The 56,742-nt window shown below is 65.3% G+C and carries 51 protein-coding genes, 1 tRNA gene and 2 pseudogenes (1 of these 54 only partly in view); 26 read left to right on the forward strand and 28 right to left on the reverse strand.

Annotated elements, in window-relative coordinates:
• The 6 genes and pseudogenes from AC1DGP_RS13015 to AC1DGP_RS13040 all read left to right on the forward strand — a co-directional run.
• Window positions 1-149, forward strand: a pseudogene (locus AC1DGP_RS13015) (IS481 family transposase); the annotation flags it as partial.
• 50 nt (window positions 150-199) lie between these two features.
• Window positions 200-538, forward strand: a pseudogene (locus AC1DGP_RS13020) (S8 family serine peptidase); the annotation flags it as partial.
• A gap of 47 nt (window positions 539-585) precedes the next feature.
• Window positions 586-1,155 (forward strand): RNA polymerase sigma factor, encoded by a 570-nt coding sequence (locus tag AC1DGP_RS13025; protein WP_476775373.1) that lies wholly within the window; start codon window positions 586-588, stop codon window positions 1,153-1,155.
• A complete protein-coding gene (locus AC1DGP_RS13030) occupies window positions 1,152-1,961 on the forward strand; it encodes an anti-sigma factor family protein (RefSeq protein ID WP_476775372.1) in 810 nt (269 codons plus the stop codon). Before AC1DGP_RS13025 ends, AC1DGP_RS13030 begins: the two co-directional genes overlap by 4 nt.
• Before the next feature lie 152 nt (window positions 1,962-2,113).
• Entirely contained in the window at window positions 2,114-2,554 is a 441-nt protein-coding gene (locus tag AC1DGP_RS13035) for an NlpC/P60 family protein (RefSeq protein ID WP_476832203.1), read from the forward strand.
• 365 nt (window positions 2,555-2,919) lie between these two features.
• On the forward strand, window positions 2,920-3,639 hold the full coding sequence (locus AC1DGP_RS13040) for a response regulator (protein WP_476775369.1): 720 nt from the start codon (window positions 2,920-2,922) through the stop codon (window positions 3,637-3,639).
• Here AC1DGP_RS13040 and AC1DGP_RS13045 read toward each other — a convergent pair.
• Together AC1DGP_RS13045 and AC1DGP_RS13050 are read right to left on the reverse strand one after the other, a co-directional pair.
• Window positions 3,603-6,293, reverse strand: coding sequence for an ATP-binding protein (locus AC1DGP_RS13045; RefSeq protein ID WP_476775368.1), 2,691 nt, complete (start codon window positions 6,291-6,293; stop codon window positions 3,603-3,605). The two genes, AC1DGP_RS13040 and AC1DGP_RS13045, sit on opposite strands and share 37 nt — an antisense overlap.
• Window positions 6,290-7,186: an ABC transporter substrate-binding protein gene (locus AC1DGP_RS13050; RefSeq protein WP_476775367.1), complete on the reverse strand. Its 897-nt coding sequence runs from the start codon at window positions 7,184-7,186 to the stop codon at window positions 6,290-6,292. The genes AC1DGP_RS13045 and AC1DGP_RS13050 overlap by 4 nt, the downstream gene beginning before the upstream one ends.
• Before the next feature lie 592 nt (window positions 7,187-7,778).
• Between AC1DGP_RS13050 and AC1DGP_RS13055 the strand changes: the two genes are divergently transcribed.
• Entirely contained in the window at window positions 7,779-10,316 is a 2,538-nt protein-coding gene (locus AC1DGP_RS13055) for a methyl-accepting chemotaxis protein (protein WP_476775366.1), read from the forward strand.
• Between the two features lie 199 nt (window positions 10,317-10,515).
• On the opposite strand, the gene AC1DGP_RS13060 is transcribed toward AC1DGP_RS13055, so the two are convergent.
• Together AC1DGP_RS13060 and AC1DGP_RS13065 are read right to left on the reverse strand one after the other, a co-directional pair.
• Window positions 10,516-10,758: a DUF2312 domain-containing protein gene (locus AC1DGP_RS13060; protein WP_043233170.1), complete on the reverse strand. Its 243-nt coding sequence runs from the start codon at window positions 10,756-10,758 to the stop codon at window positions 10,516-10,518.
• A gap of 110 nt (window positions 10,759-10,868) precedes the next feature.
• Window positions 10,869-11,663 (reverse strand): N-formylglutamate amidohydrolase, encoded by a 795-nt coding sequence (locus AC1DGP_RS13065; RefSeq protein ID WP_476832204.1) that lies wholly within the window; start codon window positions 11,661-11,663, stop codon window positions 10,869-10,871.
• A 173-nt stretch (window positions 11,664-11,836) separates the two neighbouring features.
• On the opposite strand from AC1DGP_RS13065, the gene AC1DGP_RS13070 reads away from it, so the two are divergent.
• The 3 genes from AC1DGP_RS13070 to pyk are packed head-to-tail and all read left to right on the forward strand — an operon-like array spanning window position 11,837 to window position 14,999.
• Entirely contained in the window at window positions 11,837-13,093 is a 1,257-nt protein-coding gene (locus tag AC1DGP_RS13070; RefSeq protein ID WP_441504349.1) for a glycerate kinase type-2 family protein, read from the forward strand.
• A gap of 6 nt (window positions 13,094-13,099) precedes the next feature.
• The gene (locus AC1DGP_RS13075; protein WP_441487925.1) at window positions 13,100-13,549 is read left to right on the forward strand and encodes a DUF1036 domain-containing protein; all 450 of its coding nucleotides are present in this window, start codon (window positions 13,100-13,102) and stop codon (window positions 13,547-13,549) included.
• 10 nt (window positions 13,550-13,559) lie between these two features.
• Window positions 13,560-14,999 carry a pyruvate kinase gene (gene pyk / locus AC1DGP_RS13080; RefSeq protein ID WP_441487924.1) on the forward strand — a complete coding sequence of 480 codons (1,440 nt, stop codon included), beginning with the start codon at window positions 13,560-13,562 and terminating at the stop codon, window positions 14,997-14,999.
• 100 nt (window positions 15,000-15,099) lie between these two features.
• Here the strand turns inward: pyk and AC1DGP_RS13085 are convergent, their stop codons facing one another.
• From AC1DGP_RS13085 to AC1DGP_RS13100, 4 genes are all read right to left on the reverse strand, one after another.
• Window positions 15,100-16,068: an alpha/beta fold hydrolase gene (locus tag AC1DGP_RS13085; protein ID WP_441504348.1), complete on the reverse strand. Its 969-nt coding sequence runs from the start codon at window positions 16,066-16,068 to the stop codon at window positions 15,100-15,102.
• 53 nt (window positions 16,069-16,121) lie between these two features.
• Window positions 16,122-16,778, reverse strand: a complete 657-nt coding sequence (locus AC1DGP_RS13090) for a tetratricopeptide repeat protein (RefSeq protein WP_476768274.1) — start codon at window positions 16,776-16,778, stop codon at window positions 16,122-16,124.
• A 147-nt stretch (window positions 16,779-16,925) separates the two neighbouring features.
• Entirely contained in the window at window positions 16,926-17,051 is a 126-nt protein-coding gene (ykgO, locus tag AC1DGP_RS13095; protein ID WP_038363015.1) for a type B 50S ribosomal protein L36, read from the reverse strand.
• A gap of 177 nt (window positions 17,052-17,228) precedes the next feature.
• The gene (locus AC1DGP_RS13100) at window positions 17,229-18,020 is read right to left on the reverse strand and encodes an MBL fold metallo-hydrolase (RefSeq protein ID WP_441504346.1); all 792 of its coding nucleotides are present in this window, start codon (window positions 18,018-18,020) and stop codon (window positions 17,229-17,231) included.
• Between the two features lie 134 nt (window positions 18,021-18,154).
• On the opposite strand from AC1DGP_RS13100, the gene AC1DGP_RS13105 reads away from it, so the two are divergent.
• Together AC1DGP_RS13105 and AC1DGP_RS13110 are read left to right on the forward strand one after the other, a co-directional pair.
• The gene (locus AC1DGP_RS13105; RefSeq protein ID WP_476832205.1) at window positions 18,155-18,688 is read left to right on the forward strand and encodes a MarR family winged helix-turn-helix transcriptional regulator; all 534 of its coding nucleotides are present in this window, start codon (window positions 18,155-18,157) and stop codon (window positions 18,686-18,688) included.
• Window positions 18,689-18,804: 116 nt separating this feature from the next.
• The gene (locus AC1DGP_RS13110; protein ID WP_476775363.1) at window positions 18,805-19,473 is read left to right on the forward strand and encodes a hypothetical protein; all 669 of its coding nucleotides are present in this window, start codon (window positions 18,805-18,807) and stop codon (window positions 19,471-19,473) included.
• Window positions 19,474-19,563: 90 nt separating this feature from the next.
• Here AC1DGP_RS13110 and sugE read toward each other — a convergent pair whose 3' ends face one another.
• Window positions 19,564-19,881 carry a quaternary ammonium compound efflux SMR transporter SugE gene (gene sugE / locus AC1DGP_RS13115; protein ID WP_113511072.1) on the reverse strand — a complete coding sequence of 106 codons (318 nt, stop codon included), beginning with the start codon at window positions 19,879-19,881 and terminating at the stop codon, window positions 19,564-19,566.
• Between the two features lie 25 nt (window positions 19,882-19,906).
• Window positions 19,907-20,656, reverse strand: coding sequence for a F0F1 ATP synthase subunit A (locus AC1DGP_RS13120; RefSeq protein ID WP_476775362.1), 750 nt, complete (start codon window positions 20,654-20,656; stop codon window positions 19,907-19,909).
• 560 nt (window positions 20,657-21,216) lie between these two features.
• On the opposite strand from AC1DGP_RS13120, the gene tenA reads away from it, so the two are divergent.
• Together tenA and AC1DGP_RS13130 are read left to right on the forward strand one after the other, a co-directional pair.
• Window positions 21,217-21,885, forward strand: coding sequence for a thiaminase II (gene tenA, locus AC1DGP_RS13125; protein WP_476775361.1), 669 nt, complete (start codon window positions 21,217-21,219; stop codon window positions 21,883-21,885).
• Window positions 21,886-22,053: 168 nt separating this feature from the next.
• Window positions 22,054-23,187, forward strand: a complete 1,134-nt coding sequence (locus AC1DGP_RS13130) for a serine hydrolase domain-containing protein (RefSeq protein WP_476775360.1) — start codon at window positions 22,054-22,056, stop codon at window positions 23,185-23,187.
• A gap of 253 nt (window positions 23,188-23,440) precedes the next feature.
• Here AC1DGP_RS13130 and AC1DGP_RS13135 read toward each other — a convergent pair.
• Both AC1DGP_RS13135 and cpdR read right to left on the reverse strand, forming a co-directional pair.
• Window positions 23,441-23,515 (reverse strand) — tRNA-Val (locus AC1DGP_RS13135).
• A gap of 131 nt (window positions 23,516-23,646) precedes the next feature.
• On the reverse strand, window positions 23,647-24,006 hold the full coding sequence (gene cpdR, locus AC1DGP_RS13140; protein ID WP_038363805.1) for a cell cycle two-component system response regulator CpdR: 360 nt from the start codon (window positions 24,004-24,006) through the stop codon (window positions 23,647-23,649).
• 255 nt (window positions 24,007-24,261) lie between these two features.
• Here cpdR and AC1DGP_RS13145 point away from each other — a divergent pair, with 255 nt between their 5' ends.
• Together AC1DGP_RS13145 and hisN are read left to right on the forward strand one after the other, a co-directional pair.
• Entirely contained in the window at window positions 24,262-25,182 is a 921-nt protein-coding gene (locus AC1DGP_RS13145) for an N-formylglutamate amidohydrolase (RefSeq protein WP_441487915.1), read from the forward strand.
• A 340-nt stretch (window positions 25,183-25,522) separates the two neighbouring features.
• Entirely contained in the window at window positions 25,523-26,305 is a 783-nt protein-coding gene (hisN, locus tag AC1DGP_RS13150; RefSeq protein WP_069879102.1) for a histidinol-phosphatase, read from the forward strand.
• On the opposite strand, the gene AC1DGP_RS13155 is transcribed toward hisN, so the two are convergent.
• Window positions 26,210-27,265, reverse strand: a complete 1,056-nt coding sequence (locus tag AC1DGP_RS13155) for an alpha/beta fold hydrolase (RefSeq protein ID WP_476832206.1) — start codon at window positions 27,263-27,265, stop codon at window positions 26,210-26,212. The two genes, hisN and AC1DGP_RS13155, sit on opposite strands and share 96 nt — an antisense overlap.
• A gap of 193 nt (window positions 27,266-27,458) precedes the next feature.
• Between AC1DGP_RS13155 and AC1DGP_RS13160 the strand changes: the two genes are divergently transcribed.
• Complete coding sequence (locus AC1DGP_RS13160) at window positions 27,459-27,926, forward strand: Hsp20 family protein (protein WP_441487913.1); 468 nt, start codon at window positions 27,459-27,461, stop codon at window positions 27,924-27,926.
• A gap of 84 nt (window positions 27,927-28,010) precedes the next feature.
• Here the strand turns inward: AC1DGP_RS13160 and AC1DGP_RS13165 are convergent, their stop codons facing one another.
• Both AC1DGP_RS13165 and AC1DGP_RS13170 read right to left on the reverse strand, forming a co-directional pair.
• Window positions 28,011-28,964 carry a hypothetical protein gene (locus AC1DGP_RS13165; RefSeq protein WP_476775358.1) on the reverse strand — a complete coding sequence of 318 codons (954 nt, stop codon included), beginning with the start codon at window positions 28,962-28,964 and terminating at the stop codon, window positions 28,011-28,013.
• Window positions 28,965-29,050: 86 nt separating this feature from the next.
• Complete coding sequence (locus AC1DGP_RS13170; RefSeq protein ID WP_476775357.1) at window positions 29,051-30,115, reverse strand: threonine aldolase family protein; 1,065 nt, start codon at window positions 30,113-30,115, stop codon at window positions 29,051-29,053.
• Window positions 30,116-30,776: 661 nt separating this feature from the next.
• On the opposite strand from AC1DGP_RS13170, the gene gltB reads away from it, so the two are divergent.
• A complete protein-coding gene (gene gltB / locus AC1DGP_RS13175; RefSeq protein ID WP_476832229.1) occupies window positions 30,777-35,450 on the forward strand; it encodes a glutamate synthase large subunit in 4,674 nt (1,557 codons plus the stop codon).
• 23 nt (window positions 35,451-35,473) lie between these two features.
• A complete protein-coding gene (locus AC1DGP_RS13180; RefSeq protein WP_069879097.1) occupies window positions 35,474-36,895 on the forward strand; it encodes a glutamate synthase subunit beta in 1,422 nt (473 codons plus the stop codon).
• 146 nt (window positions 36,896-37,041) lie between these two features.
• Here the strand turns inward: AC1DGP_RS13180 and AC1DGP_RS13185 are convergent, their stop codons facing one another.
• The 3 genes from AC1DGP_RS13185 to galE form a co-directional block, all read right to left on the reverse strand.
• Window positions 37,042-38,274: an SGNH/GDSL hydrolase family protein gene (locus AC1DGP_RS13185; protein WP_441504336.1), complete on the reverse strand. Its 1,233-nt coding sequence runs from the start codon at window positions 38,272-38,274 to the stop codon at window positions 37,042-37,044.
• 65 nt (window positions 38,275-38,339) lie between these two features.
• A complete protein-coding gene (locus AC1DGP_RS13190; RefSeq protein ID WP_441504335.1) occupies window positions 38,340-39,581 on the reverse strand; it encodes a lytic murein transglycosylase in 1,242 nt (413 codons plus the stop codon).
• A gap of 88 nt (window positions 39,582-39,669) precedes the next feature.
• Window positions 39,670-40,659: a UDP-glucose 4-epimerase GalE gene (gene galE / locus AC1DGP_RS13195; protein ID WP_441487908.1), complete on the reverse strand. Its 990-nt coding sequence runs from the start codon at window positions 40,657-40,659 to the stop codon at window positions 39,670-39,672.
• 219 nt (window positions 40,660-40,878) lie between these two features.
• On the opposite strand from galE, the gene galU reads away from it, so the two are divergent.
• The gene (gene galU, locus AC1DGP_RS13200; protein WP_441504334.1) at window positions 40,879-41,757 is read left to right on the forward strand and encodes a UTP--glucose-1-phosphate uridylyltransferase GalU; all 879 of its coding nucleotides are present in this window, start codon (window positions 40,879-40,881) and stop codon (window positions 41,755-41,757) included.
• Between the two features lie 98 nt (window positions 41,758-41,855).
• On the opposite strand, the gene AC1DGP_RS13205 is transcribed toward galU, so the two are convergent.
• Window positions 41,856-43,400 (reverse strand): outer membrane beta-barrel protein, encoded by a 1,545-nt coding sequence (locus AC1DGP_RS13205; RefSeq protein WP_441504333.1) that lies wholly within the window; start codon window positions 43,398-43,400, stop codon window positions 41,856-41,858.
• A gap of 196 nt (window positions 43,401-43,596) precedes the next feature.
• On the opposite strand from AC1DGP_RS13205, the gene AC1DGP_RS13210 reads away from it, so the two are divergent.
• Window positions 43,597-44,571, forward strand: a complete 975-nt coding sequence (locus AC1DGP_RS13210) for a KpsF/GutQ family sugar-phosphate isomerase (protein ID WP_113511054.1) — start codon at window positions 43,597-43,599, stop codon at window positions 44,569-44,571.
• A 4-nt stretch (window positions 44,572-44,575) separates the two neighbouring features.
• Here AC1DGP_RS13210 and AC1DGP_RS13215 read toward each other — a convergent pair whose 3' ends face one another.
• On the reverse strand, window positions 44,576-45,442 hold the full coding sequence (locus AC1DGP_RS13215) for a LysR family transcriptional regulator (protein ID WP_476775355.1): 867 nt from the start codon (window positions 45,440-45,442) through the stop codon (window positions 44,576-44,578).
• Window positions 45,443-45,563: 121 nt separating this feature from the next.
• Here AC1DGP_RS13215 and AC1DGP_RS13220 point away from each other — a divergent pair, with 121 nt between their 5' ends.
• On the forward strand, window positions 45,564-46,238 hold the full coding sequence (locus tag AC1DGP_RS13220) for an FMN-dependent NADH-azoreductase (RefSeq protein WP_441504331.1): 675 nt from the start codon (window positions 45,564-45,566) through the stop codon (window positions 46,236-46,238).
• Complete coding sequence (locus tag AC1DGP_RS13225) at window positions 46,235-46,561, forward strand: DMT family transporter (protein WP_441504330.1); 327 nt, start codon at window positions 46,235-46,237, stop codon at window positions 46,559-46,561. The genes AC1DGP_RS13220 and AC1DGP_RS13225 overlap by 4 nt, the downstream gene beginning before the upstream one ends.
• A gap of 13 nt (window positions 46,562-46,574) precedes the next feature.
• On the opposite strand, the gene serA is transcribed toward AC1DGP_RS13225, so the two are convergent.
• The 4 genes from serA to AC1DGP_RS13245 all read right to left on the reverse strand — a co-directional run bounded on the left by serA (window position 46,575) and on the right by AC1DGP_RS13245 (window position 49,949).
• Window positions 46,575-47,831, reverse strand: a complete 1,257-nt coding sequence (serA, locus tag AC1DGP_RS13230) for a phosphoglycerate dehydrogenase (protein WP_441504329.1) — start codon at window positions 47,829-47,831, stop codon at window positions 46,575-46,577.
• 97 nt (window positions 47,832-47,928) lie between these two features.
• Entirely contained in the window at window positions 47,929-48,375 is a 447-nt protein-coding gene (locus AC1DGP_RS13235; RefSeq protein ID WP_441487900.1) for an NfeD family protein, read from the reverse strand.
• Between the two features lie 10 nt (window positions 48,376-48,385).
• Entirely contained in the window at window positions 48,386-49,366 is a 981-nt protein-coding gene (locus AC1DGP_RS13240; protein WP_441487899.1) for an SPFH domain-containing protein, read from the reverse strand.
• A gap of 124 nt (window positions 49,367-49,490) precedes the next feature.
• A complete protein-coding gene (locus AC1DGP_RS13245; RefSeq protein ID WP_476832207.1) occupies window positions 49,491-49,949 on the reverse strand; it encodes a MarR family winged helix-turn-helix transcriptional regulator in 459 nt (152 codons plus the stop codon).
• A gap of 84 nt (window positions 49,950-50,033) precedes the next feature.
• Here AC1DGP_RS13245 and AC1DGP_RS13250 point away from each other — a divergent pair, with 84 nt between their 5' ends.
• A complete protein-coding gene (locus AC1DGP_RS13250) occupies window positions 50,034-50,930 on the forward strand; it encodes an alpha/beta fold hydrolase (protein WP_441504328.1) in 897 nt (298 codons plus the stop codon).
• Window positions 50,931-50,979: 49 nt separating this feature from the next.
• On the opposite strand, the gene hemH is transcribed toward AC1DGP_RS13250, so the two are convergent.
• Window positions 50,980-52,044: a ferrochelatase gene (gene hemH, locus AC1DGP_RS13255; RefSeq protein WP_441487896.1), complete on the reverse strand. Its 1,065-nt coding sequence runs from the start codon at window positions 52,042-52,044 to the stop codon at window positions 50,980-50,982.
• A gap of 168 nt (window positions 52,045-52,212) precedes the next feature.
• Here hemH and AC1DGP_RS13260 point away from each other — a divergent pair, with 168 nt between their 5' ends.
• Together AC1DGP_RS13260 and ung are read left to right on the forward strand one after the other, a co-directional pair.
• Window positions 52,213-53,733, forward strand: coding sequence for a bifunctional metallophosphatase/5'-nucleotidase (locus AC1DGP_RS13260; protein ID WP_441487895.1), 1,521 nt, complete (start codon window positions 52,213-52,215; stop codon window positions 53,731-53,733).
• Complete coding sequence (ung, locus tag AC1DGP_RS13265) at window positions 53,730-54,431, forward strand: uracil-DNA glycosylase (protein ID WP_441504327.1); 702 nt, start codon at window positions 53,730-53,732, stop codon at window positions 54,429-54,431. Before AC1DGP_RS13260 ends, ung begins: the two co-directional genes overlap by 4 nt.
• Before the next feature lie 144 nt (window positions 54,432-54,575).
• On the opposite strand, the gene AC1DGP_RS13270 is transcribed toward ung, so the two are convergent.
• The 3 genes in view from AC1DGP_RS13270 to AC1DGP_RS13280 are tightly spaced (at most 26 nt apart) and all read right to left on the reverse strand, a layout consistent with a single transcriptional unit that may run on beyond the window.
• Window positions 54,576-55,808 (reverse strand): phenylacetate--CoA ligase family protein, encoded by a 1,233-nt coding sequence (locus tag AC1DGP_RS13270; protein ID WP_441487893.1) that lies wholly within the window; start codon window positions 55,806-55,808, stop codon window positions 54,576-54,578.
• A gap of 26 nt (window positions 55,809-55,834) precedes the next feature.
• Window positions 55,835-56,515 carry a zinc metallopeptidase gene (locus AC1DGP_RS13275; RefSeq protein WP_441487892.1) on the reverse strand — a complete coding sequence of 227 codons (681 nt, stop codon included), beginning with the start codon at window positions 56,513-56,515 and terminating at the stop codon, window positions 55,835-55,837.
• A 24-nt stretch (window positions 56,516-56,539) separates the two neighbouring features.
• Window positions 56,540-56,742, reverse strand: partial view of an ABC transporter ATP-binding protein gene (locus AC1DGP_RS13280; RefSeq protein ID WP_476832208.1) — the final stretch only. The gene runs 643 nt beyond the window's last position; the window shows 203 of its 846 coding nt (coding positions 644-846); its start codon lies beyond the right edge, outside the window — the gene reads right to left on this strand; its stop codon occupies window positions 56,540-56,542.

A 56,742-nucleotide genomic window follows, 5' to 3' on the forward strand; every position in this document is an offset into this window, starting at 1 on the left:
TGGTCTTCGTTACCGCCTACAACTTCGCCAAGCATCTCAAGGCGCTGCGATGGCGAACGCCCTATCAGGCCATCTGCGACGCCTGGATCAGTGACCCGTCACCCTTCAAAATCAATCCGCACCATCTCATCCCGAGACCGCACACCTAGTCGCCGCCGCCGTCAATGACGGGCCGGGCACCGAGCCGCGTTATCCCGCGGCCTATCCATGGGCGGTCGCGGTGACGGCCATCGACCGCGAGCGCCAAGTCTTCGCCCGCGCGAATCGCGGCGCACATATCGCATTTGCGGCCCCTGGCGTGCGTATCCAGATGCCCGACAAGGCCTTGCGCCCAGGTCGGCTGCGTTCGGGAACCTCCTATGCCGCGCCACTGGTCGCCCTCGCGTTCTCACAGCGCCGCTCCGCCGATCAGGGCGCGACGCCGCAGATGCTCGTGGCAGCACTGTCCAGCGAGGCGACCGATCTCGGGGAGCCGGGCCGCGACCCTGTCTTTGGCTGGGGTCTGCTGGAATGCCGGCCGCAGCCCGCGCAGCCATAGGTCGATGCGCGATCTTGCCTGCTGATCCTGACGACAAGGATACGACTTTGGACATCGTCCAATCCCATATGACGGCTTCCACCGGAACGACGGCCGCGTCGGCAGGCACCGAGCCGCCCCTGTCGGCCTTCGCCAGAGAGCTTGTGGCCTTGCTGCCGAGGCTGCGCCGGTTCGCGCTCTCCCTGACCCGCTCGGCCAGCGAGGCCGACGATCTCGCCCAGGCAACTTGCGAGCGGGCCCTCAAGGCACAGGCGCTCTGGCAACCCGGTACCCGGCTCGATGCCTGGCTGTTCAGGATTGCACGCAACCTCTGGATCGACTCGCTCCGCAAGCGCCGTAGCGAAGGACAAAGCGAGGCTCTCGAGGACCATCTCGATCTCGCCGGGGAAGACGGCCGGCATGTCGGCGACGTCGCCTTGACCGTCGATTCCGTTCAACAGGCACTGGGAGCCATGCCGTCCGACCATCGCGAACTGCTGATGATGGTCTGTGTCGACGGAAAGAGCTACCGCGAAGCCTCGCAGCAGCTCTCGATCCCGCTCGGCACGGTCATGAGCCGGCTCTCGCGAGCCCGCCAGGGCCTCGCGGCGAAACTTGGAATGGACAAGACATCATGACGAGCGCGGTTTCGGACGAAATGTTGCTGGCCCTGGCCGACGGCGAACTCGAGAAGGCCACGGCCGATGCGCTGCATGCGCGGGTCATGGCCGAGCCAGAACTCGCCGAGCGCTTTGCCCTGTTCGTGGAAAGCCGGGCGCTGCTGGAGGACGCCGGCAGCTCCGATCAGGCCGTGCCGCCGCACCTGCTCGCAGCGATTCGCGCCGCCGACGGAGCCAGGCCAGGTCGGCATGGCCTGGCAGTGATCGAGGTCGGCGCCACACTCGCAGCGCCCGCCCCGGCCGTCTCCCCGCGCTCCCTCCCGCGCCGCCCGAGCTGGCAACTGCCTCTGGCAGCCTGCTTTGCGCTGCTTGTCGGCGGTATCGCCGGTTACCGGATCGGCTCGGAAACGCCTGGCAACCCGGACCCCAGCGGCGTCGCCCTGTTCCAATCGGCCCGCGCGGCTCTCGACACGGCGCTCGGCAGCTCGGCAAGTGGCAGCAGCACATCATGGTCGCACGGTGCTGCCGGCGGCAGCATCGCGCTGGTCTCGTCACATCGACTGGGAGACGGCACGCTCTGCCGCGAATATACGCTCGCCAGCGCCGCGCAGGGCGCAGATCGCTGGAAGGGCATCGATTGCCGCGTCGAGGGTCGCTGGCGCACCGAGCTTGTCATTGCCACCCCCTCGTCGGGGGGTGGGTATCGCCCTGCCAGCGGAGACAGCGCAGCGGACGCTTTCCTGCAGGACCGCAATGCGGAAGGCCCTCTCGCCCCGGCTGCGGAAGCAGAACTCCTGAACGCACTGGCTCGACCGAAACGCTGATCCTGCCTGCGCTTTGCCCCCCGAAAGGCCATGATGCCTGCCCTTTGGTGGCAACTCGCTGTCGTCCCGACCATGGAGAATGGAATGGCACCCCTTGCTTGACGCACCGCCCCCATCTCTCCCTTCCCATTTGACAACGGGACCGACAGACCGTGACCGATCCAATCGACAGCTATGTCGACCGAGCCATCGCCTGGGCGACGGCTCGCCTCGGCAATCCCGACTACGCCTTCCGCTGCCTTGCCTTCGTCGAGGATGCCTACGAGGCCGGTAACGCCATCGAGATCTTCGGCGGCAGTACTGCAAAGGAATCCGCGGACGAGTATGGCGTCACCGAGCCACAGCCGGCTGCGGTGCCGCGCGGCGCCTTCGTTTTCTACGACATGACGGGTGAGCTCTTCGGCCGGCGCGCCAACTGGGGCCATGTCGGCCTTCACCTTGGCGACGGCCGGGTGGTGCATGCCTGGGACGAGGTGCGCATCGACGGCTATCTCGCCGTTCAGGCGCTTGAGGTGGCTCCCCGCTGGACCCAACCCCGCTATGTCGGCTGGGCCGCGCCGGAGCGCCTGCTGCGCGGCCATCGCATCAAATAAAGCAACCCGCGCAAGGGCTGCTGCGAGCAGTCGCCCTTGCGCACCCGAACGGCCATTCGCATGCATGTGATCAGCGTTTGGACATGTTTGCCCTCGGAAAGTGTCTCCCTTTGAAATAGGCCTTTGAACCGAGGATGCCGGCCATGCCATGGAAGAAGCACGAGTCCCAAAGGGCGCTGTCCGGCTGGCCAGGGCGACTTGCCGACTATCCGCAGGCAAACCGCCCCGCTTCGATTGGAAAGCGAACAGCCGTTCACAAACGGGGCTTTGGCAGGTTGCAGCGCGTCAGTCGCTGTTGGATCGTCCGCTCCATGATGTAGCACGGCCTCGTTGACGTTCGGATGGCCAGGGAAGACCAAGGACCGATGGATACGACACCCCGCGAGCGGCTCGTCATCGTCGAAGATGACCCCGTCACCCGCGCGGTCATCGCGGGATATTTCATCGACCAGGGGTTTCACGTCCAGGAGGCGGAGACCATCGCCCAGGCCAGGCGGACGATCCAGCGCTTCAAGCCGGAACTGATCTTCATCGACGTCGTCTTGCCTGATGGAGACGGGTTCGAGCTGGCAAAGGAGCTTCAATCGGTTTCCGACGCCGGAATCATCTTCGTGACGCGTCGCGATGCCGACATCGATCGGATCGTCGGCCTCGAGCTTGCCGGTGACCACTATGTCAACAAGCCCGTCGACCTGCGTGACCTTCTCGCCAGAACCCGCTCCCTGCTGCGGCGCCGCAAGATCGAGCGGGACATGGCCCGGCGCAGCACCACGGCCACCTTTGGCCCCTTCATCATGGATTTTCTGCGGCGTGAGCTCGCGACGATCAATGGCGACCCCATTCGCCTGACGCGAGGCGAGTTCGACTTGCTTGCAGCTCTCGTCGAAAGCGATGGCCGCCCCTTGAGTCGCGACTATCTGATCGAGGTCGTCAGCAATCGCTATACCGATGTCGACGCGCGAAGTGTGGATGCCTTGGTCGCGCGTCTGCGGAGGAAGCTGGGACATGGTGGAAAGCCGGGCATGATCGCGACCGTCAGCGGGATCGGCTACAAGCTCGGCATGCCAGTCGAACGCAACACCTGACGGGCCGCTCCGGCTGCCGACCTGTCCCCGAACCCGTCCAGGGTCTCCAGCGCCTCGCTACGGTCGCGGTCGAGCGCTTCGATGGCGAGGATAAGCTCCTCGCGATCGGCGACCATTGCGTCGCGCTCCAGCGCACTGGCTTGTGCGAAGACACGCCCGAGGCCGACGGCCCCGGCGGAACTCGCGAGCTGGTGAGCCAATCGGCTAAGTTCGGCCCGGTCGACAGCCCGGAGCGCCGCCCGCATCCCCTTCAGGATTTTCTCGGATACGGTCGCGAAGAGCGCCACGAGTTGCCGCGTGCGCTCGCTTCCGATCAGTCGACTCTGGGTCTGGAAGAAGCTTGCGTCGACCGGCTGGTCCACTGAGAGGGACACGACCGGACCTTGGCCGCTGCGACTGCTCCCGCGCCCTATGACCTGTAGCAGCGCTACAGAAGTAATGGGCTTGGACAGGATCGCCGTCAGCCCCGCTGCTCGCATCCGCCGCATCGTCTCCGGGGAGACATCGGCCGTCAGCGCGACGATCCGGGGTTGCGTGATGTTCGGCAGCTCGCGGACCGCAAGCGCGGTTTCGATTCCGTCGATTCCGCTCATGTGCATATCGAGCAGGACAATGTCGAAGGCGCGATTACGCAGCGTTGCCAGGGCAGCTTCGCCCGAGGCCACGGCCTGCACTTTGTGGCCGGCCTTCCCGACCATGACCCGGGCGACCTCTCGCGTCACAGGATCATCGTCGACCACGAGCACGCGTTGCAGCTGCGCCGTCGCCATAGGCCCGGACCGCGCGGCGGCCTTGGCCGCAACCATCGGCAAACGGACAATGAAGGTGCTGCCTTGCCCGCGACCGCTGACGACGGAAATCGTGCCGCCCATCAGTTCGCTCAGCTTGCTGCAAATCGCCAACCCGAGCCCGACCCCGCCATTGCGCCGGCCCGTGTCCGGGTCGACCTGCACAAAGTCGTGGAAGATGTGGCGTTGCATCGCCGGCTCGATGCCTATGCCGGTATCGCGGACCGTGAGCGTCAATTCTGAATTTTCCGCAGATGGACAAGGCTGGAGCTCAGCGCCGAATTCGATTCCGCCACGCTCCGTGAAACTGATCGCATTGCGCAAGAGATTGATCAGAATCCGGTGGATCTTGCCGGGATCGCCGTGCAACTGCAGGCCGCCGGCTGGGGGCAGACGCAGTGTCAGGACAAGTCCCTTCTGCTCGGCGAGGGGGCGCATCAGCGCCGCGGCGGCGTTCAGGAGCGCGCCCAACTCGAAATTGCGCAGATCCAGGCTTTCGGTTCCTGCCTCCAGCCGGGACAGGTCAAGCGTCGCATTGGCCAGATCGACCAGGGCCTCGCCCGAGGTCGCCGCCATGGCGACGAGGCGGCGATCGCGTTGGCTCAGGCGACCACGGTCGAGAAGCTCCAGAACCCCGAGTACGCCCGAGAGCGGCGTGCGGATATCGTGGCCGACAACCGCCAGAAACCGGGACTTTGCCCGCGTCGCCTCTTCTGCCGCCCGTTGTCCGGCCGAAGCAAGCTCGAGAGCGGCCTCCAGGGCCGCTGTACGCTCCGTGACCTTGTCCTCCAGAACCGCGCGGCTTTCCTCGAGGCGCTGAGCCATCAGGTTGAACTGCTCGCCGAGCTGCTGCAATTCATCGCCGGTGTTGATGCTGATCCGCTCGTCCAATTCGCCTCGGCCAATCCGCGCGGCGCCGTCGCCGAGGGCCTTGATCGGGGCGACAAGTTTCCGGCTCAAGATGATGCCGGCCAGCACGGCAGCGGACAGTGCGAGGACCAGAAGCACCAGCGAGCGCAGGAGCGACGCCTTGATCGATGCGAAAGCTTCACTCTCTGGCAGGTCGATCACCACCTTCCAGTCGAGGTCCGGGACCGAAGCCATCACGGACAGCACTTTCCGGCCTTCGATATCCGTCATCGAAAGTCCTGCACCGGTCACTCCGGCCGCCTCATGCGCACTCACCAGGCTGGCAAGATTGGTGTTCCTTAGTACGAAGCGCAGATCGGGATGCGCGATCAACCGCCCGGAACCCGTGACGATATACGCGCGACCGGTCTCACCGACCTTCAGCCGGGACACCAGATCACGGATGAAGACGAGGTTGACGGTCGCCTGTGCAACCCAGTGCGGAGATGCCGCTCGCTTGAGCAGCATCATATAGGGTTCCGAGCCGCGCCGGAATTGGACATCGCTGTAATAGCCGCCCTGCGCCAGGGCGGCCTGGAAACCCTGATCAGTCGACCAGTTGACGTCGCCACCGGTTTGGTCGCGGCTGACGCGCGAAAGCGAGAGTTGCTCGCGTCCCGCCGGATCGATCTGGCGTAATTCGAGAATGGCCGGAACCTGCCGCAGCAGCCGCAGGCCGTCGAGGCGGCGTTCCTCGAGTGGAGTGTTGCTCGCGCCGCTTTGGGAGATCCAGTCCAGGTGTTGCATGATCTCCGCCACGAAGGCGCCGATCCGCTGCGCTGCGGCCTGGGCCTGCTCCTGCTGAACGCGCACCACCAGCGCCCTCTGATCCGAGAAGGCGAAGAACGTTGCAATTGCCGTATTGAGCCCAAGCGCGAGGCAGATCGCGACTCCGACGAAAACCGCATATTTGCGGGTAAGAGCACCTCGCGGCCGAGAAGTCTCGCCCTGCGTCACGAAACGATCCGTGTCGCGCGAATCCGGAGCGAAAGCGGCACGCTCAATCCCAGGGATGCGGCGGCCATTTCGTTGATGACCAGTTCGAAGCTGCGCGAGAACTGCACCGGCAACTCGGCGACATTCGCACCACGCAAGATAAGGTCGCTATAGGATGCGATGAGGTCGCTCGCCTCGTCCCGCCCCCCCGTATACGACATCAGCCCGCCCTGGCGCGTGAAGGTGTCGAACGGATAGATGGCAGGAAGGCGATGCCGGGCGCTGGCCTTGGCACATTGCGCCGCGTGGCGGAACGTGAAGCTGTCGGGCAGGAACACCAGCCCGCCATCGCTGCCCTGTCCTGCGAAGTCCGCGATCGCGCCCTCGATGCCGTTCAGGTCCATCACTGCCACCGGGCCAAGAGACAACCGAGCATAGGCAGCCGCCGCCCTCAGGCGCGCGAGATAGGTTTCACCTGCTGCAGGGGTCGTGCGCGGATTGAATACCACGCCGACCCTGCGTGTCTCGGGCGCAATCTCGGTCAACAATTCCAGCCATTTATCCGCCATGACCGGGTCGTTGTTGCTGAACCCCGTGGCATTACCCTCCGGCCGCTCCAGAGAACGCACGAAGCCGCTCCCGACCGGATCAGAGGCCGTGCCGAACAGCACCGGCATCGTCCGGGTCAACGCGAGGACAGCAGCGGTTTCGGCACTGGAGCTGACGATGATGATATCGGGATTGTCCCGGACCAACTCCGCCGCCGCTCGCGCAAGATCGGCCTCGCTCGAGCCCGAGAATCGCGTGCCCAAGCGCAGGTTCTGGCCCTCGATCCAGCCTCGCTCGGCGAGGCGTTGTCGGATTTCCTGCAACCTCGCCTGGACGATCGGGGTGTCCAGCGGGAGGCTGATCATGACCGCGATATGCTTGAGGCGTTCGGTCGCGCGCACCGGCTGCGCAAACGCAGTGACTCCGCACGACGCCAAACCGGCCAGAAAGGAACGACGACGCATACGGGCAAGTCGGGGCAATGTGGAGGGCAAGGGCAGCTTCGCACGCAGCGACGAAAGCGTCGAGAGCGAGTTCCACCACTTTCAACGCGGAGTGCACGCGTCAGGAGTGCGCGCGTCTTGGCGCCAGAGCCGGAAGGCGAAGCACTCTCGCGTGGAAGCGCGAAGGAGCGTGACAGCTATTGTGTCCGACAGCCCGCGCATCGAAGACCACGGCATGGGCGCCCAGCCGCGCCCCGCGAAGCGCGCGGGGTTCGATACGTCATTGCGCACATCGCCGCCGGCCCAAGAACCAAGCCTCTGACGCCCGACCTTCGGCATCCCTCACCGCATCAATAGAATTGGCGCCCGCGATATCCAAGATCAGTCGAGCGAGAAACACAGACACTCGGCTTCGTGCAATAGAGGTAATCTTAACGGAACTCGCCGAATGATCCGGAAATGGTCGACCATGGCCGCAATTTTTGCCGACTAAACTTCGTTCTGGATGCGCATCATGATGTTTCCGAGCTCCATTCGACGATACCTGCTGGCGACGATGGCGGCAGTCTGCCTGCCAGGACTCGGTACGCTCGGCTACCTCGCCTACGATGCGGTCCGCGACGTGCGCACAAACCACCGGCTTTCCGGATTGGTCGAGGCTGACCGAGCCCTGTTGCTCACCGGGAATGCGATCCGTTCCGATCGTGGCAAGGCCCAAACAAGTCTGCAGGCAAACGACGATGCTGACACGACGATCCGCGCGATCGTGGAGACATCGCGAAACCAGATCGCAACGGCCGTAGCAAAACTCGGCGCCGCTGACCTGCCCGAGCATCGGGTTCTTGCCGAGGCCATCCTGCAGGCTGAAAAGGCCATGCAGGGGCGGATCCCCGATCTCAACGGGGAGGCGGCCAAGCCCCGGGCTCAGCGTAGCCTGGCCGCGACCATGCCTTGGTATAATGCGGTCGGAAACATTGAGGCAGCACTGACGAACGCCTCCGATGCGGCGTCGCTCGCGGTTCGGCTGGCCGATCCGGCACTCGCCGAACTCCAGGGTTTCAAGGCCACCGCCTGGCGGCTGCGCTCAAGTTACGGTACGCAATGCTCCTTGCTGCGTGCACCGCTTGGCTCCGGCCAGGTGCTGACACCGGTACAGTGGAAGCAGCTTGGCGAATTGCGCGGCGCAAGCAATGCCGCCCAGGCCCAACTGAGGCAGCTTGCGACACGTGTCGGTGTTTCGCCCGACCTCGCTCGCAAAGTTGAGGTCGCGACCGGAGAAGTCGCCACCGCAAACCAGACGATGGACCAGCTCCTTGGCAAGCTCGGCCAGGGTAGCGGCGCCGTCATTGGCGCCCAGGACTGGACAACCATGTGCAATGGTCCGTTCGCCGCCATTGTTGACGCGGTAACCCAATCGCTCGACGACATGCAGGCGACCACGGCGGCACAGACCAATCATGCCCTGACCCGGCTCGCCCTGATTGGTGGTCTGCTGGTCGCGCTGCTGGGCCTCTGCGCAGCGAGCTGGCGCGGCATCCAGAAGCGCATTGCGAACCCGTTGACGGGCATGAATGAAGCGCTTGTCCGGATGCAGGATGGTGAGGTTGATAGGGCTGTTCCCGCCGCCCCCTGCCCCGACGAGGTCGGCGCTCTGAGCAATGCGCTCGAGGCGTACCGCGGGAATCTCGTCAAGGTCCGTGCTCTCGAAGAGCAGGAACGCGAAGCAGCGACAATGCGCCTGGCGCGGGCGCAATCGATGGAGGCTGTGGTTTCGGATGTCGGCGAAGTGGTGTCGGCCGCTGCGGCGGGCGACTTCTCGGCCCGGCTGGAGATCCATGACGCCGACCCGCAGATGCAGAAGCTCGTGGCCGGAATCAACGAGATCAATGCGGTGGTCGACAGCGCGACCAGCGAATTCGCCAAGGCACTGTCTGCTGTGGCCGCGGGCGATCTGACTGTGCATGTCGACACCGATTACCGTGGCAAGTTCGCGGAACTGAAGGGCGCGATCAACGAGACAGTCGACCGCCTCTCCACGACCGTGCGCACGATCCAGACAACCTCGGCCGAGGTCGAGCTGGCCGCACGCGAGATCAACCTGGGCGCCGATGATCTCTCCAAACGGACCGAGGAACAGGCGAGTTCGCTAGAGGAAACCGCCGCGACGACGGAGGAGTTGGCGGCCTCGGTGAAGGCTTCGGCTCAGGCCTCGCGCCAGGCTGCCTCGATCGCCAACGAGGCGATGGAGACGGCACAGTCTGGCGGCGCGATCGCGACCCGGGCGGTCGACGCCATGGCCCGCATCGAGAGTGCGTCCCAAAAGATCTCCGACATCATCAGGGTCATCGACGACATCGCCTTTCAGACCAACCTCCTCGCCTTGAACGCAGCGGTGGAAGCCGCCCGCGCCGGCGATGCCGGCAAGGGCTTCGCCGTCGTCGCCAGCGAGGTCCGCACGCTCGCGCAGCGCTCCGGCGAGGCGGCAAAGGACATCTCGGCCTTGATATCCTCTTCGAACACAGAGGTCGGAGATGGCGTCAAGCTGGTGCGCCAGGCGGGCGATGCGCTGACCCGGATCCTGGGAGCGTCGCAGAAAGTAGCAGCCACGATCGCCGACATCTCCTCGGCGGCAGGAGAGCAGGCCAACGGCATCGACGAAATGAGCCAGGCTGTGGCGCATCTCGACGAAATGACCCAGCAGAATGCGGCGCTAGCCGAACAGAGTGCTGCCTCGGCAGCTTCGCTGACCGGGCGCATCGCGCAGCTCAATGATCTCGTCGCGGCATTCAAGACCGGGCCTGAGGCGGCGGCTCTCGCCGATCTGCAGCCTCAGACGCCGGCAATCAAACTCTTCACCGCGCCGCCGCCGACGCGTGCGGGCGACAGGGTCGCGATGGCCGCGAATTCCGGGTCGGAACCGGCTCGCCTGCGCAGGCTGGCCCAGGCCGCCTTCGTTCAGGCCAAAGCTCCCCCTTCAGAGCCCGCCAGACCGGCGCCCGCCCGCAAGGTCGCCAACAGCCGAGCCGGCGATTCCGGTTGGGAAGAGTTCTGAGCGCGCCAAGCCGGGGCGGCGGGGAGAGCATCACCTCCGCGTCGCAACGCGTGGAATGCGGCCTCACTCAGAGTTGAGACGCACGCGATCAGAATGGATTCACCCCGACGCGAGAGCCGGGGTGAATCCAACTGTGAAACAGTATTCAGTGAGCTGACGAGGTCGATGTGCAAATTATCGAGGCTCGCCCAGGCAATGATCAGGCGCTCTCGCCGACGGCCTGAAGATAGAGCTCGAGGATGGCTTCCTCTTCCTGGCGCTCGTTCAGGTCGCGCTTGCGTAGCGCGACGACCTTGCGCAGCACCTTGACGTCGTAGCCATTGCCCTTGGCCTCGGCATAGACCTCCTTGATGTCGTCGGCGATCGTCTTCTTCTCTTCCTCGAGGCGCTCGATGCGCTGCACGATGCTCTTGAGCTGATCGCCCTGAACCGGATCGTCCATTCCAAAACCCTTCTCTATAGATTTGGCCGCAGGGGTTCGCCCGGATCGGGGGCCGGCGTCAAGCGCGAACCGCCCTTTGGCACAAAGTGCTCAACAGTCCTGCTGTCGCATCAGGCGATCGCGACAGCATTCAGCGCCGCAACGCAGGGCGGCACGATGCGGGCAAGGCGCAGCCCCCATTCCCGCGCGGCCTCCGGCGTCGCGATCAGGTCTTGCCGGATCTCGATCAGCGCATCAGGCAGGCCACGACGGGTGGCATGTCGGTCGATCGTGTCGCCCGGCAGGCCGCCACGATAGGGCTCATTGTCCCCGACGACGAGATCACTCTCGGGCTGGAAGGCGGCGATCAGCGGCTGGGCCAGCACCCCTGCCCGATCCCACAGCACCCCGACATGCCAGGGACGCGCCACCGCTTTCCAATAGGGTGTGAAGGAGTGCACCGAAACGATCGCCGGCGGATGGCCGGCGGCGACTGCCATCTCGACGGCGTGGTCGATCGCCGCGTCATAGGGGGCGTAATAGCGGGCGATCCGCGCTGCGATGCCGGCCTCGTCGATGCGGGCATTGCCGGGCACGATCGCACCATCAGACAGGCGCATGACCAGGGTGGGATCGTCGAGCCCGCGATTTGGATCGATCAGCAGCCGCGAGAAACTGGTCAGAATGGCCGGCGCGCCGGTCGCACGCGCCATGGCGCGCACCGCCTCGGCCGCACCGATATCATAGGCGATGTGGCGCGCGAGTTGTTCGGTCGGCAGCCCGAGCGATGCAAGCTCGGGCGGGATCGCGTTGGAGGCGTGATCGCACAACAACAGCATACCCGTCGCGGGATCGCCGGGAATGATCTCGACCTCGCCTGGGGCGAGCATTATGGCGGAATCCGCCATCGGGAAATCGGACCGCATCGGCGCTCCAAAAAGTATGATTAGATCGGCAAATGCCTGATGACGTCCGCCGGCCAGCGACATAGAAGAGCATACAACGAAAGTCGACCAAATCGACGTGACAGCGGGTGGAAGGCGGGGTGGACTTGCAGCAGGTGAGGAACGATTCGGCTGAGGCCCTGCGCATTGCGAGGATGATTTTCGATGCCGCCGTCGACCGCGCCCGCCCGTCCGGCTGCCTTCCCGCTCACCTGCCCGAACCACCCAGGAACGGCCGCCTGATCCTGCTCGCCGCCGGCAAGGCCGCCGGCAGCATGACCGCACTCGCGGAAGCGCATTATCTCGACTCCGGCCTGTCGCCCGAGCGCCTTGTTGGCCATGCCGTCGCCCGCCATGGCTACGAGACCGCGACGCGCCATGTTCCGATGGTCGCCGCCGGCCACCCGGTGCCGGACGAAGGCAGCATTCGCAGCGCCGAACGCGCGCTCGAACTCGCCCGCTCGGCAAGCGCGGATGATCTGGTGCTGGTGCTCCTCTCCGGCGGCGGCTCGGCCAACTGGGTCGCACCCGCAGGTGACCTGACGCTGGCGGAGAAGCAGGCAGTCAACAAGGCACTGCTGCGTTCCGGCGCGCCGATCGGCGAGATGAACATCGTCCGCAAGCGGCTCTCGCGCATCAAGGGCGGCCGTCTCGCGCTGGCCGCCGCGCCGGCCCGGCTCGTGACGCTCGCAATCTCGGACGTCCCCGGCGACGAGCCGACCGTGATCGCCTCGGGCCCGACCGTCCCCGATCCGAGCAGCATGGCCGATGCGCGCACCATCGTCGCGCGCTATGGGCTCGACCTGCCGCCAGCGGCGCGCGCGCTGCTTGCCCACGACGCCAGCGAAACCCCGAAGCCTGGCGACCCCGCCTTCGCCAGGAGCGTATTCCAGATCATCGCCCGGCCTCAGGACGCGATTGCGGCGGCGGTCGCAAATGCACGGGACGCGGGCTACGAGCCCATCGATCTCGGCGCCGATCTCGAAGGCGAGGCGCGCGAGGTTGCGGCCGACCATGCCGCGCTTGCCCTGCGCCTCAAGGCAGAGGCGCGGCGCGCCGCGATCATCTCCGGTGGCGAACTGACCGTGACCCTGCGCGGCAAGGGCCGCGGCGGCCCGAACCAGGAATATGCGTTGGCTCTGGCCATTGCGCTTGGCGGGGAGCCGGGCATCGTCGCGTTGTCCGGCGACACCGACGGCACCGATGGCGGCGGCGGCGAAGCGACCGACCCCGCTGGCGCGCTGATCGATGCGACGACATTGGCGCGAGCGGCGGAGCGCGGCCTCGTTCCTGCCCAATCGCTGGCCGACAACGATTCCACCGGCTTCTTCGAGGCCATTGGCGACCTGCTGCGGACGGGACCGACCTTGACCAATGTGAATGATTGCCGCGTCATCCTGATCGACCCTTAGACGATCATGACGAGCCGATTCGACCGATCTCTCTTGCGCCTCGGCCTGCTGCTGGCCTGCCTTCTCGGAAGCGCGGCTCCCGCGCTCGCCGATCTGCGGATGTGCAACACCACGGGCAGTCGCGTCGGTGTCGCCATCGGCTATCGCGATGCGCAGGGCTGGGTCACCGAAGGCTGGTGGAACATCGCGCCGCGCGGCTGCGAGACCCTGCTGCGCGGCACGCTCGCGGCAAGGTTCTACTACGTGCACGCCATCGACTACGACAAGGGTGGCGAATGGACCGGCAAATCCATCATGTGCACGCGCAACAAGGAATTTACGATCCGAGGCATCGAGGACTGCCTCGCCCGCGGATATGACCGGTCCGGCTTCTTCGAGGTCGATACCGGCGAGCAGAAGAGCTGGACCATCCAGCTGACCGATTCCACCCCCGGCGCAACGCCGCCGCGACCATGAGGACATAAGAATGAGGCGCGAACGCCGGATCAAGATCATCGCTACGCTGGGTCCGGCTTCCGCCAGCGAGGAGATGTGCGCCAAACTGTTCGAAGCCGGCGTCGACGTCTTCCGGATCAATATGAGCCACACCCAGCGCGAGACGCTGCCGGAGCGGGTCGCCATGTTGCGTGGCCTGGAGGAGAAATTCCATCGCCCCGTCGGCATTCTCGCCGATCTGCAGGGACCGAAGCTGCGCGTCGGCCAGTTCGGTGGCGATGGTGGCGTAATGCTGGAAAAGGACGCGCGCTTCGTCCTCGATTCCGACCCTGCCCCCGGCGACGTGAAGCGCGTCTACCTGCCCCATCCCGAGATCCTGAGTGCGCTTGAGCCCGGCCACGCCCTCATCCTCGACGACGGCAAGATCCGTCTCGTCGTCGAGAAGGCGAGCCCCAAGCAGGCGGTGACCCGCGTCACGGTCGCTGGCAGGCTTTCATCGCGCAAGGGCGTCAGCCTGCCCGACACCACGATCCCGGTTTCGGCGATGACGGACAAGGACCGTTCCGACGCCGAAGCCGCAGCAGATGCCGGCGTCGACTGGATCGCGCTCTCCTTCGTCCAGCGCCCCGAGGACATGGCCGACCTGCGCAAGATCGTTCGCGGGCGGGCGCTCGCACTCGCCAAGATCGAAAAGCCGCAAGCGCTGCTCCGGCTTGAAGAGATCATCGAGGCGTCCGATGCGATCATGGTCGCGCGTGGTGATCTCGGCGTCGAGATGCCGCTGGAAAAGGTGCCGGGCACGCAGAAGCGCATCACCCGCATGGCACGGCGCATGGGCAAGCCCGTCGTCGTCGCAACGCAGATGCTGGAAAGCATGATCACCGCTCCGGTGCCGACCCGCGCCGAGGTCTCCGACGTCGCGACTGCCGTCTTCGAGGGGGCCGACGCCGTGATGCTCTCGGCCGAGAGCGCTGCCGGACAATATCCGATCGAGGCGGTGACGATGATGAACCGCATCGCCGAGGAGGTGGAGAGTGAATCGATCTACCGCTCGATCCTCGAATCGCAACGCGCTGAGCCCGAGGCCACGGGCGCGGATGCCATCGCCAAGGCGGCCCACGAGATCGCCGATACGCTGAATCTCAAGGCCATCACCGCCTGGACCTCCTCGGGCTCGACCGCCTTCCGTATCGCCCGCGAGCGGCCGAACTCGACCGTCATCGCGCTGACGCCCAATCGCGGGACGGCGCGGCGCCTCACCCTGGTCTGGGGTGTGCACGCGGTCGTGACCAAGGACGCCAGCGACATCGACGATATGGCCTTCCGCGCTTGCAAATTCGCGGTCCGCGAAGGCTATGCCGCGGTCGGAGACCGCATCATCGTGGTTGCCGGTGTCCCGTTCGGCACGCCGGGCGCGACCAACATGGTGCGTATCGCCTTCATCGCGAAGGAGCACGTCGCCAAGGCCTGACGCCCTTAGATCATCGGACCGGATATCGTATCCGATGATCTGACCCTTTGTGTTGCATCGGCTTTCCCGAAAACCGCAATCCACTTTTCGGGCCGATGCCTTAGCGCGCGAATGCGAGGCTCGAGCGCGGTCCGGCCAACTGGTCGATTGCCTCGACGACGATTTCGGGCGCCGCGTGATGCGGCATATGCCCGACGCCCGGCAGCAGCACGAAGCGCCCCTGCGGCGCCTCGCGTGCGATCGCGGCGGAATGGATCACCGGAGACACGATCGCGTCGCTGTCCCCGGTGATCGCCACCACCGGAATCCTGAGATCGCGGTAGCGCGGAGCCTGTGCGCTGACGAAGGCGTGGGTCGCTGCGACATCCCGGGCATTCGCCTCGAAGGTCGAAGGGCGCAGCAGCAGCCGGATTTCGCCTGCTGCGACATAGCCGGGCGTGACCGGCCGCGGCGCAAAGACACTCTCGACACCGGAGCGCAAAAGGGCATCGGACGCCGGCACGCCGATCAATCGCGTGAAGACCGGGCCGATCACAGGCCATGAGGCCGCGTGATAATACCAGGCAATGCCGCCAGGCCAGGGGTGGGTCACGCCGCCAAGCAGGACAAGTCCGCGCAATCGCTCGGGGTGATCCAGTGCGATCCGCGTTGCGAGCGCTCCGGCCAGCGAATGAGCGACCAGCACGAAGGGCTCCGACAGGATCTGATCGAGAGCCTTCATGATGACTGTCGCCTGCTGAGCGGGATCAGCCATGGCGTTCTCGTCGATCCGATCGCTCCAGCCATGGCCCGGCCGGTCGAGCGCGATCACCCGGTAATGGCCAAGCTCGGGTCCGAGCGTCGCCAGCAGGTCGGCATGATCTGACGAGGCTCCGTGGACGAGCACGACGGTGCCGCGCATCTCGCCCACCGGCTTGCGCTCGACATAGTGCAGCCTGCCTCCTGGAAGCGTCAGGAAGCTGCCCTTGGGGGGATGCTGTCGTTCTGCTTCGACGCCAAGCCACTCCGTCCTGGCGAGCAGGCCGGCAACAAGAAGGGCAGGAAGAATGAGCAAGGCGCGCGGGAGCATGATTTGCTTACGTCGCCGCATTCGCTTTGGTTTCACTGGGGAACCGCAAGGGCCTACGCGTCGCGGCCGTCGACTTCAGTCTTCAGCGAATCGACTGCGTCCTTGATGGCCTCGAATTGCGGATAGATCTCCTGCGCCCGCCGATAGGCGATCAGGGCACGCTTGTCGTCCCCCTGCTGCCGTAGGATGGTGCCGAGCCCCATCATCGCGCCGTAATGACGCGGCTCGCGCTTCAGCGCCTCTCCGATGTCGATCATCGAGCGGATCGAATCGCCCGCGAGGAAGAGCGCGTTGGCGCGCTGATTCCAGCCTTCAGCCCAGTCCGGCTCGAGACTGATGATGCGGTCGAGCAATTCGATCGCGAGATCGAGCTCCTTGGATCGCATCGCCTCCTGCGCCCGCGCCATCAGGAGATCCGCCGTATCCGACCCTGATCGCGCCCAGCGCCGCTGGATCAGATTGGCGATGCCCTTGGCCTCCTCCGGGCTCTTGGCGGCAGCAAGCCGCTCGAACAGTCGATCCAGCGTCGCAGCCGGGCTGCGCGAGGCACCGGGAGCCGGTGCCGCCGGATTATCCGTCGTGTCCGAATGCGGCACGGTGCCAGGCTGCGCTGGTGCGCTGTCCTGCCCCAGGGCAGCGCCTAGCCCGAACGGCAAGGCTGTCGCCAGGACAAGCGCAAGAGCAGCGGAAGGCAGACGAGGAATGCTCATGCCCACAAGATTAGGGGCTCGTGCGGTCGCGTCAAATCACGACGTGGCGAGAGGCTCATGCCAAAAAAGGTGGGCGCGCCGAGCGCGCCCACCTTCAAATCTGGAGTCAGCATCAAAACGTCGCGGCAGCGAAAGCCGCGCGTCAACTCAGCCCTGGCGCGCCTTGAAGCGCTTCTGGACCTTGTTGATGATGTAGACGCGGCCCTTGCGGCGAACCAGCTGGTTGTCGCGATGACGGGCGCGCAGCGACTTGAGCGAATTGCGGATCTTCATCGTCTCTACTCCGTCGATCCGCCTTTCGGACGAATCGGTCAAAAATTCACAGCTGCGACGCGGATCGGCGGGCGATCCTCATCGACCACTCGAACGGCGCGGCTGATGCGATGCCGGCTGTATACGGATTTTTCCGGCGATCGCAAGGGTCCAGCGTGCGAAAACCATCGAATACCCTCAGGCGATCGCGGCCAGATAACGCCGGAAGGAGCGTGCCAGCGCCGCTTTGCCGTCGCCGGCGATGACCCTTCCCTCGAAGGCGCCATAGATCCTTGCGAAGGAAAAGGGCTCGAGAACCGCGGCGATCCGCCGGATCGTCGCCGCATTGACCGGAATCATGTTGGGATAGGAATAGAGCACGCTGACATAGCGGCGATCCTGCGCCACCTGCAGCACGTCGCCGCAATAGAGCGCGCCCTCCCCCTTGGCATGGTGCAGTACGGTCGCCCCGGCGAAATGGCCGCCGCAGCGCAAGAGCGTCAAGGTCGGACCAAGCCTCAGCGCCTCGCCGTCCCAGAAGCGGATGGCAGGGTCCGGCTCGGTCACCCACTGCCGATCATCAGCGTGGAGATAGACCGGCACGCCGAGCGCGGCCGCCCATTCCGCCATCGCGGTGTAGTAATGCGGGTGCGAGATCGCGATGCCGATCATCGGCCCGCGCGCGCGGATCGCCTCGACCGCCTCGGGCGTCACGAGCCCGATGCAGTCCCATAGCAGATTGCCCTCCTCCGCCTCGACCAGCAACGCCCGCTGATCGATCGCGAAGGCCGGTGCGATGCGCAGGCCAAGCACGCCATGGTCCTCGCTGCAGACGACGGAATGACCAGACGCGAGTTCGCCCGGCGTCAGCCATTCCTGGCCGTCCCAGCGCACGTATTGGCGCTCATCACGGCAGATCGGGCAAGCGTCGGGCGGGGTGGCCGTATCGGGAAATCGGGCGCCGCATTGGCGGCAGATGAAGCGCGGCATGAGCCTGTCTCCGGCTTGAACGAAGGCCGGCATCGAACGCCCCTGCATTCGGTGCCGCCAAACTATCTTCATATGAAGATACTAGCTCATCAATCTATCTTCATGTCAAGATACTCTGGCTGATGGAGAGTGCCTTGGCCGACGCTGACGAGACCCAGGATCATGTCGACCGGCTGCGCGCACAGTGGCAGCGCGAATTGCCTGATCTCGATACCGGCGCCATGGCCGTGCTGGGTCGGGCCTACCGGCTCTCCAACCTTGTTCGCCCAAGCATCGAGGCGACCTTCGCCGGATTTGGATTGGATCGCGGCGAATTCGATATCGTCTCCTCGCTCCGCCGCGCGGGCGCGCCGTTCCGCCTGACGCCGACCGAACTCTACACCAGCCTGATGATCGCCTCGGGCAGCCTCAGCCACCGCCTCGCTCGGCTTGAAAGGGCGGGCCTCGTCAGGCGTGTGCCATCCGACACCGATGGAAGGAGTCTGGCCGTCGAGCTGACCGAGAGCGGACGCGCGAAGGTGGAGGCGGCCTTCCGCGTCGACATGGCAAGCGAAGCGACCTTCCTGACCCATCTCTCGCCGGAAGAACGCGAGGCCCTTGCTGCGTTGCTGCGTAAACTCAACCGAGCCATCGAGGACAATCTCGGGACGACGCAGGGGCACGGCTAGTTTCCGCCGACCCCAAAGCCTTGTTGTTACCTGATTAACTTGTCACTCTGAGCCCCGGCGGACCGAGAAATAGGGGAACCGAAGCACAGACCGATCCAGAACGAAGGGAGGACCACATGAAGCGCGTGACGTGTTTCACGCTTGTCGCTGCGGCTGGACTATTGGCATTTGCCACCGGCTCGGCCCAGGCCCAGACGCCCGAAATGACCTTCTTTGTCACCAGTGCCGGATCCGGGAAGGGTGCCGATCTCGGCGGCCTCGCAGGCGCCGACGCCATCTGCCAGAGTCTTGCCCAGGCGGCGGGTGCAGGCAGCAAGACCTGGCGGGCCTATCTCTCCACGCAGGCGACTGGCAGCACCACAGACGTCAACGCGCGAGACCGCATCGGCCCAGGGCCCTGGCGCAACGCCAAGGGAGCTGTGATCGCCACCAGCGTCGCTGACCTGCATGGCGGCGCGGCCGGCTTGACCAAACAGACCGCGCTCAACGAGAAGGGCGAGCCGGTCAATGGTCGCGGCGATACACCGAACCAGCACGACATGCTCACAGGCTCCCAGGCCGACGGCACCGCCTTCGGCCCCGGCGAGGACCGGACCTGCGGCAACTACACCAAGAGTGGTGCGGAGGGCGCCGTCATGCTCGGCCACCATGACCGCAGCGGCCTGGACGAATCCCCACCGGCGAAGTCGTGGAACACCTCGCATGCGTCGCGGGGAGGCTGCAGCCAGGAAGCGCTGCGCGGCACGGGGGGAGCCGGCCTGTTCTACTGCTTCGCGACGAACTGAGCCGAACGATCCGCATCGGCACATGCCCTGAAACAAGACGGCCACCCAACCGGGTGGCCGTTCGTCTGCGATGATCGCAGGCGAGCGTCATCAGGCCGTCGAAAGCTTGAGCCCGATCAGCCCGGCGACAATGAGACTGACGCTGGCGATCCGGAAGAAGGTGACGGCCTCTCCCATGACGAAAATGCCGACGAGGAAAGCTCCGACCGCACCGATTCCCGTCCAGATCGCGTAGGCCGTGCCCAGCGGCAGCGACTTCATCGCCACGGCCAGCAGGCCAAAGCTGATGATCATCGTCGCGATCGTGATCACGCTGGGCCCGAGCTTCGTGAAGCCCTCGGACTGTTTCATGGTCGACGCCCACACGACTTCGAAGACGCCTGCAAAGAGCAGATAGATCCAAGCCATTGCTGATACTCCGTCTCGTGCGGCCTCAATGGCTCGGGTGAAGGGCATCGTTGAGATACATGCAGGTGAGCATGGTGAAGATGTAGGCCTGCAGGATTGCCATCAGCACCTCCAGACCGGTGAGGGCGACCGTCATGATCAGCGGCAGCACCGCTCCAAGGATGCCAACCGCACCGAGACCGGTCATGCCGACGACAAAGCCGGCAAAGACCTTGAGCGCGATATGGCCGGCCAGCATGACCGCGAACAGGCGGATCGAATGGCTGATCGGTCGCGAGATATAGGAGACGACCTCGATCAGGACGATGATCGGCGCAAGGACGATGGGAACGCCCGACGGCAGGAACAGCCGCAGGAAGCCGAAGCCATGCTTCACGAGGCCATAGATCGTCACCGTGCAGAACACGAGCATGGCAAGCGCGAAGGTCACGGAGATATGGCTCGTCACGGTGAACGCGAACGGCAACATTCCGATCAGATTGGCCAACAGGATGAAGACGAAGAGCGAAAAGACCAGCGGGAAGAAACGCATGCCATGCTCGCCTGCGATGCTTCTGAGCGTGTTCCGTACGAACTCGTAGAGAATTTCGCTGAGGGCCTGGGCACGGCCAGGGACAATCGCGCGGGTGCGGGTCGAGAGCAGCAGAAAGCCGCTGGCGCTGGCGACGATCGCGATCATGAAGGCGGATGAGTTGGTGAAGGCGATCTCCTGCCCAGCGACCTCCCCAAGGCTGAACAGCGTCTTGATTTCGAATTGCTCAATCGGGCCGGCCACGGCGAACCTCTTGCGTCATGTGGGTTGAAACGGGAACGGCCCCGCGATGCGTCGGCAGGCGCCAGGCCGTGCAGGCCAACGCTTCGACTGCGGGCGGGATACGGGACGAATCCGGACGGCGCGCATGGACGTGCCAGCGGGCGAAGCGGTTCGTCAGGTTTTGGGAAGAGGGCAGTTTCTGAGAAGAAGGCCCGGTTCGCTGATCAATCAGCAGCCTGCGGCCATGCCTGGGGCATGTCGGTTCCATTATCTCTCCCGAGACAATGGGGCCGTCCCCAGCGTTACAGATGGCACAGGTCGTCCAGTGCGGGCCGGTCTCTAGAGCGAAGTGAATTTCACGTCAACCGGACGGGCTGGCCTTCACATTGATGACGGTCAGAAAGCCGCCGCGAGCGCTAACCGGTCCGAGCGCTTCCATCGCCGAAAACACCCTGAAGCTGTTCGAATTCGGGGGTAGAGCCGGAATTTGCAGCCTGGCCCGCCAAAGCCTATCGGTTCCGGCGGCCTGATGCCGCATTTCGCGCATCCGGCTGGCACCGCCTGTGGAGACAACGCCTGAGATGGACATTTTCGATCGACTGAAGTCCGCCGCAAAGGCCGACTGGACGAGCTATGTCGACCACGCCTTCGTCCGGCAAATGGCGACTGGCACGCTGCCGCAGGCCGCCTTCCGTACCTATCTGGTGCAGGATTATCTCTTCCTGATCCAGTTCGCCCGCGCCTATGCGCTCGCAATCTACAAGGGCCGCACGCTTTCCGACATGCGGGCGGCCAAGGCCGGCCTGGCAGCCATCCTCGACGTCGAGATGGACCTCCATATCCGGCTCTGCGGCCGTTGGGGGCTGCACCCCACCGAGATCGAAGCAGCACCGGAGCATGCCGCGACGATTGCCTATACCCGGTTCGTGCTGGACTGCGGCGTCTCGGGCGACCTGCTCGACCTGCATGTCGCGCTCGCCCCTTGCGTGATCGGCTATGCCGAAATCGGGCGAAACCTTACTCCCGCGGGCCCAGAAGCACTCGGGGACCATCCCTATCGCGACTGGATCGGGGAATATGCCGGCGATGCCTATCAGGAAATCGCGATGGCAGCCCGGCGCCATCTCGACGATCTCGCCGCGCGGGCGATGACGGAACAGCGCTTTGCCGAACTCACGACCCTCTTTGCCAAGGCCTCCCGTCTCGAGGCGGATTTCTGGCAAATGGCGCTGAACGACGGCACCGCATAGCCGGGATCAGCCACCGATCCGCCCCGACCACCTGCAGCCGGCCGGCGAGCTCTGCGCGCCCGGTATGCGGCGCAGGCCGGGATCACTCTCGACATGACGGCTGAGACCGGTCGGGTATGGTAGCGTTTCGCAATGATCGGCCCGCGAAATGCCTCCGAGGACAGCCACGTGTCTCAGACCAATGATGCCTATGTACCGCCGGCCAATGGCGATTGGGAAACCATTCCACCGGCCGAAGCCGGCTTCGACGCCGCAAGGCTGCAGGCTGCCGTCGACTTCGCCAAGGCGCAGGAGAGCACCTGGCCGCGCAGCTTCTATTATCCCGACGGGCGCTATGTCGGCCTCGTCGAATGGAACGAGTCAGGCCCCTGGAGCGAGATCGTCGGCCCGGTCAGGGAGCGCGGCGGTCCGGCCGGCCTGATCCTCCGGGGCGGCCGCCTGGTTGCCGAGTGGGGCGACACGGCCCGCGCCGACATGACCTTCTCCATCGCGAAGAGCTATATCGCCGTGCTGGCGGGGCTTGCCGTCGCCGACGGACTGATTCGCGATGTCGACGAGCCGGTGGCGAAAACCGTCGACGGTCCCTGGTTCGAGGGCGCGCAGAATGCGGCCATCACCTGGCGCCATCTCCTGCAGCAATCGAGCGAATGGCAGGGGGAAATCTTCGGCAAGTCGGACCAGGTCGATCATAACCGGCAGATCGGGCCGGGCGCCGACAACAGCCGCAAGGGCGAGCGGCGCGCCCTCAAGCCACCTGGCAGCCACTACGAGTACAATGACGTGCGGGTGAACCTGCTGGCCTATTGCCTGCTGCAGCGCTTCCGCAAGCCGCTGCCCGAGGTCCTGCGCGAGCGCATCATGGACCCGATCGGGGCCTCGCAAGGCTGGGAGTGGCAGGGCTATCGCAATTCCTCGGTCGAGATCGACGGCCGGAGCATGCAGTCCGTGCCCGGCGGCGGCCATTGGGGCGGCGGCCTCTTCATCAGCGCGCGCGACCACGCCCGGCTGGGCCTGCTCGTAGGGCGCGGTGGCGCCTGGGCTGGCCGTGAGCTGCTATCGCCGGCCTGGATCGACGACATGCTGTCGCCTTCACCCACGCTCGAGAATTACGGCTATCTCTGGTGGCTCAACCGGGGCGCGGCGGCTCGGCCGAATGTTCCCGCCACGGCCGTCTTCGCGCTTGGTGCCGGCGTCAACGCAATTTGGCTCGATCCCACGCAGGATCTCGTCGCGGTGCTGCGCTGGATCGACAAATCCGCCCTCGACGGCTTCGTCGATCGCATGCTCGCAGCGGCCCGCTAGGCGGGTTTGCCGATGGCTGGTCGCCTGACCGGCCCTGTGGACAGCGGGGGGCAGCAGGTCCCGCCTGAGCCCGGCGGAGACCGCTTCAAAGCACGGGCGGCAGTGATTCGCGCCGTCCGCCCTCAAGGGATGGGCGGAGCGCCCCTGCCGCGCATCAGGCGGCATTCGGACATCGCGGCTGCCCTTGCCATTGAGGCACCAAACGCAAAAACCCGGATACCGCTCTTCAAAGCGATATCCGGGTTTTGTGAAATGGTGGGCGCGACAGGGATCGAACCTGTGACCCCTACGATGTCAACGTAGTGCTCTCCCGCTGAGCTACGCGCCCGTCATGCCGTGACGATAATCTGTCCTGGCAGTCGGAACAGGTTCGGCCTTGCGGCGTGTCCCTGTTGCGAGGTTGAGCGGGCTATAGCCGCTCATTTCGCGCCTTGCAAGACGCTTGATTGCAAAAAGCGCTCAGGCTGCGAGCAACTTCTCGACCTCGTTCACCAGCTCGCGCAGATGGAACGGCTTGGACAGCACTTTTGCGTCCTTCGGCGTCTGGGAATCGGGGTTGAGCGCAACTGCAGCGAAACCTGTGATGAACATCACCTTGATGTCGGGATCGAGCTCGGTGGCGCGCCGCGCCAACTCGATGCCGTCCATCTCCGGCATGACGATGTCGGTCAGCAGCAGTTCGAAGGGCTCTTCACGCAGGCGATTATATGCTGAAAGCCCATTATCGAACGACGCCACGTCGTAGCCCGCATTCTGCAGGGCCTTGACCAGAAAGCGGCGCATGTCGTTGTCGTCTTCAGCGAGAAGTATCTTGGTCATGGGCCTGCTTCGTCCGTCCCGTTCGGCCTATCGATAGAGGCCGCCCACCCCGGACAACCCCTTCTCTGTTTCGTCTCGCCCGATTCGGCATTCCGAGCCAACGCGCCGAAGCGTTATCGCCTGCCCGGAGCGCTTGGAACACTATCGCAGTATAACGCGCCAACATGGTAAACAAGGCGTGAACGCGATGTTCGATTCAGCGCCGAATTCAAGATCGCTTCATCCGCTCGGCAATGTGTGCTTCAGTCCTCGTGCATGACCATCTCGTCCGGTAATTTTTCTGCTGAAGCCGCCGACATCGTCGTCGAGATCGAGCGCCCCTTCAGCCTCTATCAGCCGCCGCTCCAGGTCGTGCCGGTGGTGGTCGACGTGCCGCATGCCGGCCGTCGCTACCCTCCCGGCTTCGTGGAGCGAGCACGATTGCCGCTGCGCTCGCTGCGCCGCTCCGAGGATGCCTATGTCGACCGGCTCTTCGCGCAGACGGTCGCCCTTGGTGCGCCGCTGCTTGTGGCCGAATTTCCGCGTGCCTTTCTCGATGTGAACCGCGAGCCCTATGAGCTCGACCCGCGCATGTTCGACGGCCGCCTGCCCGCCTTCGCCAATACCCGCTCGATGCGGGTCGCGGGGGGGCTCGGCACAATTCCACGCATCGTCGGAGACGCGCACGAGATTTATTTTGGCAAGATTCCGGTGGAGGAAGCACTCGCCAGGATCGACGAGCTTTATCGCCCCTACCATGCCGGGCTGCGCAGCCTGGTCCAGCGCACGCAAGGCGCCTTCGGCACCTGCATTCTGGTCGACGCCCACTCGATGCCCTCGACCGGGCTCGACCGCGACGGGCTCGCCAAGTCGGATGTGATTCTCGGTGACCGCTTCGGCACCAGCGCCGCCGGCTACATCATCGACATCGCCGAGGAAGCCTTTCGTCGGCGTGGGCTCAGCGTCACGCGCAACCGCCCCTATGCCGGTGGCTTCATCACCGAACATTACGGCGCTCCGGCCTCAGGCGTGCATGCCCTGCAGATCGAGATCAACCGGTCCCTCTACATGAACGAAGCGAACCTGGAGCCGCATACCGGTTTTGCAGAGTTGGAGCAGGCGATCGGCACCGCCATGGCGGAGTGCTTCGCGCATTGGAGCGGCTGGCTCGACGATTGGCGCGAAGCTGCGGAATAGCCTGTTTTCTCAGAGGCTTGCGATGACGGCATCGGCGCAGCGCAGAAAAAAGGGCCGCGCACTTTCGTGGCGGCCCAAGTCTAGGGAGGAAACGCCCAAGGAGGGCAAACGAAGGCTTGAGGTGATCGCCCCTTCGCAGTGCACAATATGACTGTGCAGCGCAAAAAAGCAAGCGCCTTTGTCGAAAATCTTATGAGCCATGCGCCGCACGCAATCCAAAACTGCTGATTTTCCGTCAGATTCCTTGTTTTCCGACGACGAGCGCCGCTAGAAGAACCGAGCGAGCAGGCTGGATCCTGCATTATTGCTGCGCAGCATAGCGCAGCTCCGGAGAGCAAAGATGAGTGCGGTTGATTTCGGCGCCTTCGTCGCGGAACTCGCGACCCAATCCGGCCAGGCGATCCTGCCCTTCTTCCGCGCCAAGCATGCGACCGAGGACAAGTCCTGCGGCGGCGTGTTCGATCCCGTCACCGAGGCCGACCGCGCCGGCGAGAACGTGATGCGCCACCTGATCAAGCGCAATTTCCCCGAGCATGGCGTGCTCGGAGAGGAGTTCGGCACGGAGAACGGTGAGGCCGAATATGTCTGGGTGCTCGACCCGATCGATGGCACCCGTGCCTTCATCTCCGGCATCCCGGTCTGGGGCACGCTGATCGGCCTCACCCGCGAGGGCGTTCCGGTTTACGGCATGATGCACCAACCCTTCACCGGCGAGCGCTATTCCGGCGACGGCCGACAGGCCCGCTATGAGGGTCCGGGCGGGCCACGGGTGCTGCGCACGCGCCAGAACGGCGAGCTGGCCACCGCGACGGTAATGACCACCAGCCCAAAACTGTTTCAAGGTGCCGAGCAGGAAGCCTATCTGCGCGTCGAAAGCGCGGTGCGCCTCGCCCGTTACGGCTGCGATTGCTATGCCTATTGCATGCTGGCCTCGGGCCATGTCGATCTCGTTATCGAGAGCGGGCTGAAACCCTATGACATCGTCGCTCTGATCCCGATCGTCGAAGGCGCCGGCGGAATCGTCACCTCATGGGATGGCGGCAGTGCCGCCAAGGGCGGACGCATCATCGCCGCCGCCAACAGGACCCTGCATCAGGCCGCCCTCGCCCTGCTCGCCGGCTGAGCCGGCCCCGGCGATCGCTTCGCCGGGAATGAATGCATCGAAGGCCGCCCAGAACTGCGCGCGAACGGCATCCGTTTCCATCAGGATCTCGTGGCGCGCTGTCGGCAATATCAAGGCCGAACCGGTCTTCAGCCTCGCCGCGAAGCGCTCGATCGCAGGCGTCGAGACCACCGGGTCGCGCCCGGCTGCGATCACCAGCGTCGGCACCCTGACCTCTAGGGACGCCGAGGGGGCCGCCAGCCGGTTCATCAACCGGAACGCGGTCCTGACCCAGCCGACAGTCGGATCGCCGATGCTCAGATGGCGCGCCGCATCTGAAAGCGCGGCATTCCGGGCATAGCGGACGGGGTCGTTCGTCAGCCGATTGCCCTGGAATGGCTTGGTCGCGATCGCCGTGTCACCGCCGCCAGGCACGAAGGCGCTGCCGAGGCCGAGCCAGTACAGCACGCTTGCGAGATAGCTCGCCGCCCGTGGCCGCTCGACCATGGAGAGGCCGAGCATGGGCGCGAGCGCAACCAGTCGCGAGACCGGCAATGCGTTGCGCCGGGCGGCGTCGAGGCACAGCGCCGCCCCCATCGAATGCGCCAGAACGAAATAGGGAGGCGGCAGCCGGGCCTGCATTTCCGCCATGGCAAGTGCGAGGTCGGTCTCGTAATGCCGCAGACGGCCGACATGCCCCTTGCGTTCACGCGAGACGAAGCGTTGCGAACCGCCCTGGCCGCGCCAGTCGAAGGCGAGAACGTGGAAACCGCGGCGGCGCAGCTCGGCGATCGTCTCGCTGTAGCGTTCGATGAACTCCGCGCGCCCCTGGATGATCACGACAGTACCGCGCACTCGCTTTACTGTCGGGTGCCAGCTCGCGAAGCGGAGCCTGGCCCCGTCGCGCGCCAGAGCAAGCCAGACCTTGCCATGCCCGGGAACCGGGTAGTCGGGGAGGGAAAAAAGCTCGGCCTCGGCCATCAGGCGCTCCGAATCGCGGCGACAGTCCCGGGCGGATGCCCTCGGTTATGCCCGCTCGAGGCGGCTCTTGAAAAGCTGAAATCGCTCCCCAATTCCTGGTCACGCAGGCCGATACCGGCTGCGTGAACCTGAATGGGGCCTGTGCTCAAGACGAGGCAGGCTCGACCAAACGTCGCTTCTTCTGGAGGACATCATGCGTCACTTCGATCTTTCCCCGCTTTATCGCTCGACCGTCGGCTTCGATCGTCTGTTCAACCTGCTCGACCAGGCGACCAGCGCTGAAACCGCGCCGACCTATCCGCCCTACAATATCGAGCGCACTGCCGAGAACGCCTACCGCATCTCCATCGCGGTCGCCGGCTTCTCCGACAGCGACCTTGCCATCGAAAGCAAGGAAAACACCCTGACCGTACGCGGTGAGAAGCAGGTTTCCGAAAGCGCCGAGAAGCGCGAAGTCCTGCATCAGGGCATCGCCGCACGCGCCTTCGAACGCCGCTTCCAGCTCGCCGACTATGTCCAGGTGACCGGCGCGAGCCTCGAGAACGGCCTGCTCCATATCGATCTCGTCCGCGAGATTCCCGAGGCCAAGAAGCCGCGCCAGATCGCCATCGGCGGCAAACCCGCCAAGGTGCTCGAGGCCAAGGTTTCTAAGGCCGCGTAACACGCCCAGCCCAGGGCTGGCAGACAGAGGGCGCCCCCGGTTTCCGGGGGCGCCCTTTTCACGCCTGGAATTGGCGATCGTCTCTCAGTCGAGAGGCGCGACCGGAACGGCAGGCGTCGCCGGGCGCGGTGCGGAGGGCGCCGGATCCTCGATCTGGACCGGTGGCAGCTCGACCGGCGAAGCCTTGATCTCCGGCGATTCAGCCTTCGCAAGCGGCGGCTTGTGCTCGGGAGTCTCCGTTCCGCGAACATCGTCGGGGTTCACCAGCTTCGGCTTCTCCTCGCCGGATGGCGCGGTCGGGCCCGGCGTCGGAGCGACGGGTGTTGCCGGCGCGGATGGAGCCTCGGTTGCTGGCGCACGAGCCTGGGCAGGAGCCTGCTCGACAGGTTTTGCCTGTTCGGCTGGCGGTGTCGGCGCCGCCGGAGACGGGGGCATGACCGTTGCAGGCGCGCTTGCCTCGGCGGGAGGAGCTGGCGCCTTCTCCCGTTCGGGAGCCGGCATCGGTGCGGCCGGGGACGCCGGAACGACTTGGGCAGGCGCGTTCGCCTCCGCCGGAGCCTTGAGCGAATCGGGGCGCTCCGGCGGGAGCGGCAGCAACCGCGGTTGAGCCGGGGCATGCTCACGCGGATCGACGCGCGCGACATCCGGGGGGGGTCCCCTCATTCGTTCAGGAGTCTGCAGGTTCACCCGCCGGACGAGATCGCCGCTGAAACGATCGAAGATCAGCCGTACGCGCCGGCCATTCGCCATGCGCCCATCGACCACAAAATCGGACTCGGTGCGCGTGGTGCGGTCGACCTGGGCGAGCCTGTGCTCGCGGATGGCGATCTCGGCGATGCTCCGTGAAGACAACGGCGCAGGCGGCGGCGGTGCATAACGATAGCCGTAGCCATAGCCATAAGCGCGACGCGGCACATATTCGTAGCCATAGTCGTAATAATACTGCGCGGCGGCTCCACCGGCCGAGCCCGCCAGCGCGCCGGCAACAGCCAGGCCGATCAGCGCGGCGCGCGAGCGCGCGGTCGAAACAGAAGCCATATCTCCATCCTTGTTAACGAACCGAACGGGGACTTCAGTCTTCCTTAGGGATTACGGCACCCATGCGGCGTCAATCAGGGGATATTTCAGCGAGACGGCGCGTTCAGCAGCGATATCAGCTGTTCGACATCCTCGGAGCGCGTCGCAAAGGACATCACGAACCGACCGACAATATCGCCCGATGCAAGCGCTGCATCGTCGGGAAGCGCGGTGTCGGACCAGGCGTGATAGCCGACCCCGGCCGCCTTCAGCCGCTCCTGCGTTGCAGCATCGAGGACGAGAAACGCCGTATTGGCCTCGCAGGGCCAGGCCAACCGCACCGAGCCGCCTCTCGCAACCGCCTCGGACAGCCGGGACGCCATCGCGTTGGCGTGGCGCGCCAGCGCCAGCCAATGGCCGCCGGCCAGGAGGCCCTCGAATTGTGCGCCGATCAGCCGGCCCTTGGAAAGCGTATGACCGGCCCGCTTGCGCCGCCATTTCATTTCAGCGGCCAAGGCCTGATCGAAGAAGACCACGGCCTCGGCCGCCCAGGCGCCATTCTTGGTGCCGCCAAAGGACAGGACGTCGACGCCTGCCTTCCAGGTGATCTCGGCTGGAGAGCAGCCCAGCGTGACCAGCGCATTGGCAAAGCGGGCGCCATCCATATGCAGCTTCAGGCCGCGGGGCTCGGCCGCCTGCTTCAGGGCCCGCACCTCGTCGGGACGATAGACCAACCCGCATTCGGTTGCCTGCGTGATCGAGACCGCCTGCGGCTGCACCTGATGCAGCGCCCCCTCGCGCATCCGCGCCAAGACCTTGGTCACGGACTCAGGCGTGATCTTGTTGCCGGTACCGGGCAGGCCGATGAGCTTGGCGCCGTCGCCGAAGAATTCCGGCGCGCCGCACTCGTCATCGGCGACGTGGCTTTCCTGATGGGTCAGGACCGCGCCCCAGGGGCGCGTCAGGCAGGCCAGCGCCAGCGCGTTCGCAGCCGTGCCGCTGGTCACCAGGAAAACCGAGACCTCGTGCTCGAACAGCTCGGCAAAGAGCCGTTCGACGCGCTGGGTCCAGATATCGGTGCCATAGGCGGCCGCTGCGCCGTCATTGGCGGCCGCGATCGCGGCCATCACCGGGGCGCTCGCACCCGCCGTATTGTCGCTGATGAAGTTCATGAACGAGCGTTAGCGAGGCGGGCGCGCCCTGCCAAGCGCAAGGCCGGAATGACGCCTTGCACGGCGCGACTGAGCCCGGACCGGCCGCCGCCGGTATAAGCCCTTCGGACAAGAAGCGTGCGACCCAACTGTGCCTTTCATCCCGGAAATGTCGCCATCGAAACGCATATCGCAACAATATTTCCAATCCGCCCAAAATTCACGCTTGTGCCGACATTAGAATTCTGGCAAATTCGTCTCAATAGGACAGTGTTACTGTCCCATTTTTCACCGCGCTGACATGAGGCCGCGAGCCTGATGTCGGACGATCGCAACGGAGCGGAGCAATGACGAGGGGCCCGGCCACGACCGCCACAGCCAACCGTAAACGCGCCGCCCGTAAAACGGCGGCGTAAACAGGCGCGACAGGGCTCTGGGAAGCCCGAGGCGCCTGCGGAGGACGCGGGCGCGGGATTAAAACAGCGCAAGCCCCCCTCTGACAGACGAACCTGGCCGGACTGGCTCCATCCTTGCTGCCTTGAAGGCTAGCAGGGGCCGGTGCGGACGGCGATGTAGACTGATGCGGGTCTCTCGGCGGAAGCGCGAGGGGTATGGCAAGCGGGGTTTGACGATGAGCGGAACCAGCAAGTCGGGTGTCTTCAGCAGCAAAGCTGTGACGACCATGACGGCCACCGAGCCGGTCCTGACGGTGCGCGATCCGGCCATGCCCGAGCGCCAGGGCCTCTACGATCCGTCCTTCGAGAAGGATTCCTGCGGCGTCGGCTTCATCGCCGACATGAAGAACCGCAAGACCCATGCGATCGTCGAGCAGGGCCTGCAGATCCTGCACAATATCGACCATCGCGGCGCTGTCGGCGCCGACCCCAAGCTAGGCGATGGTTGCGGTATCCTCACCCAGATTCCGCATCGCTTCTTCCAAGAGGAATGCGCGAAGCTCGGCATCGCCCTGCCCGAGCCCGGCCACTACGCCATCGGCCAGTTCTTCATGCCGCAGGATGCCGGCGACCGCGCCGTCTGCGAGGAGATCGTCGCACAGACGGTCGAGGAGGAAGGCCTGGTCTTCCTCGGCTGGCGCGACGTACCGGTCGATAACAGCGACCTCGGCGAAGCGGTGAAGGAAACCGAGCCGACCCATCGCCAGCTTTTCGTTGGCCGTCCGGTCGAGATCACCGACGAGGATGATTTCGAGCGCAAGGTCTATGTCCTGCGCAAGTCTGTTTCGAATAAGGTCTACAAGCGCCAGGACCGCGCCACCGCGACCTATTACCCGGTCTCGATGTCGGCCCGCACCATCGTCTACAAGGGCATGGTGCTCGTCACGCAGCTCGGCTCCTATTTCAAGGACCTGACCGATCCGCGCTTCGAGAGCGCGATTGCGCTCGTCCACCAGCGCTTCGCCACCAACACGTTCCCGTCCTGGCGCCTTGCCCACCCCTACCGGATGGTGGCGCATAATGGCGAGATCAACACGCTGCGCGGCAACGTCAACTGGATGGCTGCTCGTCAGGCCTCGGTCGATTCCGAGCTGTTTGGCGCGGATATCTCGAAGCTCTGGCCGATTTCCTACGAGGGCCAGTCCGACACCGCCTGCTTCGACAACGCCCTCGAATTCCTGGTCCAGGGCGGCTATTCGCTCGCCCATGCCATGATGATGCTCGTGCCCGAGGCCTGGGCCGGCAACCCGCTCATGGATGAAGAGCGCCGCGCCTTCTACGAATATCACGCCGCCTTGATGGAGCCCTGGGACGGCCCTGCCGCCATCGCCTTCACCGACGGCAAGCAGATCGGCGCGACGCTTGACCGCAACGGCCTGCGGCCCGCGCGCTATCTCGTCACCGATGACGGTCTCGTCGTGCTCGCTTCGGAATATGGCGTGCTGCCGATCCCGGAAGAGAAGATCGTCCAGAAGTGGCGTCTCCAGCCCGGCAAGATGCTGCTCATCGATCTCGATCAAGGCCGCATCATCGGCGATGACGAGATCAAGACCTCGCTCTGCCTCGCCAATCCCTACAAGGACTGGCTGAAGCGGACCCAGATCGTGCTGGAGGAGCTGCCGCCGGTCGAGGCGCGCGCCTCGCGCACCGATGTCGCCCTGCTCGATCGTCAGCAGGCCTTCGGGTACACCCAGGAAGACACCAAGATCCTGATGGCGCCCATGGCCGTGACCGGCCAGGAGGCCGTCGGCTCGATGGGCACCGACACGCCGATCTCGGCGCTCTCCTCGAAGTCGAAGCTGCTCTACACCTATTTCAAGCAGAACTTCGCACAGGTCACGAACCCGCCGATCGACCCGATCCGCGAAGAGCTGGTGATGAGCCTGCTCTCCTTCATCGGGCCGCGGCCGAACATCCTCGACCTGGAGGGCACCTCGCGCCGCAAGCGCCTTGAAGTGCGCCAGCCGATCCTGACCAATGACGATCTCGAGAAGATCCGTTGCATCGGTCACTACGAGGACCGCTTCGACACCAAGACGATCGACATCACCTATCCCGCGCGCGAAGGCGCAGCCGGCATGGAAGGCGCTATCGCACGGCTCTGCGAACGGGCCGAGGCGGCCGTGCATGGCGGCTACAACATCATCATCCTCTCCGACCGGCAGGTGGGGCCGGACCGCATTCCGATCCCGGCTCTGCTGGCGACGGCCGCTGTCCATCACCACCTGATCCGCAAGGGCCTGCGCACCTCGGTCGGTCTCGTTGTGGAATCCGGCGAGCCGCGCGAAATTCATCACTTCGCCTGTCTTGCCGGCTTCGGCGCCGAGGCGATCAACCCCTATCTCGCCTTCGAAACGCTCGAGGCGCTCTACGAGGCCGGCGAGTTCCCGCCGGAGGTCGACCGCTACGAGGTCGTCAAGCGCTTCATCAAGTCTGTCGGCAAGGGCCTGCTCAAGGTCATGTCCAAGATGGGCATCTCGACCTATCAGTCCTATTGCGGCGCGCAGATCTTCGACGCGATCGGCCTGAAGACCGAGACGATCAACAAGTACTTTGCCGGCACCGTGTCCTCGATCGAGGGCGTCGGCCTGCCGGAGCTCGCGGAAGAAACCGTGCGCCGGCATCGCGATGCTTTCGGCGACTCGCCGGTCTATCGCGATGCGCTCGATATCGGCGGCGAATACGCCTTCCGTATCCGCGGCGAGGACCATGCCTGGACGCCGGAGAACATCTCGCTGCTCCAGCATGCCGTCCGCGGCAATGCGCAGGACAAGTACAAGGCCTATGCCGAGCTGGTGAACGACCAGAGCCAGCGTTTCTCGACGATCCGTGGGCTGTTTCAGATCAAGGATGCCGACGCGCTCGGCACCAAGCCGATCCCGCTCGATCAGGTCGAGTCGGCGGCCTCGATCGTGCGCCGTTTCTCGACCGGCGCCATGTCCTTCGGTTCGATCAGCCATGAGGCGCATTCGACGCTCGCCATCGCCATGAACACGATCGGCGGCAAGTCGAACACCGGCGAAGGCGGCGAGGAGCCAGAGCGCTTCGTCAAGCTGCCCGACGGCCGCTCGATGCGCTCGGCGATCAAGCAGGTCGCCTCCGGCCGCTTCGGCGTCACGGTCGAATACCTCGCCAATTCCGACATGATGCAGATCAAGATCTCGCAGGGCGCCAAGCCCGGCGAGGGCGGCCAGCTGCCCGGCCACAAGGTCGACGCGCGCATCGCCAAGGTCCGGCATTCGACCCCGGGCGTCGGCCTGATCTCGCCGCCGCCGCATCACGACATCTACTCGATCGAGGATCTGGCCCAGCTGATCTTCGACCTGAAGAACGTCAACCCGGCGGCCGATGTCTCGGTCAAGCTCGTCTCGGAGCTCGGCGTCGGCACGGTTGCGGCCGGCGTCGCCAAGGCACGCGCCGACCACATCACCATATCGGGCTATGAGGGCGGCACCGGCGCATCGCCGCTGACCTCGATCAAGCATGCCGGATCACCCTGGGAGATCGGCCTCGCCGAGACCCATCAGGTCCTGGTGCTGAACAAGCTGCGCGGGCGTATCGCGCTGCAAGTCGATGGCGGCCTTCGCACCGGCCGCGACATCATCATCGGTGCCCTGCTCGGCGCCGACGAGTTCGGCTTTGCCACCGCTCCGCTGATTGCGGCCGGCTGCATCATGATGCGCAAGTGCCACCTCAACACCTGCCCGGTCGGCGTCGCGACCCAGGATCCGGTGCTGCGCAAGCGCTTCAAGGGCGCGCCCGAGCACGTCATCAACTTCTTCTTCTTCCTCGCCGAGGACGTGCGCGAGATCATGGCGAGCCTCGGCGTCGCCAGGTTTGACGATCTCGTCGGCCGCTCCGACTGGCTCGACAAGAAGCAGGCGATCGACCACTGGAAGGCAAAGGGACTCGACTTCACCCGGATTTTCCACAAGCCGGAGGTGAAGGGCGAAGTCGCCATCCGCCATGTCGAGCGCCAGAAGCACCCGATCGACACCGTGCTCGACCGGACGCTGCTCGCCGAGGCTGCATCCGCCCTCGACAAGGGCGAGGCTGTGGTCATCACGAGCCCGATCCGCAACGTCGACCGCTCGACCGGTGCGATGCTCTCGGGCGAAGTCGCCAAGCGCTACGGCTATGCCGGCCTGCCGGCGGACACGATCACGGTGAAGCTCACCGGCACGGCCGGCCAGAGCTTTGGCGCCTGGGTCGCCAATGGCGTCACACTCGATCTCACGGGCCAGGCCAATGACTATGTCGGCAAGGGTCTCTCAGGCGGGAAGCTGATCATCCGGCCGTCGCCGGATGCGCAAACCATCGCCGAGAATTCGATCATCGTCGGCAACACCGTGCTCTACGGCGCAATCTCGGGCGAATGCTACTTCCGCGGCGTCGCCGGCGAGCGCTTCGCCGTGCGCAATTCCGGCGCGATCGCCGTGGTCGAGGGCACCGGCGATCATGGCTGCGAATACATGACCGGCGGCGTCGTCGTCGTGCTCGGCCAGACCGGCCGCAACTTCGCGGCCGGCATGTCCGGCGGTGTCGCCTATGTGCTCGACGAGGACAAGAGCTTCGCCAAGCGCTGCAACCTCTCCATGGTCGATCTCGAGCCGGTCACCGAGGAGGAGGAGCTGATGCAGCGCATCCACCACCATGGCGGCGACCTCGAGTTCAAGGGCCGGATCGACGTGATGGCCAACATGTCCGGATACGACGCCGAGCGCCTGCACCAGCTCGTCGCCGATCATCACCGCTACACGGGCTCGCAGCGGGCCAAGGACATTCTCGAGAACTGGACGGAATACCTGCCCAAATTCGTCAAGGTCATGCCGGTCGAATACCGGCGTGCCCTCCTCGAAATCGAGCGGGCGCAAGCCGGCATGTCGGTCGCGGCCGAGTAACCCAATCAGGCGGATGTGAGACGATGGGCAAGGTAACCGGCTTCCTCGAGATCGACCGTCGCGACCGGAAGTACCTTCCGGCTTCGGACCGGATCAGGAACTACAAGGAATTCGTCATTCCGCTCGGCGCGGAGGCAACCCGCGACCAGGCGGCGCGCTGCATGAATTGCGGCATCCCGTATTGTCACAACGGCTGTCCGGTCAACAACCAGATCCCGGACTGGAACGACCTCGTCTACAACGACAAGTGGCGCGAGGCGCTGGACAACCTGCACTCGACCAACAACTTCCCGGAGTTCACCGGCCGCGTCTGCCCTGCCCCCTGCGAGGCGTCCTGCACGCTGAATCTCGAGGACACGCCGGTCACCATCAAATCGATCGAATGTGCGATCGTCGACAAGGGCTGGCAGGAGGGCTGGATCATCCCCCAACTGCCGCGTGCCAAGACCGGCAGGAAGATCGCCATCATCGGCTCCGGTCCGGCGGGCCTCGCTGCGGCCCAGCAGCTCGCCCGTGTCGGCCACGAGGTGCATCTCTATGAGCGCCAGGCGCGCGCCGGCGGCCTGCTGCGCTACGGCATTCCGGACTTCAAGATGGAGAAGTCCCATGTCGAGCGCCGTGTCCGCCAGATGGAGGCCGAAGGCGTCGTCTTCCACTACAATGCCAATGTCGGCGTCGATATCGACCCGGCCGAGTTGCTGGCGCGCTATGACGCCGTCGGCCTGACCGGTGGCGCCGAGAAGCCGCGTGATCTGCCGATCGAGGGTCGCGAGCTCGCTGGCATCCAGTTCGCCATGGATTTTCTGCCGCAGCAGAACCGTCGCGTCGGCGGCGAGGCAGCCAACGGCAATGGTGCCGAGATCCTGGCGACGGGCAAGCATGTCGTGGTCATCGGCGGCGGCGATACCGGGTCTGACTGCATCGGCACCTCGGTGCGCCAGGGTGCGCTCTCGGTGACTCAGATCGAGATCATGCCGCAGCCGCCGGAGAAGGAAAACAAGGCGCTGACCTGGCCGAACTGGCCGCTCAAGCTCCGAACCTCCTCCAGTCACGAGGAGGGGGCCGAGCGCGACTTCGCCATCACCACGCTGAAGTTCACCGGCGAGAATGGCCAGGTCCGCCGGCTGAACTGCGCCCGCGTCGACAATGCGCTGAAGCCGATCCCGGGCACCGAGTTCGACCTCAGGGCCGATCTCGTCCTGCTCGCCATGGGCTTCGTCTCGCCGGTCCGTGAAGGCTTGATCGAGAAGCTCGGCGTCACGCTCGACAAGCGCGGCAATGTCGAGGCGAACACGCTCGCCTACAAGACTTCGGTCGAGAAGGTGTTTGTCGCCGGCGACATGCGCCGCGGCCAGTCGCTGGTCGTCTGGGCGATCCGCGAAGGTCGCCAGATGGCCCATTCCATCGACAAGCACCTGATGGGCGAGACCATCCTGCCGCGATAGGGAGATCCCTTCTCCCGCTCGGGGAGGACATGTCGCAGCCGGCGGCGCATGAGGGGAGCAGGTGGCCCGAGTTGCCCCTTGCCCGTCTCGGCGCTGCGGGGCTCCCCTTCTCCCGAAGGGAAGCGGGATATTCGTGTCGGTTCCGGTCAGTTCCGGCGCGGCCAGCGGTAATCGTCGATGCGACCCGGCTTCGGTTCGCTCGCGACCCCCTCGCCGAACACGCGGTCGAGTTGGGTGGCGAGGTCGCCCCGTCCTCTCGCCTCCTGGATCGAGGCGAGCAGCGCCCGGTCCCCATTGGACGACACCCCTGTTAGCGGCATGATCGGACCTGCGAGCGGCTTTGCCTGCAGCAAGGGGCCAAGGCCGCCGAGGTCGGGCAATCCCTGGACCATACGGTCGATCAGGCGTTCGATGCCGCCGGCCTGCAGTTCCGGATTGCTTGGAGCCCCGGTCTCGGGCGCGACCGGAAGCGCGATCACGCCTTGTTCCGGACGCCCCTCGATCAGACGGCGGATCACCACATCGATGAAGTGAGCGGCCTTGCGTGCCCCCGCCTTGGTGAAATGAATGCCATCGGCGGTGCGCAATCGCGTCGTCTGCCCGGATACATCGGGCCCCATCGCCCTATAGCGGTTCTCGGCATCGACATAACCGCCCCAGAGATCGATGTACTGGCCGCCGGCCCGCTCGACACGCTGCCGATAGACGTCGTTGAGAATGACATAGTCGGCGGTAAGGCGTGAATTCTGGACGGGCGGGAGACCGACCCAGAGCAAGGGAATGCGTTTCGCCGCAAAAGCCCCGGCGATGCCGTCGACCCGATCCCGATAGAGTTCCAGCCAACGCTCGCTCAGCGGCTCATGAAGGGTCTCGCCTTCACGGATCGCTTGCCGATCATTGAGCCCGAGCAGCATCACGGCGACGGTGATCTTCTGGTCGCTCGCCAGCAGATCGGTGACCGCCTTGGGCCAATCGTAGAAATCGGCGCGGACAAGACCGGATTCGAGTTTCGTCTTGCGCATCACCGCGACGTCGGGACGATCATTCAAGGCCTCGACGAGCCCGCCGACCACGAGATCGCCAAGCGAATCCCCCAGCACGACGATATGGTGGCTGACATCGACCTTGGGGATGACCGGATCGTCGCGTACGACCACCGGCGACGTCCTGCGTGCCTGGGCTGGCGCCACGCGCTGGCGCTGTGGCGCGGGCTGGGGCTGCGGCTGAAGTCGGCTGAAGGGAAAAACGAACCCGCGGCCACGCTGCAGCGTGGGATCACGCGTCAGCATCGTGTCGTTCTCGGCAAAGGAGGACGGCCCGCCGGTCAGCAGCAGGAGCAGGGCAGCCCCCAGAACCATCAGAAGTGAACGCAAACGCATGGCGCTCTCGGTCCTACGCCGGCCGACGGAGTTCGCCGGCATCATACCGCGGTCGGAGGCTGGAGTCAGCGCGCCCCACGCATGCGCGCGAGAAGCGCCGGCGTCGGGTAGCCATCGGCGATCTGGCCAGCGCTCAGCTGGTATTGGCGCACCGCCTCGCGTGTGCCGGTGCCGATGCGCCCGTCGGCATCATGATCATAGAAGCCAAGCACCTTCAGCCGCCGCTGCAGATCCTTGGTTCCTGCCATGTCCAGCCGCGGCGCCGAGACCGGCCATTCAGCCTGGATTGCCGGACGCCCTGCGATCCGGTCGCCGAGATGGCCGACCGCAAGCGCATAGGCGTCAGAGGAGTTGTATTTCTTGATGACGTCGAAATTCGCGGTCAGCAGCATGACGGGGCCGCGATAGCCGGCAGGAAAGAACAGCCGCGCCTCACCCGAGGATGGCAGCGCCCGCCCATCGGCCCGCCGCACCCCTGCCGCGTTGAAGGCAGAGAAACTTGCCTTGTTGATGCGGTGATCGAAATTCTCCGGGAGCCTCACTTCCATGCCCCAAGGCAGGCCCGGCACCCAGCCGTAGCCCTTGAGGTAGTTGGCGGTCGAGGCCAGTGCGTCGCTGGTCGAAGCCCAGATATCGGCATGCCCGTCTCCGGTGAAGTCGACGGCGTATTTCATGTAGCTCGACGGCATGAACTGGGTGTGCCCCATCGCTCCCGCCCAGGAGCCGCGCAGCTCGCTGCGCTCGACATAGCCCTTTTCGATCAGCTCGAGCGCCGTCAGCAGTTCATCGCGGAAGAAGTCGCCGCGATAGCGGATATGGGCGAGCGTCGCGAGCGAGCGGATCGTGTCCTTGTCGCCCTTGAACGAACCGTAATTGGTTTCCATGCCCCAGACGCCGAGCACGACCTCCTTGGGCACGCCATAGCGGGCTTCGACCTGGGCGAGCGTATTTGCATTGTCGGCCGCAGCGTCACGCCCGCGTGCGACGCGCGTGCCACCGACAGCGTTGTTGAGATAGGTCCAGATCGGCGCCGAAAACTCCGATTGCTTCTTCGTCAGCGCGACGATCGAGGCATCCGGCGTCACCCCGCGAAAGGCCAGATCGAAGGTCTTGCGCGAGATGCCGCGCGCCTGCGCCTGCGGCCAGAGCCGCTGCAGGAAGGCATCGAAGGACGCCTGGCCCTGCCCGGCGGTCGCAGCATTCGTGCTGTGCGAGCGCGCCGAGGCGTTGATCGAGCCTGTCGTCTGAGCCAGCGCCGGGACGAGGCTGGCTGTGGCCACGGCGAGGACGAGGGACAGGCGGCGCATGGGCAAAAACCTTGCTAGGACAGGCTGGGGGTAAACGACTTCAGCAACAGCGCCCGAACAAGATTAACCATGGGTTAACGTAGCGCAATCACCGCGCGTTTCGGGTCCGCAGAACCTCTTCCCAGGCCAGGGCTTGCGTCACGATCTGCGTCAGATCGTCATGTTCCGGCTGCCACCCGAGTTCGGCGCGGATGCGGTCGGCCTTGGCAACCAGGGACGCCGGATCGCCGGCCCGGCGCGGCGAGAGCTTGACCGGGAAATCCGTCCCCGACACCTGCTTCACCACCTCGACCACCTCCTTCACCGAATAGCCACGACCATAGCCGCAGTTCAGTGTCAGGCTGGCGCCATCATCGCGCAAATGATCGAGCGCCGCCAGATGCGCCCGCGCCAGATCGGTGACGTGGATATAGTCGCGCACGCAGGTGCCATCCGGCGTCGGATAGTCCGTGCCGAAGATCTCGAGCCCGGCGCGCTGGCCGAGCGCCGCCTGGCTCGCGACCTTGATCAGATGGGTGGCGTTCGCCGCGGACTGCCCGGAACGGCCGCGCGGATCGGCCCCGGCCACGTTGAAATAGCGCAGTGCCACATAGGTCAGGCCGTGGGCACGCGCGACATCGCCGAGCATCCACTCGCTCATCAGCTTCGAGCGGCCATAGGGGTTGATCGGCGCAAGTCCGATCTCCTCGGGCACGGGGCTGACGGCCGGCTCACCATAGACTGCTGCCGTCGAGGAGAAGATCACGTGCTTGACGCCACCGCGCACCGCGCTCTCGAGCAGGGCGCGCGTCTTCACGGTGTTATTGAGATAGTAACCAAGCGGATCGGAAACCGAATCGGGCACCACGATCTTGGCTGCGAAATGCGCAATCTCGGTGATGCCATGCTCGGCGATGACGCGCTCGACCAGAGCCTGATCGCCCATATCGCCTTGTACGAATGTCGCTTCCGGGGGCACGGCCCACCAGAAGCCGGTCGAGAGATCGTCGAGCACGACGACCTTTTCGCCGCGATCGAGCAGCTCCAGCACCATATGGCTGCCGATATAGCCGGCGCCGCCCGAGACCAGAATCGTCATGTATCGTCTCCGATTGTCATCGCTCTGGCATAGGCCTTAAGCAAAAAGGATTGACGACGCATCAAGCGACGATTGGTATCAGGAACAGGCTGGCCCGCCTTTCGCCAGAATTGCGCGACAGCCTTGGCAACAGCTGGCATTGATCGGGGCACGCCGGCTTCCTACGCTTTGCCCTTCCGACGCAGGCGCACCACGCTCGGTGCGCGAAATGGGTTTTTCATGACGAAACGCATCCGCAAGGCCGTCCTTCCCGTCGCGGGCCTTGGTACCCGCTTCCTTCCCGCCACCAAGGCGGTCCCCAAGGAAATGCTGACCATCGTCGACCGTCCGGTCGTCCAGCATGTCGTCGACGAGGCCAGGGCAGCCGGCATCGAGCATTTCGTCTTCGTCACCGGCCGCAACAAGGGCGTGATCGAAGACCATTTTGATATCGCCTATGAGCTCGATGACACATTGGCCAAGCGCGGCAAGATGAAGGAACTGGAGGCGCTCAGGGCGGATCTGCCGCCGGCGGGCGCCGCGAGCTTCCTCCGTCAGCAGGCTCCGCTTGGCCTTGGCCACGCCGTCTGGTGCGCACGCGATGTCATCGGTGACGAGCCCTTCGCCTTGCTGCTGCCGGATATGCTCCATCACAGCCTCGGCAAGGGCTGCCTCGCCGAGATGATCGACGCCTTCGAGAAGCACGGCGGCAACCACATCGGCGTGGCGCCGGTGCCGGACGACCAGACCCATCAATACGGGATCGTCGGCGTCGAGGACGTGAAGGCCAAGGTCTCGAAGATCACGAAGATGGTCGAGAAGCCGGCAAAGGGAACGGCCCCCTCGAATCTGCACATCACCGGCCGCTACATCCTGCAGCCGACGATCTTCAATCTGCTGGCGAACCAGGAAACAGGCGCCGGCGGCGAAATCCAGCTCACCGATTCGATGATCGCACTATCCCGGCAGGAGCCCTTCTACGCCGTGCGCTTCGATGGGGATATATACGACACCGGTTCGAAACTCGGCTTCCTGACCGCCAACATCGCCTATGCGCTCCAGCGCGGCGACCTTGGCCCGCAACTGCGCGCGGAAATCGAGCGGCTGCTCGAGGCGTAACCGTCGCACCGTCGTTCCCGGGCCAGGCCCGATGCGGGCCCGGGAACCCGAGGTGATGAGGGGGCCGGCGCGGCGCCGGCCATCATGCCAAGCCTGGCTTAGAACTGCAGCCGCAGGCCGACCTGCGCGACATTGGCCGTGTAATCCGAGTTCGGCGCAGTCGAGTTCAGGCGTTCGTGGGTGAAGCTCGCCCGCACGGCGAAGGTCCGCGTCAGCTTGTATTCGAGCCGGGCGCCGATCGCCGTATAATCTTCACGCAGCCCCTGCCCCTCATAGGCGGTGCGGCCGAAGGTGGTGAAGCCGGTCACAGTCAGATTGCGGCGCAAGGCATGAGCCACCTCGAGGGTGGCTCGTCGCGCCCAGGTGCCGCTGCTGCCCGAGATCGTCGTATCGCCAAGCTCGGAGGTGCCGCGCAGCGTCACCGTCGTCAAAGGGGTCGGCGTCCACAGGATCGCGGCATCGCCAACCATGCCGCGCAGGTTCCTCAGCCGGGGATCCTCATAGGCCCGGTCCTGATAGCCCACGGACACTTCGCCCGTGACCAGCCGGCTGATTTCGAAAGTGGAGCCGACACTGACGGTGTACCCGTTCGAAGAGCGCTCAAACCCATTGGAATCCACCCGCTGGTCATACTGGCGCGTGTCAATATCGCCCTGGATGAAAGGCCTGAGGCCCGGCGTCAGCTCATAGCCGGCTCGTAGCCGCAAGCCATAGTCCGTCTGGTTGCGGTCGGCCTGGCTCAGGGTTGCGCCGCTGATCAGCTTCGCGTTCTCGAAGTCCTGGCGGTCGACTGAACCCCGTAGCGTCAGCTGCAGACGGTTGATGTCATGCGTGACACCGGCCGAGCCGCCATAGAAATAGGTCAGCGGCCGGCCGACGACCGGCGCATTGAGGTCCGGCGAACCGGGACGCTGCGTATCGAGCCTGAGGCGGCTTTCCAGCAGGATGCGGGTATCGCGGGTGGCATCGAGCCGAAGATCAAGCGCCCCCTCGCCATCCGGGCGCGAGGCTTCGCCATCGCGAAAATACTCGGAATAGGCGCCGCGCAGCCTGCCCCTCAACTGATGCACGTTCCAGTCCGACTGGATGCCAAGCTCGCCCTCGTAACGAGCGAAGCCTGAGCCCTTGTTCGGGCCGGAGACGCGCTGCGGATTGCTGTCATAGCCAACGGAATTCGTCGTCGCCGGGGTCAGAATGACATTGCCAAGCCTGAGCCCCAGCGGCGCGTAGGGGTCTTCCTCGACGATCGAACGCCGCCGCAGCGGCGGCGGCGCCGCCGGGCCTGGTTGCGGCAATGTCGAAACGGCCGGTTGGGGCGCGCGGAACTGGCGCTGCGTGACGCCGCGAAGGCCGGGCGCCAGGACCTGGCGGCTGGCGCGCGGCGGCGCGCGGTTGGAAATCGTCGAAGGCTGGTTCTGGATCAAGGCAGCCGGATCGCGCACCGCCTCGGGAATCGGCGAGGTCGCGTTCTGCTGTGCCTGATCCGGCGTCGCCTGGGCCTGGGCGACATAGGCGGGTACGGTGCTGCGCAGGCTCGGGGCCCGCGCCTGCTGCGCCCATGCCGTATCGATCGCCGGCCATGCCGCCGCAAGGCCTGCTGCTGCAGCGCCTGTCAAAAGCACGGTCGTGACGCGACGGGACACGAGGAGAGCGAACTCCGGAACAAGCCAAGGCGCGCCCGGATGGCGCGCATGGTTAACGGAGTTAGAACGAAGAGGGTTAACGTGCCGTCAATGCACCCTGCTGCGAGGCTTGGCAGCCCTGCTGCGAGGCTTGGCAGTCCTGCTGCAAGGCTTGACGGTGGAAGTCCCCGCCCGGACTGTGCTAGACGCCCCAGCCATGACAGCCGATATCCGCGCCTCGGCGCTCCGCACCATCGCGACCGAGCGCACCGGGCTCGATACGCTTCACACCGCGCTCGCCAACGGCCTGGGCGAACCCTTTGCAGCCGCTGTGGAGTTGATCCGCGCTGCCGCCGGCCGTGTCGTCGTCACCGGCATGGGCAAATCGGGCCATGTCGGGCGTAAGCTCGCAGCGACCTTGGCTTCGACCGGGACCCCTGCCCTCTTCGTGCATCCGGCCGAAGCGAGCCATGGCGATCTCGGCATGGTCCAGCCGGAGGATGTCGTCATCGCCCTCTCCTGGTCCGGAGAGGCGGCGGAGCTGTCCGCCATCGTCGCCTATACCCGCCGTTTCCGCGTCGGCCTGATCGCGCTGACCGCCAATGCCGAGAGCGCGCTTGGCCGCGAGGCCGACATTGCCCTCGTGATCCCGAAGGCGGAAGAGGCCTGCCCGAACGGGCTCGCCCCCACGACCTCGACGACCATGCAGATCGCGCTCGGCGACGCGCTCGCGATTGCCCTGCTCGAGGCCCGTGGCTTTTCGCGCCAGGATTTCTTCGTCTACCACCCCGGCGGCAAGCTCGGCGCGCAGCTCAAGACGGTCGAGAGCATCATGCATCGTGGCGAGGGCCTGCCCCGCGTCGGCCTCGACACTGCGCTGCCGGATGTGATCGCGATGATCTCGGCCAAGGGTTTTGGCTGCGCAATTGTCACCGATCTCGACGGGCGCCTCGCCGGCATCGTCACCGATGGCGACCTGCGCCGCAAGCTCGGCTCCGGCGGGCCGAGCGCTTTGCGCGCCCGCGATGTGATGACCCCATCCCCGCGCCGCATCGCCCCCGATGCGCTGGCCGTCGAGGCACTCGAGATGGTCAACCGGTTGCGCATCACGGCATTGGTCGTCGCGGACGCTGAGGAACGTCCGGTCGGCCTCGTGCATGTGCATGACCTGCTGACGCTCGGCGTCGCCTGAACCGTCAGGCCAATCGCTCGCGCAATGCCTTCGCCGCGTGCCGGGTGAAGGCCCGGACCCGGGCGGCATGACGCAGATCGGGATGGGTCAAAACCCAGATCTCGGATGCAAGCTCAGGAACCGGCTCGCTCAGGCGAGCCAGTCCGAGCGATGGCTCGTCGCCGAGATAGCTCGGCAAAAGCGCATGAGCCCCTGATCGCGCCGCAACGGCCGCCGCGAAGAATGAATCCACGCTTGCACCGACACGCTCCGTCGGAACGTGATCACGCAGCCAGCGCGCCGCCGGGGCATGCATCAGGGCCGGCGCAAGGCCGATCCATCGCCGAGTCGCCAGAAGCTGGGTCATGTCTCGCACACCTCCGTCGTCATTCGCCGAATAGGCTGCAAAGCCGAAGCGCGCGGCCCGCTGCCCGACCAGGGCTTCCGGCGGAGCATGCGTCGGCCTGATGGCAACATCGGCCTCGTTGCGCGCCATATCGGCCATCGCATTGGAGAATTGCAGCTCAACCGACATCTGCGGATGCGCGTCCGCGAAGCTGAGCACGATCGGCGCGACGATATAGGCCAGCGTATCGACCGTCGTGACCTTCAGCGTGCCGCGGAGGCGGTTGTCCCGGCCCGCGACCGCCCGGTTCAGTTCATCCAGCCGCTGCTCGATATCGCCCGCGCGTTGGATGATCTCCTCCGCGAACACCGTCGGGACATAGCCGTCCACCCCGCGTTCGAAGAGCGGATTGCCAAGCCGACGCTCCAGCGCCTCGAGCCTGCGATAGGCCGTCGCCGGATGGGTCTGGAGCATCTCGGCCACCTGCTTCATCCGGCCGGCGCGCGCGATCGCGAGGATCAGGGCGAGATCATCATGGGTCAACATCGTCGTCGCATTCTTGCGAAATCATTTCGCATATCAAGCATTTGAAGTCGCATCAGCGCAATCCACCTTTCATGCAGTCGCGCTCCCGCTTGGAGCGTCTACGTTACGAGGTTTGCGTCACATGACACGGCTGCTCTTCATCCAGGCTTCCCCGCGCAAGGCGGATTCGGCCTCGTCTTCCAGCGCGCAGCACTTCCTTGCCGCCCTCCAGGCAAGGCTGCCCACACTCTCGGTCGAGACGCTCGACCTCTGGGCCGCGGAGCTGCCGCAATTCGACGGCGCCATGCTGGCGGCGAAATATGCCCGCCTCGCCAGGCGCGATCTCAACGCCCCGGAACAGGCGGCCTGGCGGGTCATCGAGGGAATGATCGCCCGTCTCGCCGGAGCCGATCTCGTGCTGATCGCGACGCCGATGTGGAATTTCGGTATCCCCTACAAGCTCAAGCACTGGATCGACCTCGTCACCCAGCCGGGGCTGAGCTTCTCCTTCGATCCTGCGACGGGATACACGCCGCTGCTGAGGTCGCGCCCGACGCTCGCCATCCTCGCAAGCGCTGGCGACTATAGCGAAGGGCCGAGCCGGGGTCGGCCCGATCTTGCGACGCCCTATCTCAAGGCAGCACTCGGCTTCATTGGCCTCAGCGACGCCATCGTGGTCTGCCAGGGGCCCACGATCGGTCCGGATCAGGAGGTCGCTGAAGGCCGCACGCATGTGCATGCCCGTCTTGAAGAGATCGCCGCCAGCTTTGCAGTCACGGTGGGAATTGGCACGGAACGGCTCAGGAGCGCGTCATGACAACGGGCTGGGCCTGGATCGCCCTCGTCGTCTCCGGCATCGTCGATGTCGCCTGGGCGCTCAGCATGAAGAAGGCCAACGGCTTTCGCGACCTGCACTGGGCGCTTGTCTCGGTGCTGCTTCTGGTCGTCTTCGTCGTGCTTCTGATCAAGGCGCTGGACGTGCTGCCGCTCGGCACGGCCTATGCGGTCTGGACAGGCATCGGCGCGCTCGGCTCGGTGCTCGTCGGCATCCTCGTCTTCGGCGAGCCGGCCACGATCGCCCGTCTCTTCTGGATCGCGCTGGTGCTCGTCGGCATCGTCGGGCTGAAGACGACGGCGTGAGCGGGTTACCCGCTCACTGCCTCTCGTAGAGCAACCGCGCCCGGATCGTGCCGTCGAGCGCCCTGATCTCGGCCAGGATGGCGTCCGCATCGGCACCGATGCGGTCGGCCTCCATCACGACATAGCCGATCTCGCCATCGGTCTGGTAGTTCTGGGCGGAGATATTGACCTCGCGCCGGGCGAAGATGTCGTTCAGCCGCCGCAGCATGCCGGGCTCGTTGCGCTGGACATGGATGAAGCGCGTCCCGATCGGACGCGGCGCCAGTTGCACCTGCGGGAAGTTCACCGCGCCGACAGTCGAACCGATATCCGAATAATCGACCAGCTTGCGCGCCACCTCGGCACCGATGCGCTCCTGTGCCTCCTCCGTCGAGCCTCCGACATGCGGCGTCAGGATGACATTGGGCAGGCCCTGCAGCGGCGAGACGAAGCGCTCGCTGTTCGAGGCAGGCTCCTTTGGGAACACATCGACGGCGGCCCCCGCAAGATGGCCGCTGCCCAGCGCCTCGGCCAGCGCATCGAGATCGACGACGGTGCCGCGCGAATTGTTGATGAGATAGCTGCCCTTGCGCATCGCGGCGATCTCGGCCTTGCCGATCATGCCATGGGTCGCGGGCGTCTCCGGCACATGCAGCGAGATCACGTCGCAGGAGCCGAGCAAGTGCTTCAGGCTGTCGACGGGTTCGGTATTGCCATGACGCAGCCGGTCGGTGTGGTCGAAATAGAGCACCCGCATGCCCATCGCCTCGGCCAGTGTCGAGAGCTGGCTGCCGATATTGCCGTAGCCGATGATCCCGAGCGTCTTGCCGCGCACCTCGAAGCTGCCATTGGCCGACTTGTCCCAGCCGCCGTCATGCGCAGAACGCGACCGGTCGGGGATGCGCCGCAGCAGCATGACGATCTCGCCAATGGTGAGCTCGGCGACGCTGCGGGTATTCGAGAACGGCGCATTGAAAACGGGGACGCCACGCGCGCGGGCGGCCTGCAGGTCGACCTGATTGGTTCCAACCGAGAAGCAGCCGACGGCAAAGAGGCGGCTTGCGCGCTCGAAAACGTCGGCCGTGAGCTGCGAACGCGAACGGATGCCGAGCACATGCACCTTCTCGACAGCCTTGAGCAGCTCATCGTGATCGAGTGCCTTGGGCAGGCGGATCATGTTGGTATAGCCGGCCTGGACCATCAGATCGGCAGCGGAATCATTGATGCCTTCGAGCAGCAGGACACGGATCCGGTCCTTTGGCAGCGACAGGCGTTCGGTCTGGTCTGGCATGGTGCGCTTCGCTTGCGGCGGGAGTTCCCTATAGACCCCGCGCATCGATATGGGCAGCCCGATTTCGCATCAGCGAGATGAACTGGCGGCGCAACGTTCAGGCTTTCTCGACCACCAGCGTCGCACCGTCGACGCGCACGACCCGCACTTCGGAGCCAGCCAGCAGCTCGGGCCCGGTGATTCGCCAGGAGGAATCGCCGACGCGGATGCGGCCCTCGCCACCGGTCATGGTGGCATCGAGCCTGAAGACCTTGCCGATCAGCTGCCGCCCGCGGTCGTTCAGACCCTGCGCCGCATCCGGTTCATCCGACTTGCGCCGGGTCAGGGCCCGGCCCGCAAGGACACTGGCGACCGACAAAGCCGCGAAGATCAGCGCCGCGCCTTGCCAGCCCACCCCGGTCAGGCCAACCACGAGCCCAGTCAGCAGCGCAGCAAGGCCGAGCCAGATCAGGAAGACACCGGGTGCCAGCAACTCGCCGCCAATCAGGACGAGGCCGATCACGACCCAGCCCCAGCCCCCGATCGATCCAAACCAGTCCAGCATCGTCGTACCCTCAGGCGCTCGTCCGGCCGGAGGCGGGAACCGAGCCGGTGCGGCGCGCCTCGATCGCGTCCTCGCCAAAAACCGCGCGCGTGAGCTGTGCGATGCCGCCGACCGTGCCGGCCAGCGCCGCTGCTTCGATCGGCACGATCACCACCTTGCTGTTTGGCGCGCTGGCGATGGCCTTGAGCGCATCGGTATAGCGCTCGGCGATCAGGAAATTCGCGGCCTGGATATCACCACGGCTGATCGCCTCGCTGACCATGGCTGTCGCTGCCGCTTCGGCCTGGGCCAGCCGTTCGCGTGCCTCGGCATCGCGCAACGCCGCTTCCTTGCGGCCCTCGGCTGCAAGGATCTGCGATTGCTTCTGCCCTTCCGCCTTGAGGATCTCGGCCTGCCGCAGGCCTTCCGCCTCCAGCACCGCCGCGCGCTTCTCACGCTCGGCCTTCATCTGCCGGTTCATCGCGCCGGCGATATCCGCGGGCGGCAGGATGTCCCGGATCTCGATGCGGGTGACCTTGACGCCCCAGGGCGAAGCCGCGGCATCCATGACCCGCAGCAACCGCTCGTTGATCTCGTCGCGATGCGACAGCAACTGGTCGAGATCCATCGAGCCGACGACGGTGCGGATATTGGTCATGGTCAGCACCATCAGGGCCTGATCGAGCGACGAAACCTCATAGCAGGCCTTGGCTGCGTCGAGCACCTGATAGAAGGCGGCAGCGTCGATCCGGACGCCGGCATTGTCCTTGGTGATCGCCTCCTGGCTCGGAATGTCGAGCACCTGCTCCATGACATTCACCTTGTGGCCGACCCGGTCGATATAGGGCACGATCAGGCCGAGGCCCGCCCCGAGCGTACGCGAATAGCGGCCGAAGCGTTCGATCGTATAATTATAGCCCTGCGGAACAGTGCGAACCCCCAGCGCGATCGTCAGGATGACGAGCAGCACCAGAATCACGACAACGATGTCGAAACTGAAGATCTGATTCATTTGGCTCCGCCAGTCCGCCAGTCACGCTCTGGAGTTTCATGCTCCAGCATTCAAAGGGGCCCGAGGCCCCGATGCACGCAACCTGACGATTGCGACGACCATGTGCAAGCGGGGGCTGCATCGCTCAGCCTTCCAAGGCCTTTGAGACCCGCCGCATCAACTCGCCGACCATCGCGCATTCATCGTCGCTGAGCACGAGCATCATCGCCTCGATGCGCTGGACATGGATCGCCATCGCCTTGCGCGTCAGCACCTCGCCTTCCGGCGTCAGCCAGAGCCGGCGCAYGCGGCGGTCAGCCTCGTCGCCACGACGCTCGATCAGCTCGCGCCGCTCCAGCTCCGGCAGCAGCATGCTCATCGCGCTGCGGCCGACGAGCAGCTTCTCCGCCAGCGCCTGCTGGGTCAGGCCCGGCACATGGAAGACATTCGCAAGAACGTCATAATGCGCGAGCTGAATGCCGAGCGGCGCAAGCGCCTCGCTGAACACCTTCTTCCAGAGCGCGTGCACGCGCGCGACCGCGATCCAGTTATGGAAGCGCGGCAGTTCCCAGGGCAGCACCTGCCTGTCCTCAGGCTGAGCCATGTCGGAGTTCGCCGAAATCGGCTCTTGCTTTTTGTTCATGGTTGAACATATTTGTTCAGCATTGAACGAACTAGAGGTCGCACCATGGCCGGTTCAGCACTCCGTATCATTCGACCGCTCATCCGCCTCTCCAGCTTCGTTGCACCGAAGACGGCCGGGCATCTTGCCTTCAAGGCCTTTTGTACGCCGCCACGGCGGCAACAGGGAACCGCGAAACGAAAGGCGGCCACAAAAGCCGCATCCGAACGGCTGGCCGGCGCGACACGCCACGCCATTCCCTACCCCTGTGGCTCGGTCACCGCCTATCTCTTCGAGCCGAACGGGCAGAAGCCGTCCGGTTCCCCTTCGCCGTCCGTGATCCTCCTGCATGGCTGGATCAGCGAGGCGGCCTTCATGACCGCCTTCGTCGCGCCGCTGACCGCGGCCGGCTTCCGTGTCGTCGCCTATGATCTGCCCGCCCATGGCGACTCGACGGGCAGCGAGCTCAATATTCCGCTCGGTGTCGCCAGCCTCGCTGCCGTCGCGCGCGCCTTCGCACCGGTCCACGCCATCGTGACTCATTCCTTCGGTGGAGCGATCGCCATGGCTGCGCTCGCCCGCACCGTACCGGGGCAGCCGGCCGTCACGGCGAACCGGCTGGCGCTGATCGCCGCCCCCTCCTCGATCACCGAGATCACCCGCCAGTTCGGCACGACGATCGGTCTCGGCCGGCGCGGCCAGGCGGCGCTGGAACGACGCATCCATGTCGTAGCTGGCAACCCGGTCGAGGCCTTCGAGGGTCGTAACCAGCTCGCAGCGATCGCCAAGCCGACGCTGGTGATCCATTGCCGCGACGATCGGGAACTGGGTTTTCACCATGCCGAGGCCTTGGCCGCAGCCGGGCCCGGCGTCACGCTCGAGCCCGTGAAGGGGCTCGGCCACCGCCGCATCCTGCAGGCGAAGGCAGTGGTCGAAAGCGTCAGCCGGTTCGTGGCCGGTTAGGCTTCTGCGCTGCGGCCGCAACGGCTGCCGCAGCCGGTGCGCGAAAGCGCTACACCCAGCCCATCAGCTCGCGGCGCACGACGGCCTCGAGCACCCTGATCCCCTCGTCGGAATCGTTCAGGCACGGTAAATAGGCGAACTGCTTGCCGCCATTGTGCAGGAAGATCTCGCGGTTCTCGACATCGAGCTCTTCCAGGGTTTCCAGGCAGTCCGCCGAGAAGCCCGGCGCAACGATGGCGAGCGATTTCGTTCCTGCTTCGGCCAGCGCCTTCACGGTCTCGTCGGTATAGGGCTGCAGCCACTCATCCGGCCCGAAGCGTGACTGGAAGGTCAGGCGGAAGCGCTCTTCCGGCAGGCCGAGTTCGTCGCGCAGCAGCCGCCAGGTCTTGACGCACTGGCAGTAATAAGGATCGCCCTTGAGCAGATATTCCTTCGGCATGCCGTGGAACGAACAGAGGATCACGTCCGGGTCGAAATCGAGCTTGGCGAGCGAGGCGCGCATCGAGGTTGCGAGCGCCGCGATATAGACGGGATCGTCATGGTAGGGCGGCGCGACCCTGACCGCGGGCTGCCAGCGCATCTGCATCAGCGCCCTAAAAGCCTGATCGCAGGCGGTTGCCGAGGTCGGCGCCGCATATTGCGGATAGAGCGGCACCATCAGGATGCGGTCGCAACCCTGGTCCTGCAGCGCCTTCAACCGGCTTTTCACATCGGGAAAGCCGTAACGCATCGCCCAGTCGAAGACGATGCGCTCGCCGGCATAGGATTTCAGCCGCTCCGCGAGCTGCTCGGTCTGCGAGCGCGTGATCGTCTTCAGCGGCCCCTCATCGCGCTCCTTGTTCCAGATCGAGGCATAGTCCTTGCCCTTCCGGCCCGGCCGCGTCGTCAGGATGATGAGGTTGAGTAGCGGCCACCAGACCCAGCGCGAGGTCTCGATCACCCTGCGGTCGGACAGGAATTCCTTGAGATAGGCCCGCATCGGCCAGTAACCCGTGCCTTCCGGGGTACCGAGATTCATCAGCAGCACGCCGATGCGCGAGCCACGCAACGGCCGATGGTCGGAGGGCAGCTTCACGGGGAGTGGGCCGGCGGCGGGCTTGGTCTTGACTGTCATCGATCCCGGACTTTCGTTTCTTCGTGATTTAGACGAGTTAGAGCATTCGTCCAGCCGCGAAGGCCCGGGGTGCGACATCGGCACCCCTGCATAATCGGCTAACCGTTTCCGCTGGTCAGCGGCACGCGGTTTGCTAATCTGGATTTCTTCTCAACAGGGCCTTGCTCCATGACCAAGCTGACCCGTCGCCGCGCTCTCGGCGTCCTTGCCGCCCCGGCCGCGCTTGCCGCCACCGCGCCGGTTGCCAGGGCGCAAGCTCCGGCCCCTGCCTTCACGCTGCTGCTGCTCAACGACATCTACAAGATGAGCGACGACAAGGGCCGCGGCGGCTTCGCCCGCGCCTCGGGCATCGCCAAGGCCGAACGGGCTCGCGGCATACCCGTGCTCTTCTGCCACGCGGGCGACTGCTACTCCCCCTCCCTGATGTCGGGCTTCGACCAGGGCGCCCATATCGTCACGATGCAGAACAAGATGGGCATCGACGTCTTCGTGCCCGGCAACCACGAGTTCGACTTCGGCAAGGACAATTACCTCAAGCTCACCGCCGCCCAGACCTACCCGACCTTTGCCGCGAACCTGCGTGACGCCGCCGGCAACGCGCTGCCCGGCCACAAGGACTCGCAGATCTTCGAGCTGGGCGGCATCAAGGTCGGCGTCATAGGCACCACCTATGATCCGACGCCGCAGCTCTCCAATCCCGGCGACCTGAAATTCTCCTCGACCATGGAGGCCTTGCGGCGCGAGGCGCGGGCGTTGAAGTCGCAGGGCGCCGATATCCTCGTCGGTGTCGTCCATGCTGACCGCGCCACGGATTTGACGATCGTGCGCTCGCGCGTCGTCGACATCCTGCTCACCGGGCACGACCATGATCTCGCCATCGCCTATGACGGCAAGGTCGTGATGGTGGAATCGAACGAGGAGGGCAATTACGTCACCGCCATCGATATCGCCGCGAAGGTGACCGGCGAGGGCGCCAATCGCCGTGTCGAGTGGACGCCGACATTTCGCGTCAACGATTCCCGCGCTGCGACGCCCGATCCGGAGGTTGCCGCGATCGTCAAGGGCTACGAGAGCGAGCTGTCGAAGGAACTCGACATCGAAATCGCGACGCTCGCCGCCCCGCTCGATTCCCGCACCAGCATGATCCGCACGCAGGAAACCGCGATCGGCAACCTGATCGCCGATGCGATCCGCGCTGCAACCGGCGCCCAACTCGCCATCACCAATGCCGGCGGCATCCGAGCCAACAAGCAATACGCCGCTGGCCACAAGGTCACCCGGCGCGACGTGCTGAGCGAGCTGCCCTTCGGCAACGCCACCGTGATGGTCGAGATTACCGGCAAGGACGTGAAGGACGCGATCGAGAACGGGCTGAGGGACGCACCGCAAGGCGCGGGGCGTTTCCCTGTGGTCTCGGGTCTCAGCTTCGAGGCCGATCTCAAGCAGCCGCAGGGCTCGCGCGTCACAGCTGTCACCGTCGACGGCAAACCGATCGAGCCCACCGGCAAGTACACGGTCGCCTCCAACAATTTCATGCTGGAAGGCGGCGATGGCTACACTGCGCTCGGCCGCGGCCGGACGTTGCTCGGCCTGACCGACGGCAAGCTCATGGCGAACGAGGTCATGGTCTATCTGCGCCGACTCGGCACCGTCGACGCAAAGGTCGAGGGACGGGCCGTCCTGAAGTGAGCGGTTATGCGGCGGCGCTGACGCGCTTTCTGGCAAGTCGGGCAAGCAAGGACTGGCGCGAACTCGCTGTCTTCCGTCCTGGAGGCGCTGCAGAGCGGGCGGCCGCGGCTGCCGATGCCGAGCGCGCGGCCGGGCATGTCGTGGCGCCCGCACCTGAACGGCTGCTCGCAGCCCTGGCGGAAACGCCATTCGAGACAGTGCGGGCATTCGTGCTCGGCCAGGACCCCTATCCGACACCCGGCCATGCCAATGGCCTTGCCTTCTCCTATGTCGGCCCGCCGCCTCTGCCGCGTTCGCTGGTCAATATCTACAAGGAGCGGACGGAGGATCTCGGACAGGCCGCACCGGTGAGCGGCGACCTGTCATCCTGGGCCTCGCAGGGTGTGCTGTTGCTCAACACGGCCCTGACGGTGCGCGAAGGCGCGAGCAAGGCGGGCTCGCATCTCTCGCTCGGCTGGGGGGCGGTGACGGACGCGATCATCACCGCCGTCTCTACCTCGCGCCCGCATGTCGTTTTCCTGCTCTGGGGTGCTCCGGCCCAGGCCAAGCGCGGCCTGATCGACGAGCGCCGGCACCACGTGATCGCCAGCGCGCATCCATCGCCGCTTTCGGCACGGCGAGGCTTCTTCGGGTCGAAGCCGTTCAGCCGGGCGAATGAATGGCTGGTCGCGAAGGGCGAGGCGCCGATCGCCTGGTGACGGGCGCGACGCCGTTGGATCGCTTCAACCTCCCGAGCCGACCGGCATGGCTGCGGGAAGCGGAGCACAGCCTATCCTGCACGCAGACACTGGAAGCACGGACCGTAGCGTCGGCGGACGGGGATCGTGGACCCGGCGCCATTCCTATCCCACCGGCCGCTCGTCAGCGATGACCTTCCCGTCATTGGGCAATGCCCCGAGCGGCAGGATCTCCACCGCTCCCTTGAGCTTTGTCACCTGCTGCAGGGTCGAGGACATCGCATCGACAAGTCCGGCGGGCTCGGCATAGATCTCGGCCTTGAGCGTCATCGTGTCGAGCTCGTCGGCGCGGCCGATGACCAGCCTGAGCTTGGCGATCTCCGCGTGCCGCCTGGCGATCTCGGCGACCTGCTCTGGCCGCACGAACATGCCCTTGATTTTGGCGGTCTGGTCGGCGCGCCCCATCCAGCCCTTGATGCGCGTATTGCTCCGGCCGCACGCGCTCGCGCCCGGCAGCACAGCCGTGAGATCCCCGACGGCCAGCCTGATCTGCGGGTGATGCGGATCGAGATTGGTGACGACGATCTCGCCAACCTCGCCTTCGGCCACAGGATCGCCCGTACCCGGCCGCACGATCTCGACGATCAGGTTCTCGTTCAGAAGCATGCCTTCGCGCGCCGACGTCTCATAGGCGATGACGCCGATATCGGCGGTGGCATAGAGCTGATAGGCATCGATGCCGCGCTCCTTGACCCAAGCCTGCAGCGAGGGCGGGAAGGCAGCCCCCGACACCACCGCGCGCTTAATGCAGGAGATATCGACGCCACGCGCCTCGGCGGCCTCGATCAGGATCTTCAGGAAATCCGGCGTGCCGGCATAGGCCTGCGGCCGATAGGCCGAGATCACCTCCATCTGCTGCTCGGTATTGCCCGGGCCGGCCGGTATCACGGCGCAACCAAGCGCACGTGCGGCCGAATCCATGATGAATCCGCCCGGCGTCAGGTGATAGCTGAAAGTATTGATGACGATATCGCCGCGACGGAAACCGGCCGCAAAGAGCCCGCGCGCCGCACCCCAAGGATCAACTCCCGTGCCCTCGGGCTCGAAAATCGGGCCGGGCGAGGTGAACAACCGGCCAAAGGACCCAGGCGATGCCGGCACGAAACCGCCGAAGGGCGGGGTGCCCCTGTGCAGTGCCGGCAGGTCGGCCTTGCGGAGCACCGGCAGCCGCGACAGCGCATTGCGATCGGTGATCGCTGCCGTGTTGAGCCCCTTCAGCCGCTCGGCATAGGCAGGCGCGGATAAGGCAGCCTCGAGCACGGGCCTCAGCCTCGCGAAGAGATCGGCCTCGCGCGCGTCGGAAGTGCGGATTTCGAGATCGTCGAGATGATCGCTCATCGCTTTTGTCCTTGCGGAGCTTTGGCTCAGCGGATGATGCGCAGGATGCGCAGGAAATTGAGGAGGCCGACGAGAGCGCCGGCCACATAGGTAAAGGCGGCCGCCCTCAGCACGCCGCGCGCTGCCGGTAGGTCGCGCCCGTCGAGATAGCCGTCTCTGGACAGGATCGGCAGCGCCTTGCCGAAGCTCGCGTCGAACTCCAGCGGCAGCGTCACGAGATGCACGACAAGACCGACGCCGAGCATTGCGATGGCGATGCCGGCCTGCATCAGTCCGATCGCAGGAACATGGGTGACGGCCATCACCAGAGGCGCAGTGAGCAGGATCGCCATCGCGACCTTGTCGAAGATGCCGAGGAAGCGCGCGAGCGCCGTACGCCAGGCAAAGAGCGAGCTGCCTTGCGCGTGCTGGATGGCATGCCCGACCTCATGCGCCGCCACTGCGACGGCGGTGATCGAGCGCCCATCGTGATTGTCAGGCGAGAGCCTGACCGCACGCGCATCGGGGTCATAGTGATCGCCCGCCGCGGAGGCCTCGACCGTGACGGCATCAAGCGAGAATCGATCAAGCAGGTGCCGGGCGAGTTCGCCTCCGGTTCCCGGCAGATCCGGCCGGGCGGCCGCATGCTTGCGCATCTGGCCGCGCACCCAGGCCTGCGGCCCGAAGATCAGCGCGATCAGCAGCACTGCGAGCACGAGATAGAGCATCCGACCGCTTCCGCCTTGTCCGGATCACGAAAGCCAGCGCTTGCGGCGCTTGTAGCTCTTGACGTCGCGGAACGATTTCTTGTCGCCCTCGGCCACGCCCAGATAGAACTCCTTCACGTCCTCGTTTTCGCGCAACATCTGCGCCTCGCCGTCCATGACGACACGGCCCGTCTCCATGATGTAGCCATAGGTTGCGTAGCGCAGCGCCATGTTGGTGTTCTGCTCGG

Source organism: Allobosea sp. 05T433, assembly GCF_056396065.1.

Coding starts and splice junctions, on each gene's coding strand:
- AC1DGP_RS13190 (WP_441504335.1), bottom strand. CDS start 39,581: ATGCGCCGCCTGTCCCTCGTCCTCGCCGTGGCCACAGCCAGCCTCGTC.
- AC1DGP_RS13155 (WP_476832206.1), bottom strand. CDS start 27,265: ATGGCCGAGGCCGAGCTTTTTTCCCTCCCCGACTACCCGGTTCCCGGG.
- AC1DGP_RS13170 (WP_476775357.1), bottom strand. CDS start 30,115: ATGAACTTCATCAGCGACAATACGGCGGGTGCGAGCGCCCCGGTGATG.
- AC1DGP_RS13220 (WP_441504331.1), top strand. CDS start 45,564: ATGACACGGCTGCTCTTCATCCAGGCTTCCCCGCGCAAGGCGGATTCG.
- sugE (WP_113511072.1), bottom strand. CDS start 19,881: ATGGCTTGGATCTATCTGCTCTTTGCAGGCGTCTTCGAAGTCGTGTGG.
- AC1DGP_RS13225 (WP_441504330.1), top strand. CDS start 46,235: ATGACAACGGGCTGGGCCTGGATCGCCCTCGTCGTCTCCGGCATCGTC.
- AC1DGP_RS13040 (WP_476775369.1), top strand. CDS start 2,920: ATGGATACGACACCCCGCGAGCGGCTCGTCATCGTCGAAGATGACCCC.
- AC1DGP_RS13235 (WP_441487900.1), bottom strand. CDS start 48,375: ATGCTGGACTGGTTTGGATCGATCGGGGGCTGGGGCTGGGTCGTGATC.
- serA (WP_441504329.1), bottom strand. CDS start 47,831: ATGCCAGACCAGACCGAACGCCTGTCGCTGCCAAAGGACCGGATCCGT.
- gltB (WP_476832229.1), top strand. CDS start 30,777: ATGACGGCCACCGAGCCGGTCCTGACGGTGCGCGATCCGGCCATGCCC.
- AC1DGP_RS13275 (WP_441487892.1), bottom strand. CDS start 56,515: ATGCTCTATCTCGTGCTCGCAGTGCTGCTGATCGCGCTGATCTTCGGG.
- AC1DGP_RS13100 (WP_441504346.1), bottom strand. CDS start 18,020: ATGCCGCGCTTCATCTGCCGCCAATGCGGCGCCCGATTTCCCGATACG.
- hemH (WP_441487896.1), bottom strand. CDS start 52,044: ATGACAGTCAAGACCAAGCCCGCCGCCGGCCCACTCCCCGTGAAGCTG.
- AC1DGP_RS13075 (WP_441487925.1), top strand. CDS start 13,100: ATGACGAGCCGATTCGACCGATCTCTCTTGCGCCTCGGCCTGCTGCTG.
- AC1DGP_RS13030 (WP_476775372.1), top strand. CDS start 1,152: ATGACGAGCGCGGTTTCGGACGAAATGTTGCTGGCCCTGGCCGACGGC.
- AC1DGP_RS13240 (WP_441487899.1), bottom strand. CDS start 49,366: ATGAATCAGATCTTCAGTTTCGACATCGTTGTCGTGATTCTGGTGCTG.
- AC1DGP_RS13055 (WP_476775366.1), top strand. CDS start 7,779: ATGATGTTTCCGAGCTCCATTCGACGATACCTGCTGGCGACGATGGCG.
- ykgO (WP_038363015.1), bottom strand. CDS start 17,051: ATGAAGATCCGCAATTCGCTCAAGTCGCTGCGCGCCCGTCATCGCGAC.
- tenA (WP_476775361.1), top strand. CDS start 21,217: ATGGACATTTTCGATCGACTGAAGTCCGCCGCAAAGGCCGACTGGACG.
- AC1DGP_RS13270 (WP_441487893.1), bottom strand. CDS start 55,808: ATGAGCGATCATCTCGACGATCTCGAAATCCGCACTTCCGACGCGCGC.
- AC1DGP_RS13250 (WP_441504328.1), top strand. CDS start 50,034: ATGGCCGGTTCAGCACTCCGTATCATTCGACCGCTCATCCGCCTCTCC.
- AC1DGP_RS13110 (WP_476775363.1), top strand. CDS start 18,805: ATGAAGCGCGTGACGTGTTTCACGCTTGTCGCTGCGGCTGGACTATTG.
- AC1DGP_RS13145 (WP_441487915.1), top strand. CDS start 24,262: ATGACCATCTCGTCCGGTAATTTTTCTGCTGAAGCCGCCGACATCGTC.
- AC1DGP_RS13070 (WP_441504349.1), top strand. CDS start 11,837: ATGATTTTCGATGCCGCCGTCGACCGCGCCCGCCCGTCCGGCTGCCTT.
- AC1DGP_RS13065 (WP_476832204.1), bottom strand. CDS start 11,663: ATGCGGTCCGATTTCCCGATGGCGGATTCCGCCATAATGCTCGCCCCA.
- galU (WP_441504334.1), top strand. CDS start 40,879: ATGACGAAACGCATCCGCAAGGCCGTCCTTCCCGTCGCGGGCCTTGGT.
- AC1DGP_RS13260 (WP_441487895.1), top strand. CDS start 52,213: ATGACCAAGCTGACCCGTCGCCGCGCTCTCGGCGTCCTTGCCGCCCCG.
- AC1DGP_RS13050 (WP_476775367.1), bottom strand. CDS start 7,186: ATGATCAGCCTCCCGCTGGACACCCCGATCGTCCAGGCGAGGTTGCAG.
- pyk (WP_441487924.1), top strand. CDS start 13,560: ATGAGGCGCGAACGCCGGATCAAGATCATCGCTACGCTGGGTCCGGCT.
- hisN (WP_069879102.1), top strand. CDS start 25,523: ATGAGTGCGGTTGATTTCGGCGCCTTCGTCGCGGAACTCGCGACCCAA.
- AC1DGP_RS13215 (WP_476775355.1), bottom strand. CDS start 45,442: ATGTTGACCCATGATGATCTCGCCCTGATCCTCGCGATCGCGCGCGCC.
- AC1DGP_RS13085 (WP_441504348.1), bottom strand. CDS start 16,068: ATGCTCCCGCGCGCCTTGCTCATTCTTCCTGCCCTTCTTGTTGCCGGC.
- AC1DGP_RS13165 (WP_476775358.1), bottom strand. CDS start 28,964: ATGGCTTCTGTTTCGACCGCGCGCTCGCGCGCCGCGCTGATCGGCCTG.
- AC1DGP_RS13060 (WP_043233170.1), bottom strand. CDS start 10,758: ATGGACGATCCGGTTCAGGGCGATCAGCTCAAGAGCATCGTGCAGCGC.
- AC1DGP_RS13185 (WP_441504336.1), bottom strand. CDS start 38,274: ATGCGTTTGCGTTCACTTCTGATGGTTCTGGGGGCTGCCCTGCTCCTG.
- cpdR (WP_038363805.1), bottom strand. CDS start 24,006: ATGACCAAGATACTTCTCGCTGAAGACGACAACGACATGCGCCGCTTT.
- AC1DGP_RS13160 (WP_441487913.1), top strand. CDS start 27,459: ATGCGTCACTTCGATCTTTCCCCGCTTTATCGCTCGACCGTCGGCTTC.
- AC1DGP_RS13180 (WP_069879097.1), top strand. CDS start 35,474: ATGGGCAAGGTAACCGGCTTCCTCGAGATCGACCGTCGCGACCGGAAG.
- AC1DGP_RS13210 (WP_113511054.1), top strand. CDS start 43,597: ATGACAGCCGATATCCGCGCCTCGGCGCTCCGCACCATCGCGACCGAG.
- AC1DGP_RS13090 (WP_476768274.1), bottom strand. CDS start 16,778: ATGAGCATTCCTCGTCTGCCTTCCGCTGCTCTTGCGCTTGTCCTGGCG.
- galE (WP_441487908.1), bottom strand. CDS start 40,659: ATGACGATTCTGGTCTCGGGCGGCGCCGGCTATATCGGCAGCCATATG.